Source organism: Lysinibacillus sp. NPDC058147, from assembly GCF_042884205.1.
Classification (GTDB): Bacteria; Bacillota; Bacilli; order Bacillales_A; family Planococcaceae; genus Lysinibacillus.
Genome location: NZ_JBHVUJ010000009.1, coordinates 57672 through 115342, shown reverse-complemented (window position 1 = coordinate 115342; position 57671 = coordinate 57672). Strand labels below are relative to the sequence as shown.

The 57671-nt window shown below is 38.0% G+C and carries 52 protein-coding genes and 1 riboswitch (2 of these 53 cut by a window edge); of the genes, 40 read left to right on the top strand and 12 right to left on the bottom strand.

Annotation, left to right across the window (positions count from 1 at the left end):
• The 7 genes from purL to ACFVT8_RS21185 form a co-directional block, all read left to right on the top strand.
• Positions 1-925: the 3' end of a phosphoribosylformylglycinamidine synthase subunit PurL gene (gene purL / locus ACFVT8_RS21215; RefSeq protein ID WP_387085062.1), read on the top strand. 1310 nt of this gene lie to the left of the window's left edge; the window shows 925 of its 2235 coding nt (coding positions 1311-2235); its start codon lies beyond the left edge, outside the window; its stop codon occupies positions 923-925.
• Positions 901-2325 (top strand): amidophosphoribosyltransferase, encoded by a 1425-nt coding sequence (gene purF / locus ACFVT8_RS21210; protein WP_387085064.1) that lies wholly within the window; start codon positions 901-903, stop codon positions 2323-2325. Before purL ends, purF begins: the two co-directional genes overlap by 25 nt.
• Before the next feature lie 86 nt (positions 2326-2411).
• Complete coding sequence (gene purM / locus ACFVT8_RS21205; protein WP_387085066.1) at positions 2412-3467, top strand: phosphoribosylformylglycinamidine cyclo-ligase; 1056 nt, start codon at positions 2412-2414, stop codon at positions 3465-3467.
• Positions 3467-4036: a phosphoribosylglycinamide formyltransferase gene (gene purN, locus ACFVT8_RS21200; RefSeq protein WP_387085068.1), complete on the top strand. Its 570-nt coding sequence runs from the start codon at positions 3467-3469 to the stop codon at positions 4034-4036. The genes purM and purN overlap by 1 nt, the downstream gene beginning before the upstream one ends.
• Positions 4037-4146: 110 nt before the next feature.
• A complete protein-coding gene (gene purH, locus ACFVT8_RS21195; protein WP_387085070.1) occupies positions 4147-5673 on the top strand; it encodes a bifunctional phosphoribosylaminoimidazolecarboxamide formyltransferase/IMP cyclohydrolase in 1527 nt (508 codons plus the stop codon).
• 72 nt (positions 5674-5745) lie between these two features.
• Complete coding sequence (purD, locus tag ACFVT8_RS21190) at positions 5746-7002, top strand: phosphoribosylamine--glycine ligase (protein WP_387085072.1); 1257 nt, start codon at positions 5746-5748, stop codon at positions 7000-7002.
• A 263-nt stretch (positions 7003-7265) separates the two neighbouring features.
• Positions 7266-7451 carry a hypothetical protein gene (locus tag ACFVT8_RS21185; protein ID WP_387085074.1) on the top strand — a complete coding sequence of 62 codons (186 nt, stop codon included), beginning with the start codon at positions 7266-7268 and terminating at the stop codon, positions 7449-7451.
• Between the two features lie 78 nt (positions 7452-7529).
• On the opposite strand, the gene ACFVT8_RS21180 is transcribed toward ACFVT8_RS21185, so the two are convergent.
• Positions 7530-7991: a hypothetical protein gene (locus ACFVT8_RS21180; protein ID WP_387085076.1), complete on the bottom strand. Its 462-nt coding sequence runs from the start codon at positions 7989-7991 to the stop codon at positions 7530-7532.
• Positions 7992-8191: 200 nt separating this feature from the next.
• Here ACFVT8_RS21180 and ACFVT8_RS21175 point away from each other — a divergent pair, with 200 nt between their 5' ends.
• From ACFVT8_RS21175 to cydS, 15 genes are all read left to right on the top strand, one after another.
• Positions 8192-9913, top strand: a complete 1722-nt coding sequence (locus ACFVT8_RS21175) for an adenine deaminase C-terminal domain-containing protein (RefSeq protein WP_387085078.1) — start codon at positions 8192-8194, stop codon at positions 9911-9913.
• Between the two features lie 48 nt (positions 9914-9961).
• Positions 9962-11017, top strand: coding sequence for a DUF3048 domain-containing protein (locus ACFVT8_RS21170; protein ID WP_387085080.1), 1056 nt, complete (start codon positions 9962-9964; stop codon positions 11015-11017).
• A 15-nt stretch (positions 11018-11032) separates the two neighbouring features.
• The gene (locus tag ACFVT8_RS21165) at positions 11033-11353 is read left to right on the top strand and encodes a YerC/YecD family TrpR-related protein (protein ID WP_004225717.1); all 321 of its coding nucleotides are present in this window, start codon (positions 11033-11035) and stop codon (positions 11351-11353) included.
• A gap of 114 nt (positions 11354-11467) precedes the next feature.
• Entirely contained in the window at positions 11468-12157 is a 690-nt protein-coding gene (gene pcrB, locus ACFVT8_RS21160) for a heptaprenylglyceryl phosphate synthase (RefSeq protein ID WP_387085082.1), read from the top strand.
• A gap of 32 nt (positions 12158-12189) precedes the next feature.
• A complete protein-coding gene (pcrA, locus tag ACFVT8_RS21155) occupies positions 12190-14442 on the top strand; it encodes a DNA helicase PcrA (protein ID WP_387085084.1) in 2253 nt (750 codons plus the stop codon).
• A gap of 14 nt (positions 14443-14456) precedes the next feature.
• On the top strand, positions 14457-16460 hold the full coding sequence (gene ligA, locus ACFVT8_RS21150) for an NAD-dependent DNA ligase LigA (RefSeq protein WP_387085086.1): 2004 nt from the start codon (positions 14457-14459) through the stop codon (positions 16458-16460).
• A gap of 148 nt (positions 16461-16608) precedes the next feature.
• Complete coding sequence (locus tag ACFVT8_RS21145; protein ID WP_387085088.1) at positions 16609-17742, top strand: CamS family sex pheromone protein; 1134 nt, start codon at positions 16609-16611, stop codon at positions 17740-17742.
• 574 nt (positions 17743-18316) lie between these two features.
• Positions 18317-18604, top strand: a complete 288-nt coding sequence (gene gatC, locus ACFVT8_RS21140) for an Asp-tRNA(Asn)/Glu-tRNA(Gln) amidotransferase subunit GatC (RefSeq protein WP_010857153.1) — start codon at positions 18317-18319, stop codon at positions 18602-18604.
• 24 nt (positions 18605-18628) lie between these two features.
• Positions 18629-20092, top strand: a complete 1464-nt coding sequence (gene gatA / locus ACFVT8_RS21135; protein ID WP_387085091.1) for an Asp-tRNA(Asn)/Glu-tRNA(Gln) amidotransferase subunit GatA — start codon at positions 18629-18631, stop codon at positions 20090-20092.
• Position 20093: 1 nt separating this feature from the next.
• Positions 20094-21521, top strand: a complete 1428-nt coding sequence (gene gatB, locus ACFVT8_RS21130) for an Asp-tRNA(Asn)/Glu-tRNA(Gln) amidotransferase subunit GatB (protein ID WP_387085093.1) — start codon at positions 20094-20096, stop codon at positions 21519-21521.
• A gap of 272 nt (positions 21522-21793) precedes the next feature.
• Positions 21794-22354: a thioredoxin family protein gene (locus tag ACFVT8_RS21125; RefSeq protein ID WP_387085095.1), complete on the top strand. Its 561-nt coding sequence runs from the start codon at positions 21794-21796 to the stop codon at positions 22352-22354.
• A gap of 133 nt (positions 22355-22487) precedes the next feature.
• Positions 22488-23402 (top strand): diacylglycerol kinase, encoded by a 915-nt coding sequence (locus ACFVT8_RS21120; protein WP_387085097.1) that lies wholly within the window; start codon positions 22488-22490, stop codon positions 23400-23402.
• Positions 23403-23775: 373 nt separating this feature from the next.
• The gene (locus ACFVT8_RS21115) at positions 23776-25122 is read left to right on the top strand and encodes a cytochrome ubiquinol oxidase subunit I (protein ID WP_387085099.1); all 1347 of its coding nucleotides are present in this window, start codon (positions 23776-23778) and stop codon (positions 25120-25122) included.
• Positions 25119-26144, top strand: coding sequence for a cytochrome d ubiquinol oxidase subunit II (locus tag ACFVT8_RS21110; RefSeq protein WP_387085101.1), 1026 nt, complete (start codon positions 25119-25121; stop codon positions 26142-26144). Before ACFVT8_RS21115 ends, ACFVT8_RS21110 begins: the two co-directional genes overlap by 4 nt.
• A 13-nt stretch (positions 26145-26157) precedes the next feature.
• Complete coding sequence (cydS, locus tag ACFVT8_RS21105; protein ID WP_387085103.1) at positions 26158-26280, top strand: cytochrome bd oxidase small subunit CydS family protein; 123 nt, start codon at positions 26158-26160, stop codon at positions 26278-26280.
• A gap of 100 nt (positions 26281-26380) precedes the next feature.
• Here the strand turns inward: cydS and ACFVT8_RS21100 are convergent, their stop codons facing one another.
• Complete coding sequence (locus ACFVT8_RS21100) at positions 26381-26803, bottom strand: hypothetical protein (protein ID WP_387085105.1); 423 nt, start codon at positions 26801-26803, stop codon at positions 26381-26383.
• Between the two features lie 221 nt (positions 26804-27024).
• Between ACFVT8_RS21100 and rlmD the strand changes: the two genes are divergently transcribed.
• Positions 27025-28389: a 23S rRNA (uracil(1939)-C(5))-methyltransferase RlmD gene (gene rlmD, locus ACFVT8_RS21095; RefSeq protein WP_387085107.1), complete on the top strand. Its 1365-nt coding sequence runs from the start codon at positions 27025-27027 to the stop codon at positions 28387-28389.
• A 186-nt stretch (positions 28390-28575) separates the two neighbouring features.
• Positions 28576-29544, top strand: a complete 969-nt coding sequence (locus ACFVT8_RS21090) for a tRNA dihydrouridine synthase (protein ID WP_387085109.1) — start codon at positions 28576-28578, stop codon at positions 29542-29544.
• Between the two features lie 51 nt (positions 29545-29595).
• On the opposite strand, the gene ACFVT8_RS21085 is transcribed toward ACFVT8_RS21090, so the two are convergent.
• Entirely contained in the window at positions 29596-30519 is a 924-nt protein-coding gene (locus tag ACFVT8_RS21085) for a GNAT family N-acetyltransferase (RefSeq protein WP_387085111.1), read from the bottom strand.
• A 644-nt stretch (positions 30520-31163) separates the two neighbouring features.
• Between ACFVT8_RS21085 and ACFVT8_RS21080 the strand changes: the two genes are divergently transcribed.
• Complete coding sequence (locus tag ACFVT8_RS21080; RefSeq protein ID WP_387085113.1) at positions 31164-32378, top strand: MFS transporter; 1215 nt, start codon at positions 31164-31166, stop codon at positions 32376-32378.
• Positions 32379-32440: 62 nt separating this feature from the next.
• On the opposite strand, the gene ACFVT8_RS21075 is transcribed toward ACFVT8_RS21080, so the two are convergent.
• The gene (locus ACFVT8_RS21075; protein WP_053483023.1) at positions 32441-32638 is read right to left on the bottom strand and encodes an alpha/beta-type small acid-soluble spore protein; all 198 of its coding nucleotides are present in this window, start codon (positions 32636-32638) and stop codon (positions 32441-32443) included.
• Between the two features lie 207 nt (positions 32639-32845).
• Between ACFVT8_RS21075 and ACFVT8_RS21070 the strand changes: the two genes are divergently transcribed.
• From ACFVT8_RS21070 to ACFVT8_RS21040, 7 genes are all read left to right on the top strand, one after another.
• Complete coding sequence (locus ACFVT8_RS21070; protein ID WP_387085116.1) at positions 32846-33340, top strand: YehS family protein; 495 nt, start codon at positions 32846-32848, stop codon at positions 33338-33340.
• Positions 33341-33600: 260 nt separating this feature from the next.
• A complete protein-coding gene (locus ACFVT8_RS21065; protein WP_387085118.1) occupies positions 33601-33795 on the top strand; it encodes a hypothetical protein in 195 nt (64 codons plus the stop codon).
• A 232-nt stretch (positions 33796-34027) separates the two neighbouring features.
• Positions 34028-34113, top strand: a riboswitch (cyclic di-GMP riboswitch).
• A gap of 104 nt (positions 34114-34217) precedes the next feature.
• Complete coding sequence (locus ACFVT8_RS21060) at positions 34218-35957, top strand: methyl-accepting chemotaxis protein (protein WP_387085120.1); 1740 nt, start codon at positions 34218-34220, stop codon at positions 35955-35957.
• Complete coding sequence (locus ACFVT8_RS21055) at positions 35957-36712, top strand: SDR family NAD(P)-dependent oxidoreductase (protein ID WP_387085122.1); 756 nt, start codon at positions 35957-35959, stop codon at positions 36710-36712. Before ACFVT8_RS21060 ends, ACFVT8_RS21055 begins: the two co-directional genes overlap by 1 nt.
• Before the next feature lie 24 nt (positions 36713-36736).
• On the top strand, positions 36737-38233 hold the full coding sequence (locus ACFVT8_RS21050) for a sodium:solute symporter family protein (protein ID WP_387085124.1): 1497 nt from the start codon (positions 36737-36739) through the stop codon (positions 38231-38233).
• A 242-nt stretch (positions 38234-38475) separates the two neighbouring features.
• Positions 38476-40221 carry a methyl-accepting chemotaxis protein gene (locus ACFVT8_RS21045; protein ID WP_387085126.1) on the top strand — a complete coding sequence of 582 codons (1746 nt, stop codon included), beginning with the start codon at positions 38476-38478 and terminating at the stop codon, positions 40219-40221.
• Between the two features lie 86 nt (positions 40222-40307).
• Positions 40308-40994: a hypothetical protein gene (locus tag ACFVT8_RS21040; protein ID WP_387085128.1), complete on the top strand. Its 687-nt coding sequence runs from the start codon at positions 40308-40310 to the stop codon at positions 40992-40994.
• 41 nt (positions 40995-41035) lie between these two features.
• Here ACFVT8_RS21040 and ACFVT8_RS21035 read toward each other — a convergent pair whose 3' ends face one another.
• The 3 genes from ACFVT8_RS21035 to ACFVT8_RS21025 all read right to left on the bottom strand — a co-directional run bounded on the left by ACFVT8_RS21035 (position 41036) and on the right by ACFVT8_RS21025 (position 44934).
• Positions 41036-41743, bottom strand: a complete 708-nt coding sequence (locus tag ACFVT8_RS21035; RefSeq protein WP_387085130.1) for a hypothetical protein — start codon at positions 41741-41743, stop codon at positions 41036-41038.
• 70 nt (positions 41744-41813) lie between these two features.
• Positions 41814-43508, bottom strand: coding sequence for a methyl-accepting chemotaxis protein (locus tag ACFVT8_RS21030; RefSeq protein ID WP_387085132.1), 1695 nt, complete (start codon positions 43506-43508; stop codon positions 41814-41816).
• A 430-nt stretch (positions 43509-43938) separates the two neighbouring features.
• On the bottom strand, positions 43939-44934 hold the full coding sequence (locus tag ACFVT8_RS21025) for a M23 family metallopeptidase (protein ID WP_387085134.1): 996 nt from the start codon (positions 44932-44934) through the stop codon (positions 43939-43941).
• Between the two features lie 405 nt (positions 44935-45339).
• On the opposite strand from ACFVT8_RS21025, the gene ACFVT8_RS21020 reads away from it, so the two are divergent.
• From ACFVT8_RS21020 to ACFVT8_RS21010, 3 genes are all read left to right on the top strand, one after another.
• Complete coding sequence (locus tag ACFVT8_RS21020) at positions 45340-47235, top strand: PrkA family serine protein kinase (protein ID WP_387085248.1); 1896 nt, start codon at positions 45340-45342, stop codon at positions 47233-47235.
• Between the two features lie 212 nt (positions 47236-47447).
• Positions 47448-48605 carry a sporulation protein YhbH gene (gene yhbH / locus ACFVT8_RS21015; RefSeq protein WP_387085136.1) on the top strand — a complete coding sequence of 386 codons (1158 nt, stop codon included), beginning with the start codon at positions 47448-47450 and terminating at the stop codon, positions 48603-48605.
• 27 nt (positions 48606-48632) lie between these two features.
• The gene (locus ACFVT8_RS21010; protein ID WP_387085138.1) at positions 48633-50036 is read left to right on the top strand and encodes a SpoVR family protein; all 1404 of its coding nucleotides are present in this window, start codon (positions 48633-48635) and stop codon (positions 50034-50036) included.
• 145 nt (positions 50037-50181) lie between these two features.
• Here the strand turns inward: ACFVT8_RS21010 and ACFVT8_RS21005 are convergent, their stop codons facing one another.
• Both ACFVT8_RS21005 and ACFVT8_RS21000 read right to left on the bottom strand, forming a co-directional pair.
• Positions 50182-50376: a hypothetical protein gene (locus ACFVT8_RS21005; protein ID WP_387085140.1), complete on the bottom strand. Its 195-nt coding sequence runs from the start codon at positions 50374-50376 to the stop codon at positions 50182-50184.
• A gap of 36 nt (positions 50377-50412) precedes the next feature.
• The gene (locus ACFVT8_RS21000; protein ID WP_387085142.1) at positions 50413-50562 is read right to left on the bottom strand and encodes a hypothetical protein; all 150 of its coding nucleotides are present in this window, start codon (positions 50560-50562) and stop codon (positions 50413-50415) included.
• Positions 50563-50741: 179 nt separating this feature from the next.
• Between ACFVT8_RS21000 and ACFVT8_RS20995 the strand changes: the two genes are divergently transcribed.
• Positions 50742-51620 (top strand): radical SAM/SPASM domain-containing protein, encoded by an 879-nt coding sequence (locus ACFVT8_RS20995; protein WP_387085144.1) that lies wholly within the window; start codon positions 50742-50744, stop codon positions 51618-51620.
• A 210-nt stretch (positions 51621-51830) separates the two neighbouring features.
• Complete coding sequence (locus ACFVT8_RS20990) at positions 51831-52619, top strand: DUF7225 domain-containing protein (RefSeq protein WP_387085249.1); 789 nt, start codon at positions 51831-51833, stop codon at positions 52617-52619.
• A gap of 24 nt (positions 52620-52643) precedes the next feature.
• Here the strand turns inward: ACFVT8_RS20990 and ACFVT8_RS20985 are convergent, their stop codons facing one another.
• Positions 52644-53033, bottom strand: coding sequence for a helix-turn-helix domain-containing protein (locus ACFVT8_RS20985; protein WP_053483031.1), 390 nt, complete (start codon positions 53031-53033; stop codon positions 52644-52646).
• 213 nt (positions 53034-53246) lie between these two features.
• Here ACFVT8_RS20985 and ACFVT8_RS20980 point away from each other — a divergent pair, with 213 nt between their 5' ends.
• Entirely contained in the window at positions 53247-53882 is a 636-nt protein-coding gene (locus ACFVT8_RS20980; protein WP_387085146.1) for a restriction endonuclease subunit S, read from the top strand.
• An 84-nt stretch (positions 53883-53966) separates the two neighbouring features.
• Here ACFVT8_RS20980 and ACFVT8_RS20975 read toward each other — a convergent pair whose 3' ends face one another.
• Positions 53967-55640 (bottom strand): ribonuclease J, encoded by a 1674-nt coding sequence (locus ACFVT8_RS20975; protein ID WP_387085148.1) that lies wholly within the window; start codon positions 55638-55640, stop codon positions 53967-53969.
• Positions 55641-55812: 172 nt separating this feature from the next.
• Between ACFVT8_RS20975 and ACFVT8_RS20970 the strand changes: the two genes are divergently transcribed.
• Entirely contained in the window at positions 55813-56577 is a 765-nt protein-coding gene (locus tag ACFVT8_RS20970) for a DUF2935 domain-containing protein (RefSeq protein WP_387085150.1), read from the top strand.
• Positions 56578-56795: 218 nt separating this feature from the next.
• On the opposite strand, the gene ACFVT8_RS20965 is transcribed toward ACFVT8_RS20970, so the two are convergent.
• Positions 56796-57290, bottom strand: a complete 495-nt coding sequence (locus ACFVT8_RS20965; RefSeq protein ID WP_387085152.1) for a L,D-transpeptidase family protein — start codon at positions 57288-57290, stop codon at positions 56796-56798.
• A 267-nt stretch (positions 57291-57557) separates the two neighbouring features.
• Here ACFVT8_RS20965 and ACFVT8_RS20960 point away from each other — a divergent pair, with 267 nt between their 5' ends.
• Positions 57558-57671, top strand: the 5' portion of a protein-coding gene (locus ACFVT8_RS20960; RefSeq protein WP_387085154.1) for a hypothetical protein. The gene runs 120 nt beyond the window's last position; only the first 114 of its 234 coding nucleotides appear in the window; the start codon lies at positions 57558-57560; its stop codon lies off the right edge, out of view.

Sequence of the window (57671 nt, the reverse complement as noted above, 5' to 3'; positions counted from 1 at the left end):
ATCAACAGTCGTTGCACCAGGTTCTGATGCAGCCGTAATCCGCGTTCGCGGTACGAACAAAGGATTAGCGATGACTACAGACTGTAACTCTCGTTATATTTTCCTAGATCCAGAGGTTGGCGGTGCCATTGCAGTAGCAGAGGCTGCTCGTAATATCGTAGCGACTGGTGGTACGCCATTAGCGATTACTGACTGCTTAAACTTCGGTAATCCTGAGAAACCAGAAATCTTCTGGCAAATTGAAAAATCAGCTGATGGTATCTCAGCTGCTTGTACAGCATTGAATTCACCAGTAATCGGCGGTAACGTGTCTCTTTATAACGAGCGTTCTGGTGAAGCGGTTTACCCAACGCCAACAATCGGTATGGTTGGACTAATTGAAGATTTAGCTCATGTGACAACTCAAGAAGTAAAAGCTGCTGGTGACGTAGTATTTGTAATCGGCGATACAAAAACTGAGTTCGGTGGTTCGGAGCTTCAAAAATTATTAAATAATGGGGTTATTTCAGGGAAAGCACCAGCAATTGACCTACAGATTGAAGCTGCACGTCAAGAAGCATTGCTTAAAGCGATTAAAGCAGGAATCGTACAATCTGCACATGATGTAGCAGAGGGCGGGCTTGCCGTAGCGCTTGCTGAAACAACATTTGGCGCAAATGGCTTAGGTCTTGATGTGACATTAACAGGCTCTGCTACAACAGCCTTATTCAGTGAAACACAATCTCGTTTTGTCGTAACAGTGAAAGAAGAAAATGCAGCTGCATTTGTAGAAATTGTAAAAGACGCAATGAAAATCGGTGTCGTAACAAACGATGCGCTTGTTAAAATCGACGGTGATAACGGTGTGCTTGTAGAAGGTACAGTGGAGGAATTCCGTTCTAATTGGAAAGGAGCAATCCCATGCTTGCTGAACTCAGAGGCTTAAACGAAGAATGTGGGGTGTTTGGTATTTGGGGCAACTCAAATCCAGCACACCTTAGTTATTACGGGCTTCATGCTCTTCAACACCGTGGCCAAGAAGGCGCTGGAATCGTCGTTTCTGACGGTCAGCATCTTCGCGCGGTGAAAGGCGAAGGACTAGTTAATGATGTTTTCAACGAAGAGAAATTAAAGGCAGTGGACGGAAAAGCAGCAATTGCCCATGTCCGTTATACGACTGCTGGAGGAGGCGGTATTGAAAATGTACAGCCGTTATTATTCCACTCGTCAACTGGTAGCCTTTCAATTGCTCATAACGGTAATTTAGTCAATGCAACACACTTAAAACAGTACTTAGAGCGTCAAGGTAGTATTTTCCATTCTAGCTCCGATACTGAAGTGTTAGCGCATCTTATTAAGAAAAGCTCGCATTCACCATTCCGTGCGAAGGTGAAAAATGCCCTTTCATTATTAAAGGGTGCGTATTCGTTCTTAATTATGACTAAAGATGAAATGCTTGTTGCACGTGATCCACATGGTTTACGTCCATTATCTCTTGGGAAGCTAGGAGATGGCTGGGTTGTAGCCTCTGAAACTTGTGCATTTGATTTAATAGGTGCAGAATTTGTTCGATCTGTTGAACCTGGTGAGTTATTAATTATTAACGATGAGGGAGTAAAATCTGATCGTTTTGTAGAAATGGATAAACGTGCAATGTGCGCGATGGAGTACGTTTATTTAGCACGTCCTGATTCTGATATTGATGGTATTAACGTCCACATGGCGCGTAAACGTATGGGTAAACAGCTTGCTCGTGAATGTGCCCATATTGAAGCTGATGTTGTAACAGGTGTTCCTGATTCAAGTATTTCAGCTGCAATTGGCTTTGCAGAGGAAAGTGGTATCCCGTATGAGCTAGGACTTATTAAAAATCGTTATGTAGGTCGTACATTTATCCAACCGACACAGGAGCTACGTGAACGCGGTGTGAAAATGAAGCTTTCTCCAGTTGTTCAAGTTGTAAAAGGAAAACGAGTAGTGATGGTGGATGATTCAATCGTTCGCGGTACAACTTCACGACGTATTGTAAAAATGTTAAAAGATGCAGGGGCAGCAGAAGTACATGTTGTGATTTCTTCGCCACCGATGACGGATCCTTGCTATTATGGTATCGATACTTCCACACATGAAGAATTGATTGCATCTAGCCACAATGTAGATGAAATACGTGATGCTATAGGAGCTGATTCACTAACATTCCTTTCAGTTGAAGGTATGGTGGAGACGATTGCAAGACCATATGAAGATGAAAATCGTGGATTATGCCTAGCATGCTTTACAGGTAAATATCCAACAGAAATTTTCCCAGATACAATCTTACCGCATGAAAAAGAACTATTACGTTAAGAAAAACATCTAAACACGTCTAGCGATGATGACAAATCTAGATTCAGATGTGCAAAGGCGATTTGGATGATAAGGAGGAACTCTGCGTGTCAAAAGCATATGAACAAGCAGGTGTAAATATTGAAGCAGGCTACGAAGCCGTAAAACGAATGAAGTCTCACGTTGAACGAACAAACCGTCTAGGTGTGATGGGCACGTTTGGTGGTTTTGGTGGTATGTTTGACTTGTCAGAACTAAATCTTAAGGAACCTGTTCTTATTTCAGGTACAGATGGTGTTGGGACAAAACTAAAGCTAGCGTTTATGGTAGACAAGCACGACACGATTGGCGTGGACTGTGTAGCGATGTGTGTCAATGATATCGTAGCGCAAGGTGCTGAACCATTGTACTTTTTAGATTATGTAGCCCTTGGCAAGGCAGAACCAGCGAAAATTGAGCAAATTGTAAAGGGCGTTGCAGATGGTTGTGTGCAATCTGGTGCGGCATTAATCGGTGGAGAAACTGCAGAGATGCCAGGTCTTTACGAAGAAGATGAGTATGATTTAGCTGGTTTTGCAGTAGGAGCTTGTGAAAAATCAGCCATCGTAACAGGCGAGAACATCGTAGAGGGTGACGTGCTTGTTGGTATTGCTTCAAGTGGGGTGCATTCAAACGGATACTCATTAGTGCGAAAAATTGTCTTTGCAGATAATCATTACGCGGTTGATTCGATTGTGGAAGGCTACGAGGATCTTGGTCCTATCGGGGAAGCCTTGTTAGTACCAACAAAATTATATGCAAAACCTGTGCTTGCAGCTTTAAAAGCAGCAGACATTCATGGCTGTGCGCATGTAACTGGCGGTGGCTTTTATGAAAACCTTCCACGCATGATGCCAGAAGGTTTAGCAACTGAAATTGACTTAGGTTCTTGGCCGGTCTTACGTATTTTTGAATTTTTAAAAGAAAAAGGCCAGTTAGAGGAAAAGGATTTATATAACGTCTTTAACATGGGCATTGGCTTCGTGTTAGCTGTACCTGCAGATGAAGTAGAGAAAGTACTTGCTACAGTAGAGGCAAATGGTGAAAAAGCATACAAAATCGGTCGCGTAGTGAAAGGCGAAGGTGTTGTATTCAATGGCTCACATGATGGGAGTTTAGTGTAATGACTGCACCAACTAAAATTGCCGTTTTTGCTTCAGGTAGCGGCAGTAACTTTCAAGCTATTCAAGAGGCCATTGAACGTGGTGAACTACATGCAAAGATCGAACTTGTTGTCACAGACAAGCCTAGCGCATTTGTAGTTACACGTGCTGAAAACTATAGTATTCCAGTGCTAGCTTTAAGTCCGAAAGAGTTTTCTTCAAAAGCAGATTACGAGACTGCTATTATCGAGGCTCTCCATGAAAATCAAGTAGAATGGATTGTGCTTGCAGGTTATATGCGCTTAATTAGTGAAGTATTGCTAACTGCATACCCACAGCGCATCGTGAATATTCACCCTTCACTATTACCGGCTTTCCCTGGTAAGGATGCCATTGGTCAGGCAATGGAACACGGAGTCAAAATAACAGGTGTAACCGTCCATTTTGTAGATGAAGGTATGGACACAGGGCCTATTATTGCTCAATCGGCAGTTCGAGTTGTTGAAGGTGATCGTGAGGCAACCGAAATGGCCATTCATAAGGAAGAGCATGGACTATATACAAAAGCTTTACAGCAATTATTAAAGTAATTCAGTGGTGAGGAGTTAGGTCTTCAGGAACAATACAGCCTAACTCTACTCTATCAATAATAGCAAGACATATTCGTGGCAAACACGATAAAAATTAGGAGGATATTGTTGTGACAAAACGCGCATTAATCAGTGTTTCCAATAAAGATGGTATTTTAGAATTTGCAAAGGAACTAGTAGCATTAGGCTATGAAATTTTATCAACTGGTGGTACGAAAAAAATGTTACAAGACAATAATGTTGCCGTAACAGCAGTAGATGAAGTAACTAAATTCCCTGAAATTTTAGATGGTCGTGTAAAAACATTAAATCCAATGATCCACGGTGGACTATTAGGAAAGTTTGACGATGCTTCTCATCAAGCACAAATGAATGAGCATGGAATTGAACCAATTGAGATTGTTTGTGTCAATCTTTACCCGTTCGTTGAAACAATTTCAAAGCCTAATGTAACATGGGATGACGCTATCGAAAATATTGATATCGGTGGTCCAACAATGTTACGTTCTGCAGCAAAAAACCATCAATATGTAACTGTAATTGTGGATAGCAATGACTATGCGAACGTATTAGAAGAACTTAAAGCAAGTGGTGCAACGACAATTGAAACACGTCGTAAGTTAGCTGCAAAAGTTTTCCGTCACACAGCAGCTTATGATTCTTATATATCGAACTACTTAACAGATGAAGAGTTCCCAGAGAGCTTAACAATGACATATGAGTTAAAACAAAACTTACGCTATGGTGAAAATCCTCATCAAAAAGCAGCGTTCTATCAAAAACGTCTAGGCTCAGATTTTTCATTAGCTTATGCAACGCAATTACACGGTAAAGAATTATCATACAACAATATTCAAGACGGGAATGCAGCATTGCAAATTGTCAAAGAGTTTGAAATGCCTGCAGCAGTAGCTGTAAAGCACATGAATCCTTGTGGTGTTGGAACTGGCACAACATTAGAAGAAGCGTTTGATAAAGCATATGAAGCGGATCCGACGTCTATTTTCGGCGGTATTATCGCTTTAAATATGGAAGTAGATGCAGCGACTGCTGAAAAATTAAGCCATATCTTTTTAGAAATTATCATTGCACCAGCTTTCTCCCAAGGAGCACTTGATATTTTAACGAAGAAGAAAAATATTCGTTTATTAACAATTCCTTTCGAACAAGCAAAACAAGACAAATTCAATGTTGTATCGGTTGAAGGTGGACTTCTTGTACAAGAACCAGATCGCTACGGCTTTTCTAATGCAGATATTAAAGTTGTCACAGACCGTGAACCGACAGCACAAGAATGGGAAGCATTACAACTTGGCTGGGCAGTTGTGAAGCACGTTAAATCTAATGCAATCGTCGTGACAGATTCTCAAATGACACTTGGCGTTGGTGCTGGTCAAATGAACCGTGTCGGAGCAGCTAAAATCGCATTTGAGCAAGCAGGCGAAAAAGCAAAAGGTGCAGCACTAGCATCAGATGCATTCTTCCCAATGAGCGATACTGTAGAAGCAGCGGCAGCGGCAGGTATTACAGCAATTATTCAACCAGGCGGCTCTATCAAAGATCAGGATTCAATCGATAAAGCTAATGAATACGGCATTGCGATGGTATTCACTGGCGTACGTCATTTCAAGCACTAAAAAAATATCCAAAAACTAGACCGAGATGTTGGTTCATCTCGGTCTTACTTACAAATAGGAGGATTCTCTAAAATGAACGTATTAGTAATTGGAAGCGGCGGTCGTGAGCATGCTATCGCCAAACAATTTAGCATTTCACCATCAGTCAATAAAGTATTTGTAGCACCTGGAAATGATGGCATGCGAAGAGATGCAGAAGTTGTGGCGATTGATGCAATGGATTTTGCAGGACTGGCACAATTCGCTAAAGAAAATGCGGTAGATTTAACCTTTGTTGGGCCTGAGCAACTGCTTGCTGAAGGAATCGTGGATTTCTTTACGGCTCGTGGCTTACGAATATTTGGTCCAACAAAGGAAGCAGCGCAAATCGAAAGTAGTAAATCATACGCTAAGGATATTATGAATAAATATCATATCCCAACAGCAGCCCATGAAACGTTTACTGAAGCAGATAAGGCTATTGCATATATTAAAGAACAAGGTGCTCCAATCGTTATCAAGGCAGATGGTTTAGCAGCTGGTAAAGGTGTAGTTGTAGCAATGACTGCAGAAGATGCAATTGAAGCTGTACAGGATATGATTGGTAACCAACGTTTTGGTGAATCATCTTCTCGCGTTGTCATTGAAGAATTCCTGGATGGAGAGGAATTCTCCTTTATGTCGTTTGTCCATAAAGGTCAGATTTATCCAATGGTCATTGCTCAAGACCATAAACGTGCTTATGATGGCGATAAGGGACCGAACACAGGTGGTATGGGAGCTTATTCCCCAGTACCTCAAATTTCTCAAGAAGTAGTAGATGTTGCTTATAAGACGATTGTTGAACCAACTGTGAAAGGTATGGAGGCAGATGGAGTATCGTTTACAGGGATATTATATGTAGGATTGATTTTAACGAAGAATGGTCCGAAAGTGATTGAGTTTAATGCACGCTTCGGAGATCCAGAAACGCAAGTAGTTTTACCACGTATGGCATCCGATTTTGGAGAATTTATGACAGCATTGATGGATGAGAAGCCATTTGATTTGCAATGGTCTGAAGAAGCAATGCTAGGTGTAGTAATTGCCTCTGAAGGTTACCCTGGGGACGTTGAAAAAGGAAATACATTACCTAACCTAGAGACTTTATCAGCTTCACACGCGGTATTCCATGCAGGTACAAAGCTTGTAGATGAGAACTTTGTTGGTAATAGTGGTCGAGTTTTATTAGTAGGAGCAAAGGCATCTACTTTAAAAGAGGCACAAGAAAAGGTATACGCAGGGATTGCAACTGAACGATGGGACAATTTCTTCTTCCGCAAAGATATCGGTTGGCGTACGTTTAAATAGTAGTTGTGTAACTATAGAGTTATAATTGCCCGATAAAATTTGTTTATATTTTACTTAAGTTTATCACCATAGCGTGGGGTTGATTTCCGCTCCGACTGGGCGCTTTGTAGCTGACGCTACGCTTTCGCGCAGAAAACATTTGTAGCTGACGCTTTGCTTTCGCTACAGAAAACATTTGTAGCTGACGCTTTGCTTTTGCTACAGAAAACATTTGCCGCTGACGCTTCGCTTTCGCGCAGAGCAGAGCTTCCTGGGGGCGTCCGATGAGCCGCTTGGGCCAACATGATGTTGGTCAAGAAGGCGTTATCACAGGATGTGATGTTTTTAGCCTTCGTTCCTCTGCCTGCTCGCCCGCAGGAAAGCGAGTAGCCCGTAGCGGAAATCAGAGTAGGACGGATAAAGAATGGTTAAACAACACACTTGAAATTAAATATTTTATCATGCAGTGAAACTTCTTATTGTTTTGAAACGTATGATTTACAAGGGTGAAAGCCGTCTCAACAATACAGTTGAGACGGCTCCTTTGACTAAGAAGGATTTTGTGCTTTAGTTGTAGAATTTTTACTTTCTGAGGAATTTTGATTTGAAGTGCTGGAGTCAGATTGCTTTGATGCAGTCGCATTTGATCCTGACATATTTCCAGATATAGCAGAGGAGAAATCCTTCATGAGTTTATCGATTTGTTCAGACGACATAGAATTTTGGCCGCTGAACATACTTTGCATAGAAGAGTTGCCGGTGCTATTGTTGTTGCTGTTGCTGTTGCTGTTGCTCATAGCACTCTCAAGACTAGAGCCCAGTAAAGCTTTCGTTGGGCAATACTTAAAGATACCCTCAGCCATTTTCAAGGCACCAAATGCAATCATCAATCGACCTTTCGTACATTCAGGATTTCTTGAGACTTTAGCGATACCAAATGCCGTTAAACTTGCCCCCATGGCAAAGCGACAAAAGGCATTTTTTTCGCTTAAATTCGATTCTTGCATCATAATATTTCCTCCTTTAGTCATTGTGGAAAAAATAAAGCGGGGTGCACTTTGTTTTATGAAAGTGCTGTGTTACGATTGAAACAAGATGATTGCATAAAGCACTAATTTTATGAAAAAAAGCGTTTATGCAGTAGTAGTATGTGATTTCATGTAGGATTTACACAATGAAATTTTACGTAATTTAGGAAGGAGCGAATAGCATGGATCCAGTATGGAAAATTACAGAATTACGCCAACAATTAGCTGTAATTGATGGGAAAAAAGCACCTGATATTGTCTTAAAGAACGCACGTTATTTACATAGCATGCTCAAACAGTGGATAGTAGGGAACATTTGGATTTTAGGAGATCGTATTGTCTATGCTGGTGATAGAATGCCTCCGTTATTAGAAGGGACAGAGGTGGTCGATTGTACGAATAAAACAATTGTACCAGGATATATTGAGCCACATGTTCATCCGTTCCAGCTATACCATCCACAATCTTTTGCTGATTTTTGTGGACAGCTAGGAACTACAACTTTTATTTCAGATAATTTAAGCTTCGTTTTATCTTTAGAAAATAAGAAAGCGTTTTCAATATTAAATAATTTGAAAGAGCTACCGTTTTCATTTTATTGGTGGACTCGTTTTGATTCGCAAACTGAAATGGATCAGGAGGAAGAGATTTTTTCTAATACGTCCATTTTAGAATGGCTAGAGCGAGAGGATGTTTTACTTGGAGGGGAATTAACCGGATGGCCAAAGTTGTTACATGGAGATGACCAAATGCTCTATCGCATGCAAATGGCTAAGGGCAAAGGTAAAAAAATAGAAGGGCACTTCCCTGGTGCATCTGAGCGAACTTTAGCGCGTATGAAGCTACTTGGTGCAGATGGTGATCATGAGGCTATGACAGTGGAAGAAGTAGAGCGACGTATTATGCAAGGATATGCAGTAACGCTTCGTCATTCTTCAATCCGTCCAGACTTACCACATCTATTAAAGGGAATAGTCGAAAAAGAGCTACCTATTTTTGACCATTTAATGATGACAACAGATGGCTCGCCACCTTCTTTTCATGAGGATGGTGTGATGGATAAATGTATTCAAGTGGCCTTAGATGCAGGAGTAGCACCAATAGATGCTTATCAAATGGCTTCCTATAATGTGGCGTGTTATTATAATATGTCCAATTTACATGGCTTTATCGCAACGGGTCGATTTGCTTCACTAAATATTTTACAAGATGAATGGCACCCAGTTCCTGAGAGCGTACTATCGAAGGGTGTTTGGTTAAAACGCAATGGAGAGCAAGTACAAAGACTTGCTACAATTGACTATTCAGCGTTCCCTGCATTTGACTTAGATTTTTCATTAACGTCTCACGATTTTCAATTCTCGATGCCCTTTGGAATTGAGTTAGTAAATGATGTTATTACGAAACCGTATAACTCTTTAATTACTAGAGAAGGGCAACTTGCAGATCATGATGAATGCTATTTAATGCTTATTAATAGAGATGGCAATTGGCATGTTAACACGATGATTAAAGGTTTTGCTACTAGTGTTCAAGGCTTTGCCTCATCTTATTCAAATACAGGCGATATTTTACTGATCGGGAAAAATAAAGACGATATGATCAAAGCTTTTGAAGAAATGAAGGCAATGCGTGGTGGTATTGTACTTGTTGAAAAAGGTGAAGTAATTGCTAATATTCCTTTAACAATTGGCGGTCTATTATATGATGGTGATGTTAAAGAGCTAGCAGAAAAAGAGAAATACTTAAAGCAAGCATTAGCGGAACGCGGTTACCACTTAGGAGACGCAATTTATTCCTTACTATTCTTACAATCGACACATTTACCATATATCCGTATAACACCAAAAGGGATTTTTGATGTTATGAAGAATAAGTTATTATTACCAGCAGTGATGCGCTAATAGAAGTTTCCCTATGGTAGATGTAATTGAAAAAGGAGAGTAATGTTTGTGTTCAAATCGAAGAAACTATTTATCGCAATGGCTTTTAGCACCTTATTGATAGGAGGATGTTCAAAAGATTCGTCGGAAGTGAAGGAAGATGATACGAGCAAGGTTGACGATGGAACTGCTATTGAAGAGCCTGTTAAAGAAGCGGCGTATGTTGCTCCGTTAACAGGTGAATCTGTTAAAGAAGAGATTACGCAACGACCAATTATTGTTACCGTTAATAATCATCCAAAAGCACGTCCGCAATCAGGATTAGAAGCGGCAGATATCATTTATGAAATGCTGGCAGAAGGCAATGTTACGCGTCTTTTAGCAGTTTATCAAAGTGAACTGCCAGAAAATGTGGGGCCAGTTCGTAGTGCTCGATCTTATTTTGTCGATCTTGCGAAAGGTTATGATGCATTTTACGTAGCACATGGCTATAGCCCAGAGGCAAAATCGATGCTTACTAATAATGTAGTCGACAATATAAACGGTATGGATTATGATGGCACACTTTTTAAACGTTCAAAAGACCGTGTTGCTCCACACAACTCGTATATTACGTCTGAAAATATATTAAATGGAGCGAAAAAAGTGGGCGCTTCAATGAGTTACCGTGAAAAAGTACAAGAGGCTTTTTATGAACCCGATGAACGTGGTAAAATAGGCAATGAAACAAGTCGAGTTGACATTTACTACGGAAATAGTGAGTATTTCCATAATTCGTATTTGTATGATAAGCAAAGTAATCGTTATGGACGACAATCGGCTGGCGTTGACACAAAGGATATGTTAACAGGTGACACATTATCATTTTCAAATGTTCTATTTTTTGAAATGAAACATCGAACGATTGATAATGAGGGGCGCCAAGAAATTGATTTGACTTCTGGTGGAAATGCGTATGTATGTCAAAATGGCTTTATGAGAGAAGTCAAATGGGCTAATATTGATGGAATACCAACGGCTGTAGAAGAGTCTGGGGAGCTTGTAAAGCTAGTACCAGGGAAGTCTTGGGTAAATTTCATACCAACTTCACCAGGGTTACAAGCAATGGTGAAAACGCAGCCTTAAAGGGAGGAAGATTGCATGCAAATCGAAAAAATTCGAGGGCATCAAACAGATCAATTATTTAAAGCAGTGTTAGAGCTGAAAGATATCGAAGAATGTTATAAATTTTTCGATGATTTATGTACGATTAGTGAAATTCAATCGCTGGCACAACGCTTTGAGGTTGCGCATTTACTACGTTTAAAGAAAACCTACGAATCCATTAAAAAGGAAACAGGTGCAAGTACAGCGACTATTTCGCGTGTGCGTCGTTGCTTTGATTATGGGAATGATACATATGATGAAATGTTAGGTCGTTTGTATCCAGATGAAAAGCCGTTTCAAGCACCAAAAGAATAGTAGGTAAAGAGGCTGGCTGGGTAGAGTTTTTACCCAGTCTTTTTCATTTTTTTGTAGACAGTCATAAGCTATACTTGTAAACGAATAGATAGAAAATGATAGGTGGTAAAATAGATGGATTATTTAGAATGGAGACATGTGTTCAAGTTAGATCCAGCTAAAGATATTTCAGATGAGGCACTAGAAAAAATTTGTGAATCAGGTACAGATGTTATTATAGTTGGCGGAACAGACGGTGTAACTTTAGATGGTGTATTAGATTTACTTGTTCGTGTAAGACGCTTTGAAGTACCAATAGCGCTTGAAATTTCTGCGATTGATTCAGTAACACCGGGCTATGACTATTATTTCATTCCAACCGTGTTGAATAGTGATGATCCAAAGTGGATTAAGAATCTACACCATGAAGCAATTAAAGAATATGGAGATATTATGGTCTGGGATGAATTAGTCGCTGAAGGTTATTGTATTTTAAACCCGAATTGTAAAGTAGCGGAAGTAACGAATGCGAAAACGGATTTATCTATTGATGATGTTGTTGCCTACGCGCGTATGGCTGAAAATTTCTTTAGACTACCTGTATTTTATGTAGAGTATAGCGGTACGTATGGAGATATTGAAGTTGTAAGTGCTGTGAAAAATGAACTAAAAAATACGCGACTGTTTTACGGTGGCGGCATTACATCTGCTCAGCAAGCAGCAGAAATGGCAAAATATGCAGATACAGTGGTAGTTGGTAATATTATTTACGAAGATTTAAAAGCTGCACTTGCGACTGTTAAGGCTGTAAAAAATAATATATAATGTAAGAACAAATGTTTGTAAGGCGGTGCGGAATGGAGCAGTTAACGAAAAACTTATTAGCAGGTATGAACCCTGAGCAGGAAAATGCGGTTAAAACAACTGAGGGACCGCTTCTAATTATGGCGGGTGCTGGATCAGGGAAGACACGAGTATTGACACATCGTATAGCATACTTAGTAATCGAAAAAGAAGTATACCCATCAAAGATTTTAGCTATCACATTTACAAATAAGGCTGCACGTGAAATGCGTGAGCGTATAGATGGCATACTAGGTAACGGAACTGGCGATAGTATGTGGGTATCGACATTCCACTCAATGTGTGTGCGTATTTTACGACGCAATATTGATCAGCTTGGGATATCACGTAACTTTTCAATTTTAGATTCTACTGATCAGCTATCCGTTATTAAAAATGTTATGAAGGATGAAAATCTGGACACTAAACGTTTTGAACCTCGTGCGATTTTAAATGCGATTAGTTCAGCAAAAAACGAATGTAAAACTGCGGACGATTATGCAGGTCAAATCAATGAAAATAATCCTTACGAAAAAACGATTGCCCGTGTTTATAAAGGTTATGAAAAAAGACTACGCCGCAATCAATCCCTCGATTTTGATGATTTAATTATGACAACTATTACATTATTTAAGCGTGTACCAGAAGTGCTTGAATATTATCAAAATAAATTCCAATATATTCATGTAGATGAATATCAAGATACGAATAAATCTCAATATTTACTCGTTCAGCTACTTGCGAAGAAATTCAAAAATATTTGTGTTGTAGGTGATTCAGACCAATCGATTTATCGTTGGCGTGGTGCGGACATTGGCAATATTCTTTCATTTGAAAAGGATTATCCAAATGCTAAGGCCATTATGCTTGAGCAAAATTATCGTTCAACAAAACGCATCCTACAAGCGGCAAATGACGTCATTCAAAATAATACAACACGTTATCCAAAAGAACTGCGTACAGAAAATGCAGAAGGTGAAAAAATCGTATTGTACAAAGCGTATAACGAGCAAGAGGAAGCGCAATTTGTTGTTCAAACAATTCAACAGCTTATTCAAAAAGAAAATCGTACGTTCGATGACTTTGCGATACTCTATCGTACAAATGCTCAGTCTCGTGTGATGGAGGAAGTGCTTGTTAAGTCTAATATGGCTTATCAAATAGTTGGCGGTACTAAGTTCTATGATCGTAAAGAGATTAAGGATTTACTTGCCTATTTGCGCCTTATTGCCAATAACGATGATGATTTATCACTTGCACGTATTATTAATGAGCCGAAGCGTAGTATAGGTGCAACTTCCTTTGAAAAAATGGCGCGCTATGCGATTGAACAAGACCGCTCTATTTTTGATGCAATGAATGATCTTGTGTTCATGGGTCTTACAGGGAAGGCTGCTAATTCAGCTGAGCAATTTTATGCAATGATTAAAGGCTTTACAGAGATGCAAGAATATTTATCGGTGACAGAAATTGTAGAGCAGGTCATTGATAAATCTGGTTATCGTTCAATGCTTCAAAACGAAAAGACAATTGAAGCGGAAAGTCGCTTAGAAAACATTGAAGAGTTTTTATCAGTAACTAAGGCTTTTGAAGAGCGCAGTGAGGATAAGAGCTTAATTGCCTTTTTAACTGATTTAGCGTTAATTGCAGATATTGATGCACTCGATAAAGACGACACATCGAAGGGCAACATTATTTTAATGACGATGCATGCCGCAAAGGGCTTAGAATTCCCTATCGTCTTTATCATCGGAATGGAAGAAAATATCTTCCCGCATTCTCGTTCACTCGATGACGTGGATGAAATGGAAGAAGAACGTCGTCTAGCATATGTAGGTATAACACGTGCAGAGGAACGTTTATATTTAACGAGTGCACAAAGTCGTACGATTTTTGGTCGTTCTAGCTACAACAATGTGTCACGTTTCTTAGGTGAAATTTCGGAAGATATTACAGAATCAATATCCAAAGGTGGTTCGAAGCCTGAGGTTCCGTTTGCCTCTAGTAATCGTTCTGCAGGTGGCTATCAAAAACGTACACTTGGAGCGGTTCAGAAAACACAGCCTGCAACATCTCGCTTACAAACAACTGGTGGAGACCAATTTGGCTGGAAGGCTGGAGACAAAGCGATCCATAAAAAATGGGGAACGGGTATGGTTGTTAGTGTAAAAGGTGAGGGTGATAGTACAGAGCTAGACATTGCCTTCCCACAACCTATTGGTATTAAGCGATTACTGGCACAATTTGCACCTATTGAAAAAGGGTAAGCGGAGGAACTTAAATGAACGAAATTGAACAGCGCGTTGTGGAGTTAAATAAATTATTACACGAATACGGTCATGCCTATTACGTGTTGGATAACCCTGTCGTAGCAGATAGTGTTTATGACCAATTATTACATGAGCTTATTGCATTAGAGGAAGAGAATCCGTCACTCATTTACCCAGATTCACCGACACAGCGTGTTGGCGGAGCAGTGGTAGAAGGCTTTAAAAAAGTGACTCACGATTACCCGATGCTAAGTCTATCAAATGCTTTTAATGAAGAAGATTTACGTGAATTTGACCGTAAAGTGCGCCAAGCAATCGGTGATAACTTTTCCTATGTTTGTGAGCTGAAAATTGATGGTCTTGCCATTTCATTAAAATACGAAAATGGTGTTTTTGTACAAGGAGCAACGCGAGGAGACGGTGTTGTAGGGGAAGATATTACAGCAAATTTAAAAACGATTCGAGCAATCCCTCTCCGATTAAAGGAACCACTTACAATTGAAGTACGTGGTGAGGCGTATATGCCTAAAAAATCATTTGAAAAATTAAATACTCTACGTGCTGAAAATGGAGAGGAATTATTCGCTAATCCACGAAATGCGGCTGCCGGCTCTTTACGTCAGTTAGATCCTAAAATAGCAGCGAGTCGTCAACTATCAACCTTTATTTATGCAATTGGGGGAGATGGTGAGGCATATGGTATTGACGGCCACGCAGAGATGCTCGATTATTTAGAAGGACTAGGTTTCCCATCAAATAAAGAGCGTCAACGCTGCTCAACGATTGAAGATGTACTAGCCTTTATCGAAAAATGGACTGAAAATCGTCCGAATTTAGCCTATGAAATTGACGGTATTGTTATTAAGGTGGATCGCTACGCACAGCAGGATGAACTTGGCTATACGGCAAAGAGTCCACGTTGGGCAATTGCTTATAAGTTCCCTGCTGAGGAAGTAGTGACAACATTACTTGATATTGATTTAACGGTTGGGCGTACAGGTGTTGTTACACCTACTGCTATTCTATCGCCTGTTCAAGTGGCAGGTACGACAGTACAACGTGCATCATTACACAATGAGGATTTAATTCGAGATAAAGATATCCGACTAGGAGATACAGTCATTATCCGAAAAGCCGGAGACATTATTCCTCAAGTTGTAGGTGTAATACTGGAGCAGCGCCCTGAGAACTCAGTGCCATATATAATGCCTGAAAATTGTCCGGTTTGTGAGAGCGAACTTGTTCGTATTGAAGGAGAAGTTGCATTACGCTGTGTAAATCCTGCATGCTTTGCACAAATTGCTGAGAGCATTAAATATTTTGTATCGCGTAATGCTATGAATATTGACGGTCTCGGTGATAAAGTCGTTGAGCAATTATTACGTGCAGATTTAATTCATGATATCTCTGATTTGTATCACTTAACTGTAGAACAGCTTGTCGAGCTTGAGCGTATGGGAGAAAAATCAGCGACGAATTTAGTCAGTGCTATTCAGGCTTCCAAGGAAAATTCGATGGAGCGTCTACTAATTGGATTAGGTATACGCCATGTTGGTGAAAAGGCAGCAAAAATCGTTTCAGAGGAGTTTGGAACGATGGAAGCGGTAATGGCAGCAACAGAGGAGCAACTAGTGGCGATCCATGAAATTGGCGATAAAATGGCTTCATCGCTTGTCGAGTATTTTTCAAATGAGGATGCACGTGCAGTCATTGGGCGCCTTTCTGAAGTAGGCGTCAATATGACGTATAAAGGTAAAAAGGTCGAGGTAACTGCAGGGGATAATCCTTTTGCAGGTAAAACAATCGTATTAACTGGTAAACTTGAGCAATTGACACGTAACGAAGCAAAGGCGAAAATAGAAGAGTTAGGTGGTATTGTTACAGGCAGTGTCAGCAAAAAAACTGACCTTGTTATTGCAGGAACAGATGCAGGTTCTAAACTAACAAAAGCCGAGCAGTTAGGTATTGAAGTTTGGAATGAAGACAGCCTGATTGAGCAACTAAACCTCGTCTAATAATGGATAATAGATAAGTATGATGAATTGTCCTAGCCACTTGGTGGAATGTAGAGGCATTTTATAAATGTCTCCTTCTGTCCACAGGTAGAAGTATGAACAATTCGTCGAGCAGAAATTTGATTTTCAGTAAAGGAGTACAAAAATAATGAAGTCATTTCGACTCATTCCAGCAATTGTCGCTGCTGCAATGCTAGTCGGCTGTGTACCTTCTGATAAGAAGGAAACAGAGCTTACACAGGATACGCAACAGGAAAAAGCGGAAACAACGATAATTCCAAGCATACAAATTGATGAATCATATTATAGAACGCTAACACCTTATAAACCAAGTGCTAGCAGAGGATTAGTAGTTTCAAATATCTTTACGAAATATGATATGAAGGAAGTAGAAACAGGTTTAATGCGTCTTTCTCAAAATGAGTTTGACACAGAAAACTACTTCTTCCAAGAAGGGCAATATTTAGCGGAAAGTACAGTGTCAGATTGGCTTGCACGAAGTTCACAAAAGAAGGAGGGTTTAAATCCTCCAACGACGGACTCAATGCCTGCAGAAGAACGTGCAACAAAGGCTCCAATCTATTTATCACATATTGTTGAGCAAAATTATTTAACAAAAACTAGTGATAACAAAGTAAAATTAGGCGGTATATCGATAGGACTTGCCTTAAACTCTATTTATTACTATCAAAAAGAAAAGTATGGAGATTACTTTGAGCAACCAATTCCAGAGGCAAAACTTGTTGAGCAAGGAAAGAAGATGGCTGCTGAAATCGTGTCTCGCCTAAGAACTCGTGATGAATTGAAAGATATACCGATTGTAGTAGGCTTATTTAAACAAAAGGCTCGCAATGACATTATTCCAGGAACGTATTTTAGTTATGGCGTAGCAAAAGCAGGACAAAACGACGTATCTGATTGGAAAGCTAATGATGAAGAATATGTACTGTTCCCAACGAGTGAATCACAAGATGTATACCGAGATGTTAGCAATAGCTTTAAGTATTTTAAACAAGATGTAGATAAATACTTTTCTAACTATACTAGTGTAATAGGAACAGGCTTCTATCAAAATAAAAAAATCCAAAAGCTAACGATTGAAGTACCAATCCAATTCTTTGGCAAGCTTGAAATTATAGGCTTTACTCAATATTTAACAGGTGTTCTTATCAATCAATTTGATAACATCAATGTTGAAGTAAATATTACCTCAATTAACGGTCCAGAGGCGTTAATCGTAAAGAATGCCAACGAAAAGGAACCATACGTCCATATCTATTAATTTATAGTCAGCCTCGTGCTGACTATATTTTTTTGTGGAAGAAAAATGAGATTCGATAATATTCGTCAGAAGAATTAATCAGAATGATGGATAGACTCTTTAGAGTGATGGATAGAGTCTTCGAATCGACGGAAAGAAAAAAAGGCGACGGAAAGCTCCGCCGAAGTGACGGATAGAAGAACGAAAGCGACGGAAAGATTCCTCGGAGCGACGGATCAAGTCTTCGAATCGACGGAAAGAAAAAAGGGCGACTGAAAGCTTCGTCGAAGTGACGGAAAGAAGAGCGAAAGCGACGGAAAGTATCCTTGGAGCGACGGAAAGAGCCATCGAAACGACGGATAGCTTCCCCGGCCCGACAAATAAAAGAAAGCACAGCCGCCTTACTCCTGAAAAGCGAAGTCTATTAGTCCGTAAAGTCGACACTTCGTCATAGTAGTGAAAGTTTCTTTATTTTTGGTGAAAGTTGTGATTTTTAAAATGAAAAATGTTATGATTATTTGCATGGTTAACTTTATCCAACCCTATTGTTATCGATAAAAACAATGAATGGAATGAGTATTCGGAGGTGTGAAAAATGGCAAAATTAACAAAAGAAGAAGTTAAGCACGTTGCAAATTTAGCACGTCTTGCAATTACTGAAGAGGAAGCAGAGAAATTTGCTGAACAGCTTGGTAAAATTACGGACTTCGCAGAGCAATTAAACGAGTTAGATACAACGAATGTTGAACCAACAACTCATGTTTTACCACTAGTAAACGTAATGCGTGAAGATGTGGCAACAAAAGGTTTAGATCGTGAAGTAATGATGTTAAACGTAAAAGAACAAGAAGATGGTCAAGTAAAAGTACCAGCTATCATGTAATACTAAAACATAGGAGGATTCCTCATGACGTTATTTGAACGTTCAGCAAAGGAGCTACAAGCTGACATTAAAGCGGGTAACCTAACAATCGCTGATTTAACAAAAGAAGCATTCGAACGTGTGGCTAAGCTTGACGGCGATGTACAAGCTTTCCTTGCTTCAAACGAAGAAAAAGCAACTGCACAAGCAGCAGAAATGGACAAAGTGCCATTTGAAGAGCGTGGACCACTTTTCGGTCTTCCTATCGGTGTTAAAGACAACATCGTTACAGAAGGTTTAGAAACAACTTGTGCTTCTAAAATTCTAGAAGGCTTTATGCCAATTTACGATGCAACAGTAGTTAAAAAGCTACGTGAAGCTGGTATGGTCACTATCGGTAAATTAAACATGGACGAGTTTGCAATGGGTTCTTCAAATGAAAACTCATACTATAAAACTACAAAAAATCCATGGAACTTAAACCACGTACCGGGTGGATCTTCAGGTGCGTCTGCAGCAGCAGTTGCAGCAGGTGAAGTTCCATTTTCACTTGGTTCTGATACAGGTGGTTCAATCCGTCAACCAGCTGCTTATTGCGGTGTTGTAGGAATGAAGCCTACATATGGTCGTGTATCTCGCTTTGGTCTAGTTGCTTTTGCATCTTCTTTAGATCAAATCGGGCCAATTACTCGTAATGTAGAAGACAACGCTCTTTTACTTGAAGCAATTGCAGGATTAGATTCAAACGATTCAACTTCTGCAGACGTAGAAGTACCAAACTACGCAGCAGCCCTTACAGGTGACGTAAAAGGCTTACGTATCGCTGTACCAAAAGAATTCCTTGGTGAAGGTGTGGGCGAAGCGGCACGTCAATCAGTGCTTGATGCATTAGAAGTATTAAAAGGCTTAGGTGCTACTGTAGAAGAAGTATCACTTCCTCATTCGAAATATGCACTTGCAGCATACTATATTCTTTCTTCTTCAGAAGCGTCTTCTAACCTTTCTCGTTTTGACGGTATCCGTTATGGTTTCCGTGCAGAAAATGTTAATAATTTGATGGACCTTTATAAAGAAACTCGTGCACAAGGCTTTGGCGATGAAGTAAAACGTCGTATCATGCTTGGTACTTACTCACTAAGCGCAGGTACGTATGATGCTTACTACAAAAAAGCTCAACAAGCACGTACACTTATCAAAGCAGACTACGACAAAGTATTTGAAGACTTTGACGTAATCATTGGACCAACTTCTCCAACACCAGCATTTAAAATTGGTGAAAACGTTGATGATCCAATGACGATGTATGCAAATGATATTTTAACGATTCCTATGAACTTAGCTGGTGTGCCAGCCATTTCAATTCCATGTGGTTTTGAAAATGAACTGCCATTAGGCTTACAAATTATCGGTAAATATTTCGATGAAGCAACAATTTACCGTGTAGCTCATGCTTTTGAACAAGCAACGGAGTTCCATAAACAAGTTCCTCAAATTTGGGAGGGAAAATAACATGAACTTTGAAACAGTCATTGGTTTAGAAGTACACGTTGAGTTAAAAACGAACTCAAAAATCTTCTCACCAGCACCAGCGCATTTCGGTGCTGAACCAAATACAAATACTACAGTAATCGATTTAGGTTATCCTGGTGTTCTGCCAGTACTAAATAAAAATGTTGTTGATTTCGCAATGCGTGCAGCACTTGCACTTAATATGGAAATCGAACAAGAAACAAAATTTGACCGTAAAAACTACTTCTATCCAGATAATCCGAAAGCTTATCAAATTTCTCAATTCGATAAGCCAATCGGTAAAAATGGCTGGATTGATATCGAGGTTGACGGCTATACAAAACGTATCGGTATTACGCGTCTTCATATGGAAGAAGATGCAGGGAAGCTTTCTCACGCTGGTGACCACTCTTTAGTTGACTTTAACCGTCAAGGTACACCACTTGTAGAAATCGTTTCTGAGCCAGATATCCGTACAGCAAACGAAGCGTATGCTTACCTAGAAAAATTAAAATCAATTATCCAATATACAGATGTATCTGACTGTAAAATGGAAGAAGGTTCACTACGTTGTGATGCCAACATTTCAATTCGTCCATACGGCCAAGAAGAATTTGGTACAAAGACAGAGCTTAAAAACCTTAACTCTTTCAACTATGTTCGCCGTGGGATTGAGCACGAGGAATTACGCCAAGCTGATGTCCTTCTTTCAGGTGGGGTAATTGATCAAGAAACTCGTCGCTTTGATGAAAAAACAGGTAAAACAATTCTTATGCGTGTGAAAGAAGGAACAGATGATTACCGCTACTTCCCAGAGCCAGATTTAGTTCGTCTATCGATCTCTGATGAATGGTTAGAGCGAGTAAAATCAGAAATTCCTGAACTTCCAGATGCTCGAAAAAAACGCTATGTTGATGAATTAGGCTTAACACCATATGATGCAGGGGTTCTTGTTATTTCAAAAGAAATCTCAGACTTCTTCGAGGCTATGGTAGTTAAAGGTGCAGATCCAAAGCTTTCAGCAAACTGGCTTATGGGTGATGTTTCTGCATACCTAAATGCAGAACAAAAAGACCTTAAAGATACTGCATTAACGCCAGAAAACCTTGCAGAAATGGTGAAGTTAATCACTGACGGTACAATTTCTTCTAAAATCGGTAAAAAAGTATTTACTGAATTAGTAGAAAAAGGCGGTTCCGCAGCAGAAATCGTTAAAGCAAAAGGTTTAGTTCAAATTTCTGATGAAGGTGCATTACTTGCTATCGTTACAGAAGTTCTAGACAACAATGCACAATCAATCGAAGACTTTAAAAACGGTAAGGATCGCGCTATCGGCTTCTTAGTTGGCCAAATTATGAAAGCTACTAAAGGTCAAGCGAACCCACCAATGGTCAACAAATTATTACAACAAGAGATTGCAAAACGTTAATTGCAATTGCAATAGAAGGCCAAGAGAGCAAATTCGTTTTCTTGGCTTTTTATTTTAAAAATGAATACATACAAAAGGCTCTTTGGGGTATCTCTACAAGATAAATACCTTGACAAGCAAAGTGTCAAAAGGCAGTTCAAAGGGTCAGATGCGATATTTTATTTATGATGATATGACTAAAAAATACCAAATTAGCACTTAATAGTTGTCTTCAAAGAGTATTCATAGCAAAATATAATATAGAACATGATATAACTTTAGGAGGTCAATCAATGAAAACTGAACAACAATATTTCGATGATGCGATTTCGATTCAACAATATATGGATAATATGACGACGTTAAAAGAGGAGAGCTTCCGTATTTATGATGGCTTCGAAGTGCCATTAAACGATGGCTTTATCGAGCTACTGAAGGACAAGAAACCAAAAATTTTAACAATTACTGAGGATTGGTGCGGAGACGCAATGTTAAACAATCCAATTATTCGCCGGGTTGCAGAGGCAGCAGGTTTAGAAATGCGCGCAGTACTTCGCGATGCTGATACAGATTTAATTGATCGCTATTTAACAAACGGTGGCCGTGCAATTCCGGTTTATGTTTTATTAGATGAAACTGGTCAGGTTGTTGGAAAATGGGGTCCGCGTGCACCAGAATTACAGGAACTAGTAGTGAGTAAACGAGCTACTTTACCGGATAAAGAAGATCCTACATTTGAAGATGCACAAAAAGCGCTATATGCAGAAATTCGTGAAGAGAATATTACGAATAAATCATATTGGACATTTGTTTATGAGGATTTTAAAAAGCAAGTAACAGCTGCATTGCAATAATTGCAAATCCTAAGGCTACATGTCAGAGAATGAGGACGAGCCTTGTTTTTGTTGATTATTGGAAGCTTAATGCAACATTTAAACGAATAATTCGTTGAAAGAAATAGAATCTTATGAAGCAGGAAGGTATGTTATGAAACGAGCAAGAATCATTTATAATCCTACATCTGGGCGTGAAGCGTTTAAAAAGCATCTACCAGAAGTACTGGCAAAATTAGAGGTAGCAGGCTATGAGACATCTTGTCACGCAACAACTTGTGAAGGCGATGCAACCATTGCAGCAAAAAATGCAGTTGAACGTGGCTTTGATATAATCATTGCAGTTGGTGGAGATGGCACATTAAATGAAGTTGTTTCAGGTGTGAGTTCATTTGAGAACCGCCCGAAAGTAGGGTTAATTCCGATGGGCACAACGAATGACTTTGCCCGTGCCGTGCATATTCCCCGAAATATTGAAGCTGCCGTTGACATCATTATTAAAGGTGAAACGTTGCCGGTTGATGTTGGTTTATTAAATGGGGAACGCTATTTCATCAATATTGCCGCTGGCGGACGTATTACAGAGTTAACTTACGAAGTGCCGAGTAAAATGAAAACAATGCTAGGACAGCTAGCTTATTACGTAAAAGCAGTAGAAATGATCCCGTCGATCAAAGCTTCTCATATGCGTATCGAATATGATGGCGAAGTGTTTGACGGGGATGCCATGATGTTTTTATGCGGCTTAACAAATTCAGTGGGTGGTTTTGAAAAGCTTGCACCCGACGCAAGTATTAATGATGGCTACTTTACTTTATTAGTATTGAAAAAAGTAAGCCTGCCTGAATTTATTCAGCTTGCCGCAATGGCATTAAGAGGCGAGCATTTGAATGATGATCGTGTGATTTATAAAAAGGCAAGTGTCGTAAAAGTATCTACTGAAGATGAAATACATTTAAACTTAGATGGTGAGTATGGTGGAGATGCACCTGCTACATTTGAAAACTTAAAGCGTCATATTGAAATTTTTGTTCCACTAGAAGATATTCGTGAGGAAGACCGTATTTAATGAAATATTAGAACAGGGCGCTCTCAATTTAGGAGGGTGCCTTGTTTTGTGGGCAAAATCGGTAAAAGCCCCATATATAGAGCTAAATATTCCCCTATAATTGGTATTGTGAATGAATTAAGAAAAATGTTTGGCAAATGTGAGTATAATACTTGAACAAAATTTGAAACCTTTATAATAGGCCGAAATTCCGGTCCATTATAAAGGTTTTTTTCGTTGCAATAGTGGAAAATGGGGTATAGATAAGGGAAAGGAAGTGTTGCCTTTGTATAAGTCACAGGAAAGAAAGCTCATTTGGCTAAGCTTTGGTGTTGCAATTATTATGCTACTTTCCATACTTGGAAGAATATTTGGAGGTTAGGGGGGCAATGAAATGGTGAATGAATCAGCAGTCTTTTGGAGTAGAGCATTAACGGAGCTAACTTTATCGTTCCATATTATTTATGCAACGATTGGTGTTGGTGTCCCATTAATGATTATGATCGCACAATGGACTGGGTATAAAAAGAATGATGAACACTATATTTTAATGGCAAGACGTTGGGCACGAGGTTTTGTTATTACAGTTGCAGTCGGTGTTGTTACAGGGACAGCAATTGGCTTACAGTTGTCTTTACTATGGCCGAATTTTATGCAGCTTGCCGGTCAGACAATTGCTTTACCACTTTTTATGGAAACGTTTGCGTTTTTCTTTGAAGCCATCTTTCTAGGCATCTACCTATATACTTGGGATCGCTTCGATAGTCAGAAGAAGCATATGCTACTGTTAATTCCAGTAGCTGTCGGCGCTTCGATGTCAGCTGTGTTTATAACAATTGTCAATGCGTTTATGAACGCGCCACAAGGTTTTGATATTGTGGACGGACAGCTTGTGAATATTCAACCTTTTTTAGCAATGTTTAATCCAGCAATGCCGACAAAGGTAGCGCATGTTCTCGTTACAGCTTATATGACGTCCGCATTTGTGTTAGCGTCTATTGCAGGATACCGATTACTTAGAGGTTCTAAGCATGTATACCATAAAAAATCTTTATACTTACTTATGAAGATTGGTCTGATTTTCTCCATTGCAGCAGCGATTATTGGAGACTTTTCAGGTAAGTATTTAGCTGAATATCAGCCAGAAAAACTAGCTGCAGCTGAGTGGCATTTTGAAACTGGAGATAAAGCTTCCCTAATACTACTAGGTGTATTAGATGGTGAAGAAGTTAAATATGCTATTAAAGTACCTTATGCTTTGAGTATTTTAGCACATAATAATCCAAATGCAGAGGTAATTGGCTTAGATCAATTTGCTAAAGAAGATCGACCACCTCTATATATTCATTACCTCTTTGATCTCATGGTGTTTATTGGCATGTTTATGGCATTAGTTTCACTGCTTTATGTATGCGGGAAAGCACGTGATTGGCAGTTTATTCATAGACGTTGGTTTAGATGGATTGTTGTTGCAGGTGGACCACTTTCCATTATTGCGATTGAAGCAGGATGGTGGCTTGCTGAAGTTGGACGACAGCCTTGGATCTTATATGGATTAATGCGAACACCAGAAGGGGCCACAACGAGTGACCATGTGGATTTAATGATGCTATTATTTACAGGTGTGTATGCAGTATTAGCAGTAGGAAGTATAGTGGTTTTAATTCGTATGTTCAAAAAGAATCCAATTGAGCGAGAAATAGAAGATCGCCATGCTGAAAAAGGCGGTGACATCTTATGACATTAGAGATTTTAGGTATTTCAGTTTTATGGATTTTCCTATTTGGCTATGTCATTGTAGCTTCAATCGATTTTGGGGCAGGCTTTTTTAATGCCTACAGCCTACTCATCGGAAAAAATCATATTTTAACGAATATTATTAAGCGTTATTTATCACCTGTTTGGGAAGTAACCAATGTCTTTTTAGTATTCTTCTTTGTGGGGATTGTTGGATTTTTCCCACAAACAGCTTTCTACTATGGAACCATTTTACTTGTCCCAGTTAGTATTTCGCTAGTGCTCCTTGCAATACGAGGCTCCTACTATGCATTTGAATCATATGGCGCACGTGGACATATTGGTTACACGTTGACGTATGGTATAGCAGGTTTACTTATTCCAGCTTCACTTTCAGTTGTATTCGCGATTGCTGCTGGTGGCTATGTTGATATTATTGATGGGCAACCTGTCTTGAACTATTGGACGTTGTATACGAGCCCGTTTGCTTGGAGTATTGTCGTGTTGAGCATCGCAGCAGTACTTTATATTTCAGCCGTGTTTTTAACTTGGTACGCTCACAAAGCGAAAGATAAACAAGCAACAAATTTAATGCGAAAATACGCACTTGCTTGGGCGTTGCCTTTAATGGTGAGTGCGCTCGGCATTATGTACGAAATGAAGTTTATCAACCCTGAAATTTATGATCACATGGTTAATTTATGGTGGATGTTTGCCATATCAGCTGTGCTGTTTATTATTACTGTAGTGTTAATATGGATGAGGAAAAATTACGGTCTTGCGGTTAGTTTATTAATCGCCCAATTCGCAGTGGCGTTTTTTGCATATGGTATCGCGCAATATCCATATTTACTGTATCCGTATTTAACAATTTACGATAGCTTTACAAGTACACAAATGGCGATTGCACTCGTCATTGCGTTTATTTTAGGACTTTGTTTGCTTATTCCATCACTGTTCTTGTTGTTGAAATTATTCCTTTTCAACAAGAATTATGTGACAGGAAAAGAAGACAATCACGCATAGGAGGGATACAACTATGACAAGTTTTTTAATTTTTTATGCGCCATTTATAGTCGTCATCCTAGGTATAGTCGCTACTTTCTGGTGGGCACCTAGAGATTACCACACAGTGAGGAAAGAGGAAAAGAGTCGCGAATAGCGGCTCTTTTTTCTACTCGTGTAAAGGGGAAGGTGTATTTGTTAGGGTATTCGGGTAAGCAGAGCAGATTACTTTTTGATCAGTTTGGAGTGAGAGCGAATCATCTTTGGCGCAAACTGAGCAGTTTGGAATGAAAGTGGATCACTTTTTGGTCTAACCTGAGCAGTTTGGAGTGAAAGCGGATCACTTTTTGGTCTAACCCGAGCAGTTTGGGAGGAGAGCGGATCACTTTTTGGTCTAACCTGAGCAGTTTGTGAGGAGAGCGGATCACTTTTTGGTCTAACCTGAGCAGTTTGGGAGGAAAGCGGATCACTTTTTGGTCTAACCCGAGCAGTTTGGGAGGAAAGCGGATCACTTTTTGGTCTAACCTGAGCAGTTTGGAGTGAAAGCGGATCACTTTTTGGTCTAACCCGATCAGTTTGGGAGGAAAGCGGATCACTTTTTGGTCTAACCTGAGCAGTTTGGAGTGAAAGCGGATCACTTTTTGGTCTATCCCGAGCAGTTTGGGAGGAGAGCGGATCACTTTTTGGTCAACCCGAGCAGTTTGGAATGAAAGTGGATCACTTTTTGGTCTAACCTGAGCAGTTTGGAGTGAAAGCGGATCCCATTCTTGGCCTACCCGAGCAGTTTGAGAGCAGACCCGATCATTTCCTCAACACACCCGAGCAGTTAATATTAAGCCTTGTTCTTTTTTCATCCGCCACAACATGCTACAATAAAGAGATTGAAATGGAGGATGTACGAATGTCAGCACCCGTGAAAAAGAATGACCGACTAACAGTTTATATAGAAGATTTAACGCATGATGGCAATGGCGTCGCAAAGGTCGATGGCTATCCATTATTTATCCAAGGTGCACTTCCTAATGAAACGGCGGAAGTACATGTTTTAAAAACATTAAAAAATTACGGCTTTGCGAAGGTTCTAGAAATTCTAAAACCATCACCAGATCGAGTAGATGCGCCTTGTGAATATTTCAAGCAATGTGGCGGCTGCCAATTACAGCATCTATCTTATGAAGGGCAATTAAAATGGAAAGAAAACATGGTACGTAATGTCATGCAGCGCATTGGTAAAATTGATGCACCTGTTTTACCCGTGAAAGGCATGGAAGAGCCTTGGCATTACCGTAATAAAGCACAAATACCTTTCTCTTCAAATGAAGCAGGACAAGCAATTGCAGGCTTCTATAAAACGAAGTCTCATAGCATTGTGGATATGGAGCGTTGTTTAATTCAGACAGGGGAAGCGGACGCTATTCTTGTAGGTTTGAAAAAGGAATTAGCAGCAATCGGTATTCGACCATATAACGAGGAAACACATGAGGGAATGCTACGTCATGTAGTCATTCGTAAAGCACGAGCAACTGGTGAAGTTATGGTTGTTCTTGTAACTAAAAAGAAAAAATTCCCGCAAAAAGAAGCTACTGTTGCGACAATCCAGAGGCTTGTCCCGAATGTAACGTCCATTATGCAAAACGTTAACAGCGACAAAACGAACGTTATTTTCGGTGATGAAACTGTAAGCCTGTGGGGCAAAGACGTTATTATTGATACGATTGGCGATGTGCGCTTTGAAATTTCAGCTCGTTCATTTTATCAAGTAAATCCTCAGCAAACGGAAGTTCTATACAAACAAGCATTAGACTACGCTGACCTGCAGGGTGATGAACGAGTAATTGATGCTTACTGTGGTATAGGGACAATTTCATTATTCCTTGCACAAAAAGCAAAGGCTGTTATGGGTGTTGAAATTGTACCGCAAGCTATTGAAGATGCGAAGCGCAATGCAGAATTAAATGGTTTTACTAATACGTATTTTGAGGCAGGCCCAGCAGAGGAAGTAATTCCACGCTGGTATAAGGAAGGCAAAGAAGCGGATGTTTTAGTAGTAGACCCACCACGAAAAGGTTGTGACGAAGCACTTCTAAAGACAATTTTAGAGCAACGTCCTAAGCGCGTTGTTTATGTGTCCTGTAATCCAGCTACATTAGCACGTGACCTTAGAATTTTGGAGGATGGGGGCTATCAAACGCAAGAGATTCAGCCTGTAGACATGTTCCCGCATTCGACACATTGTGAAGCGGTAGCGTTGTTGGAGTTGGGATAATAGAAAAAGCAGCTGATATAGAAAAAATCTATACCATCTGCTTTTTTGCGATTTTCGTTAATGTACTTGTGTTTGATAATAAGTCATTTAGCGTGATATAAGTGTAAAAGAAGTGGAACATTTGGCTTTATATTATTTGACCAAGAGTTTGAAGATGTATCGATAGTGAGAGGAATTGAGTTTTAAATGATAGATAATTTTTGGCGTGATTTACCACGACCATTTTTTGTACTTGCACCAATGGAAGATGTGACAGATGTTGTTTTTCGTCACGTAGTAAGTGAAGCGGGTCGACCGGATGTATTTTTCACAGAGTTTACTAACTCAGATAGCTATTGTCATCCAGAGGGCATGAAAAGTGTGCGTGGCCGTTTGATTTTTACAGAAGATGAACAGCCTATGGTGGCACATATTTGGGGGGATAATCCCGAATATTTCCGTCAAATGAGTATTGGCATGGCAGAGCTAGGATTTAAAGGCATCGATATTAATATGGGCTGTCCTGTACCGAATGTGGCATCGAGAGGAAAAGGGAGTGGCCTTATTTTGCGTCCAGACGTTGCGGCAGAACTTATTCAAGCAGCAAAAGCGGGCGGACTGCCTGTCAGCGTGAAAACACGACTTGGCTTTAAAGAGGTAAATGAGTGGGAGGAGTGGCTTACGCATATTTTAAAACAGGATATTGCGAATCTTTCTATTCATTTACGTACAAGAAAGGAAATGAGCCAAGTAGATGCGCATTGGGAGCTAATTCCGGAAATCAAAAAATTACGTGACCGTATCGCACCAAATACGTTACTAACAATCAATGGAGACATTCCTGACCGTCAAACTGGGCAGCAGCTCGCTGAACAATATGGCATTGATGGCGTTATGATTGGGCGAGGTATTTTTAAAAATCCTTTTGCCTTTGAAAAAGAGCCAAAAGAGCATAGCAGTAAAGAGTACCTTGATCTTTTAAGACTGCAGCTTGATCTTCAAGATCAATATGCGGAGGTACTGCCACGTTCAATCTCGGGGCTGCATCGCTTTTTCAAAATTTATGTCAAAGGGTTCCGTGGAGCTGGTGAATTAAGAAATCAATTGATGAACACGAAGTCAACAGATGAAGTGCGTGTATTGCTTGATAACTTCGAATCAAACAATGTGGATTGACGAAGGACGGTAAATAGACAAGAGGGGCAATGAACCCCTCTTTTTTGTTGCCTAATTCAGTTTTGTAAAGTATCTTATCTCTTCTTTATCCGTATAAAAGCCAACAGATTCGTATAGAGTTAAGGCTGATTTATTTGTAGTTAATACCATGAGAGTAGCTTTTTGTAGCTGATGAGACTTAAGATATTTCAAAGCCTGTGTAAGCGAAAACTTGGCAATCCCGCGCTTCCTCCATGGTTCACGGACAAAAACGTCCTCTATTACACCGTAATCTTCTTCTTGCCATGTCATCAGTCCGCCAACAATAGTGTCTGTTTGACGTATGACCATGGATGTCCAAAGCTTGTTATTCTTGTATTCAGTTAGCCTATTAAGACCAAGGGGAGTGTCAGGCCAAATTTCAGCCTCTATATCAAGATAATCATTTTCTTCGCTGGATGTCTCCATGTTCCAGTATGAGAATTGAAACTCTTCTTGTAGTTTTAAATCATAAATCGGTGTATTCAAATCTCGATTCATGCGATATAAACTATTCAGAGGAAGGTATCCTTTTTGAACAAAAAACTGATTGTTAGCTGTTTCTTCTGAATCATTACCAACACAAAGTATTGTTCCGTATTCTTTAGGCAAAGTGTCCTTTAATTGCTTTGCTCTTGTGAAAAGATATTGATAGACTTTGTCGAGCAAAGCCATGTCATGTTCTCTTTCAGAAATGGTTTTAAGATTAACGTATATGGAGTGATTGTTTTCTTTTGAACGACCAGGAGGTACAACGTTAATAATGCTAACTTGCCCCTTTGCGACCATCTTCCCATCTTCAAATGCGCAGTAAACGTTACTCCAATTATCTTCGTCCCCGACCCACCAAAATGTCGCGTTCTCTTTTGCTGTTATGGATCGGTACAACTCGCCAAGTAAAGGCATATCTCCTTGTTCGAAGTTTCGAATGAAAATTTCTGTTGATGATTGGCTCAAAATAATACTCCTCTCATTAGTAGAGAATTTCGCAATTTAGAAGATTACTATGCGAGTTCCCTGTATAAATACTATTTAATATTTTATGCTATAAAATGGTATTATATGTAACAGGGTATTTTGTGTTCCTAAGTTTGATTCTTTAAATAACTCTTTCTAAAATAGTGTTACCCATTGCCTAAAAGGAGAACTAACTATATACAAACTTATGCTTATTCAAGAGAACTTTGAGCGCTATGGGGATACTGTTGTATAGCCTGAAGAATTTTTGAATAGAGAGGAAAATGAAGACTCATATCTCAACTTTTTAAGTGCTGGGGTAATTTTTTTAACTATAAAGCATTGCCTTTTCAATCATAATCTTATAGAATGTAGAACGATATAAATGAACGAAATAAATTTCCTTTAATGCGGTCCAGAGAGGCTGAAAAGGGCTACATGATATTTTTTAAGCTAACAATATCTTTGTTTTCGCACGCCCTTTTTGTCCTCTGTGACAAAAGGGCTTTTATTTTGCTAATTAATATCTCTTTTAAAGGAAGTCCTGTGAGGCTTCAAAAGAGAATGGAAAAGAATTGTGATATCCATTCCCTCAAATAGGCTAGAAGAGTTTTTAACTAACAAGAAACTGGAGGATCGTAAGAATGGATTATCGTAAGAAAACAGTGGTCGCGTCAGTAGCTGGTTTAACGTTGGAAGGAATGGACATTATGTTTATTTCCTTTGCGATGACAATGATTATTTCGGAATTTAACATTGATTTTGCAACGGGTGGACTGATTTCTTCCATAACGAATATAGGCATGCTGTTAGGCGGTATTATTTTTGGAGTTTTAGCTGATAAGTATGGACGAGTAAAAGTATTTACTTATACCGTCTTGTTGTTTGCGCTCGGTACAGCTTTAACTGGATTGGCAACAAATATTGAACAAATTTATATTTATAGATTTATCGCTGGTCTTGGTGCAGGGGGCGAATACGGTATTGGTATGGCTCTTGTTGCCGAGGCTTGGCCGAAGAATAAGCAAGGAAGAGCCTCTTCATATGTAAGTGTAGGTGCTCAATACGGAGTTATTTTAGCAGCGTTACTAAGTGCAGTTATTCTTCCAACTTTAGGATGGAGGGCTTTATTCTTTGTCGGTGTGTTACCTGTCATTTTCGCATTCATTGTGCGAAAAAATCTTGAGGAATCACCAGAGTGGGTGGCTTCTCAGAAAAATAAAAAAATCAACAAGAAACATGAAAAAGGGAAGTTAGCGCAATTATTTGAAACGCCTCGAACTTCGATGACGACAATTTCATTAATCGTTATGGCAACTGTTCAAATTGCTGGTTACAATGGCTTAATGATTTGGTTACCATCTATGCTGCAGCAATCTCAAGGTTTATCAGTTTCAAGCTCGGCACTTTGGACAATTAGTACAGCAGTTGGCATGATTATTGGGATGCTAACGTTTGGACGATTTATGGATCAATATGGTGCAAAGCGTGCTTTCGGAATCTTTTTACTTGCCTCTGCATGTGCAGTGTTTTTATACTCTTATGCCACAGGAAGTGTTGCAATTTTATTAGGTGGTGCGATTGTTGGCTTCTTCTCAAATGGCATGTTCGCAGGGTATGGAGCTTTAATTAGCAGCTTCTATCCGGTGCAAATTCGGAGTACAGCAACAAACACGATTTTTAACTTCGGTAGAGCAATTGGAGGATTTTCACCAATCTTTGTCGGCTATATTCTTCAAAGTTATGATATGACGGTCGTTATGATCTATTTAGCAGCCTTATATTGCATTTCCTTTATCGTGATGCTTACTTTAAAAAAAGGGACAAGTGAGGCTTTACAACCAGTTGAAATTAAATAATAATGAAAATAAGAACGAATTCCAATTAATAAAAGGGATTCGTTCTTTTTTGAAATTTATTATTATAATAAACCTTTTGAACGTTTTTCAGCCATTTCTACGAGGCGTTTTGTTATTTCTCCTCCGACTGAACCGTTTGCACGAGAAGAGGCTTCTGGCCCTAATTGTACATTGAATTCTTGTGCGATTTCATATTTCAATTGATTAACGGCTTCATGTACACCAGGAACTAGAAGCTTGTTTGAACTGCGATTAGCCATTTATCTCACCTCCTTGTGATTAGAATGGTCGAGAGTTAGCTAATCATACATGTTAAAAAATAAAATGCACATTCTAAATACTATAGTAAAGTAACTTTTGGAAAACTAACTAAAATTGTGAATGTCTCTGCTATAATAGTGTAATGCTTCAATTTCGAGGATATAATTGTTAGAAGCGCTTTTACAGTTAAAATGGAGGTTTTTTAAATGACGAACAATGATATTTTAATTCGTTTAAGATATGCATTAGATATCAAAAATGCAGATATGGTTAAAATATTTCAGCTAGGAGGCATGGACTTTACGAAGGAAGAAGTATTGAACATGCTTATTAAAGTTAATGATGAGGAAGAAGCACCAGAAGAATACATCAAATGTAATAATAAAATGATAGAGGCATTTTTAAATGGATTTATTACATTTAAACGAGGTCCTCAAAAGCCTAAGCCTGGTCAGCCGGAAGGACCACTACCTGTTTCAGGAAAAGAGAGTCCTAATAATATGCTATTAAAGAAAGTAAAGATAGCGTTAGCCTTAACGAGTGAGGAGATGCTCGATATTTTATATGATGGAGGCGTTAACGTTTCTAAAGGCGAATTAGGTGCCATCTTAAGAAATCCAAGTCATCGTAATTATAAAGAATGTGGCGATCGCTTTGTGAGAAATTTTTTAAGAGGGCTTACAGATAAATATAGAGAATAAAACACTCTATGCATTGTCAATAGTAAATTTCGGTAAAGAGTAATGAATTAAGGATTAAAAAGCAACTACAATTTTGTAGTTGCTTTTTTGTGTGAGGATTTACACGAAATATCTCTATTTAGATAAAAATATTCTACAAAAAGCTATTTTTTCTTAGTTGAATGTTGTTGACAATTTGTGACCAAAATGTGTACAATGAAATTGACATAAAGTTGTCACAAAGAGGTAAAATAAATGTTCACGAACAGAGGGGTGCTTTTATGTTTAGTTTAAACATTTTATTAGTTGCTATCGCATGTGTTACTATTCCACTTGTTGTTGCTTCAGTGATGTTAGACATTTTTTATGCAGAAAAGAAAAAAGTTCGTTTTTCATTACGCCGTACATCTATGTGGTATTCATGTATGTTTGCTTTATCCTTCATACCGTCAGTCTTATACATGACACTAAAATAAATAACTATCTTTAATAAGAATAATCATTTAGGGGTAATTGATTATTCAAAATTATAGTAGCAGCTACAATATTACGTTGTAGCTGTTTTTAATTGCTTTAAAGAGGATTATGGACGCGCCGAGAAAAATATGTAATAGTATCTATTTCATACTAATAATAAAATAGTAAAAAATATGTGTATTTTAATCTGGTAACATTGACTACTTTTACCCATTGTGTTAATTTGAGGAGGAAAAAGATAGGCAAATCTACTGAAAGGTAGAGACGCAAAGCTACAGGTCTAAGGTATTAAATACTATGATGGCTGAGCTGCAAAGAGTACTAGTTAAGTACATATATTGCTAGTCATATTCTTTGATGCCTATTTCTTTTGAAATAGGTATTTTTTGTCGAAAATACAATAAAGGAGGAAGAAATAATCATGAAGTTGTTTAAAAATGTTTCATTAAAAAACAAACTTTTACTAACGGTTTCTATTATTGTTTTACTTCTAATTGCTATTATTACTACACAAAGTATTAGAGAATTAAACAATAGAATGTCTGTTGATTTAGAACGAGAGTTGAAAAGTGTTGGTGTATTGACAGCTATGAATCTTGACAGTGATGTCATTAAAGATTTATTGACTGAAAAGGGAGAAACTAATACTAAATTTAAGAAAATCCAAAAACAACTCGATAAGATTCAAGAAGAACAAGGAATTATGAGTTGGAGCTATATTTGGGATGTGAAGGATGCAGGTGGCGTTAACCCGATAGGCTATACATCTAATTTGAACGACGTATATGAAGCGGGTGAAATCTTTACTGATTTAGCAGATGAACATGTAAAAACAGCTAAATTGGCAATTCAAAATAATAGCACTGAAGTAACCGATATTTTCCAAGATCCGTATGGTTCATGGCGAACTGTATTTAGCCCTATTAAAGATGATAATGGCAAGCTCATTGCGTTATTAGGTATTGATTATTCTGCGGACTACATAAATACCATCATTAAAACAAGTGTTATAAAACAAATTGTTATGGCTGTTATTGGAATTTTAATTTTATTAGCTTTACTTTACATAATTATTGATCGTCTATTAAAACCACTTAAGAAAGTAGTAAATGCTGCAAATCAAGTAGCGAATGGGGAATTAACAAATGTAGATTTAGAAATAACGAAGGACGAAATCGGAAATTTATCTAAATCGATTAATACGATGGTTTCAAATTTACAACATATCATTTTAAATATTAGAAATACATCTGATAACGTTTCTTCTGCTGCTAATCAGCTAACTGTTAATGCTGCAGAAACATATAACAGCGCAACAAATATTGCTCAAGACATGGGACAAATAACGCAAAACGCTGAGGCGTCAATGGTTATGACTGAGGAAACAGCTGCTGCTATGGAAGAAACAGCGACAGGCATCCAGCAAATTGCTGACTCTGCTAATACGGCTGCTGAGTCATCTATTTCTGCTTCTCAAGCTTCTGAACGTGGAAATCATGTTGTTCAACAAGTCATAGCGCAAATGGAGTTGATCAATAGTTCTGTTGAACAAATAGGGACAACAATAAACGGTTTACATATCAATACGAAAAAAATTAGCGATATTGTAAGTCTTATTACAGCAATAGCAGATCAAACAAACCTACTAGCATTGAATGCGGCAATCGAAGCTGCTAGGGCAGGAGAGCATGGGAAAGGCTTCGCGGTTGTTGCTGACGAGGTTAGACGATTAGCAGAACAATCATCACAATCTGCAACTGAAATATACAATTTAATTAGTACAATTCAAGCTGATTCAAACGCTTCTATCACTGTTATGGAAAAAGGGAAAGAAGATGTAAAGGCTGGTATGGAGTTTACAAATGAAGTAGGGGAAATCTTTAAAGAGATTCTCACTTCATCAGAAGAAGTTGCAAGTCAGATTCGCGAAATTTCAGCTGCGTCTCAGCAAATTTCTGCTTCATCGGAGGAAGTAGCTGCATCTGTCAATAATATTAAGCAATCTACAGAGCAGTCATCTGAATTCTCATCGAATGTGTCAAACGCAACGCAAGAGCAATTGACGACCATGCAAGAGGTGAAAGAGGCATCTTCTTCATTAGGAAAAACAGCAGAAGAATTGCAGGTACTTGTAGCAAAATTCAAATTGGAGAATGATTAATGATGGAAATTAATTTTAAAGGAAAAAATGTACTAATTACAGGTTCAAGTAAAGGAATCGGCAAAGCCATTGCTTTAGGTTTTGCCGAACATGGAGCCAATGTATTCATTAATTACATTGGTGATGACAACGAGGCAGAAGAGGTTCGCGCACTAGCAGAAAAGTTTGGTGTAAAGGCTATGAAATTTAATGCAGACGTATCGGATTCTCAGCAAGTTCAAGCTATGTATCAATATATGGACGAACAGTTAGGCGATATTGATATTCTTGTCAATAACGCTGGATTTGCACAGGCTTCAAGCATTACGGATTTAACAGATGAGCAGTGGGATAAAATGATTAAAGTTCATCTTTACGGTTGTTTCTACAACTGTCGAGAAGCAGCAAAAAGAATGAAAGAACGAAACATAGGAAAAATTATTAATATTTCTTCTGATATTGGTAGCTTAGGTTGTGAAGAATTTACGCATTATTCTGCTGCAAAGGGTGGCATTAATGCATTTACGAAAGCTTTGGCACGAGAGTTAGCTCCTACGATATTAGTCAATGCAGTAGCTCCTAGTGGAACATTTACAGACATCCTAAAGGAATTTGGTGAAAATTATGTAGAGGAAGAGTCTGCTAAATATCCGTTAAAACGATTAGCTCAACCAGAAGAAATCGCAAAGACTGTATTATTTTTAGCTTCAGAAAATGCGAATTTCTATACGGGTCAAATATTAACGCCTAATGGTGGAGTCGTTATGAACGGATAATGTGGAAAACTAAGGAGCAATACTATGTTAAATATAATCATCTTTAGCTTATACTTAATTTTTATTTATTACATTGGATATAAAGGATATAAACGAGTTAATACTGCGGAGGATTTAATTGTAGCTGGTTGGAGTATGCCTTTATCTGTTGTAACAGGAAGTCTGGTGGCGGCCTTATTAGCTGCCCCATTCTTCTTTGCGGCAGTAGGCTCAGGTTACACAAGTGGCGGCTTTGAAGGATCGGCGACAATGGGTGGTTTAGGGACTTGTATGATTCTTGGGTCACTCATTTGGACGAAGCCATTACGTAGATTAAAAGGTTGGACATTAGCAGACTACTATGGATTACGCTATGGCAGTAAAAAGCTAGGCGCTTATACAGGTGTCGTAATGGCGATTGCCTTCGGTGTTTTTAATGCAGCTGCCTTAACAGTTGGTGGCACGTATATTATTCAGCAGCTGTTGCAAATTGATTTCGTTCCAGCGGCATTACTTTTTGTATCATTAACAGCTCTATACTCTGTAATTGGTGGTTTATGGGCTGTAGCCTATACGGAAATTGTTCAGGGGGCACTGGCAGTAGCGGGTATAGTAGGGATTACAATTTTTATCTTATTCTATTATCCTGATGTAACATTTAACCCAGAGTGGTGGAATATTAGTGAACTCTTCAATAAGGCTGGGGCAGAGTTTTGGACGCTATATCTTGTGTTAGCACTTGGTGATATTCCAGCGGTGGATTTAGGACAAAGGGTAGCCGCAGCGAAAAGTCCAAAAGTAGCACAGCGTAGTATGATTATAGCTGGAACAATTATTATCGCAATTAGCTGGATTCCGGGTATGTTAGGAGAAGCGTTTAAAACGATTTATCCTAATAGTACAAATCCAGAGACGTTAATGCTTGCCTTTGCTCAAGGGTATTTCCCACCGTTACTAGCAGCCATCTTTTTAACAGCAATGGCAGCGATGGGGATGTCTACTGTAGCCGCGTGTTATGTTGCGACTTCAGGAATTGTCACAAAAAACATTTATTTAGACTTTATTAATCGTAACCCGGATCCTAAAAAACTATTAAGATTTTCAAGACTTATTATTATTTTAAGCGCTTTGCTAGGCTTAGTTCTAGCGGTCAGCTTCCAGAAAGTCATTGATTTAGCTTATTTAGCATGGGATGTTATTTTCGTAACTATTTTCTGGCCAATCGTTTTAGGGCCATTTTGGAAGCGAGTAAGTACACCAGCAGTTTGGGCAAGTATATCTGTCGGGTTAGTATATTACATTATTACATCTTTAACATATGTTCCTAGTTTTACTATCCAATCAGAAGGATTTTTAGGTTTGTTAAATGAGCTGTGGCAGGCACCTGTTTTCTCAGGCGTTGTGATCACAGGTATTACAATTGTTATCGTTAGTTTGCTTATTCCACCTTCGCAACATGTTCTAGAGATGCATAAAATTGAAAAAGATAAGACTTTAGACGATGTTGGTAGTAAAGAGGAATTAAAGGAATATTCAAATTGAAAATTATTTAAAAATATAAATTTGGAAACACGAGAGCGTTGATTTTTAATGCCCTCGTGTTTTTTTTATACTGAAAACAACAGTCAAAAATGGCATTTTTAGCTTGTTTTAGCAAAAAAAATAAAGTACTTTGGTAATAGAAACATTTTACTAGAAGAATGTTGTAAAATTTGTTGTTACTAACAATTCTATAGAAATATTCACGTAGAAAATGAAATTTAAGAATTATAAGGGGTTTATCGATGAGAAGTAGCTTAAAAATTAAGATGTTAATGGTATTTTCAATTTTACTCGTTATTTCGTGTTTTCTGATTAGCTTTTTTATTTATCGTTCTTCATTGGAGCTAGTGAAAGAAACAGTAGGTCAGCAAAACGTAAATATGATTGATCAGGCAATCTCAAAGATAGACGTTAAAGGCTATCAAAGTATAGAAATTGGTGCAAAAAAAGATGATTATTATTATGAATTACAAAAAGAATTGAGCGCTGTTAAAGAGCTACATAAGGTATCTAGTTTGTATACAATGACTCGAGTAAAAAACGGTGATGGATATGACTATTACTATATGATAGATAGTGTACCTAATGATGATTCAACGATTGGCAATAAAGAGGAATCACCAGAATCTTATCCTAAAATGAAGCAAGTATTTGAAACAGGGAAAATACAATTTCAGCTATCAAATGATTCACAATACGGAGCGGTACTTGCTATCTATGCACCAATAAAAAATGATGCTGGCGAAGTTATAGGATTAATAGGGGCAGATTTAGATGCCACGGAAGTTTATGCGGACATGAACGCTAATCAAATGAAAATTATTATGATTACTCTAATTGTATTAATAGTAGGGATCTGCATTGTTTATTTCTTCACAGATTATTTAACGAAGCCATTAAGAAAATTAACATCACAAGTAAAACAAGTTGGCAATGGTGATTTAACCGTAAAAATAGAAACAGATCGAAAAGACGAAATTGGAGTTTTGACAAGTGCATTCCAACAAATGGTGCTAGATTTGCAAAATATAATTATGGGAATCAATTCTGGCTCTAAGCAGTTAATCGATACAACTAATGGAGTGGCAAAAAGTAGTGAAAAGGCAACTGAAGCGATTAGTCATATTTCTGCATCTATCCAGGAAGTGTCAGCTGGGGCTCATGCACAGTATAAAAGCTCAGAGGAAAGCTCAGCTACATTAGAGCAGATGTCGGAGGGCATTCAACAAATTGCTGAGGCTTCTTCAAATGTATCTCAATTATCATCTCTTAGCCTACAAAACGTAGAGCTTGGAAATGGAAACATTGAAAAAGTGATTCATCAAATGAATATTATTAATGATTCCGTTCAATTATCTGCAAATGCAATTAAAAAACTAGAGAGTCAATCTAAAGAAGTATCACTTATCATCAATATGATTCGTGATATTGCTTCACAAACTAATCTACTCGCACTAAATGCTGCAATTGAAGCGGCTAGAGCTGGCGAATCTGGAAAAGGCTTTGCTGTAGTAGCTGAAGAAGTAAGAAAGCTTGCGGAGCAATCAGAAAAATCGGCGAATAGTATTTCAAATTTGATCTCCAAAATAAATGAGGATACAAGCTTAACGGTGCAAACGATGAATGTTGTAACAGAAAATGTAGAAGACGGTTTACAAGCTGTTGAAGAAGCTGGAAAATCATTTGAAAGTATTCTCCAATCTATTCAGGGCGTAGTATCTCATACAAAAATAGTTTCTGTAACCTCTGAAGAAATGTCCGCATTTTCTCAGGAGATTACAGCAGGAGTTATGGAAACAACGATGCTTGCTAATAAGGCTGCAAAGGCAACAGAAAGTGTTGTAGAGCGTACGATGGAACAGGAAAGCTACAACCAAGATATCCTTCATTCTATTTTAAAACTGAATAAAATGGCAGAAGAACTTGAAAAATCCGTTTCAAAGTTTGATGTAGATGTTCGAAACGCAGATAATTCCCATAGAAATTAAGAATGAAAAGATAATCGTTAGAATAAAATTTCTATTAACATGGATGAAATAATTCTATCGATTATCTTTTTGAGGGTGGGATATAGATGAAAACCTTTTTTCTTATATTTCTAGGAATAATCTATTTATTACTAGCAAATTCAGTTGAAACGGCTATTTTCAGTAAGGTCTACTTTTTAATTGGTTTAGGATTAATAATAGTAGGAATTATCCGTTATGTTAAAGAGCGATATATTTATATCAATACATTAAATGAAATGAAAGAGGCAAGTGAGGAAGTGCTTATGGCTATCCCTCATACACATTGCATCATCTCAAATGATTGTTTAAGTGCTTTATTATTAAATGAACCTACAAATACACTTTTCTTCGTAAGTAGAGAAGATCTAGAGGATGATTTGATAAAAAAAGAAATTCCGTTCAATAAAATATATGAAGTTGCTATAGTTGAGGACGAAATGTATATTGCAAGGACTGGCAATAGCTTCATAAGTGGTTCATTACTGAGTGAAGAACTGGATTTAGAAGAAGAGGGATTAGATGAAGAAGATCCTGAGTATAACACTGTATCTCAATTGACGTTGAAAATTGTAGCTGATAACTTATCTGACCCTATTCTAGAATATGCTTTTATGGATAACAGTGAGCCTATATCAAGAGAAGAGGAGGAGTATCAAGAAGCGCTTGAGTTATGTGAGGAATGGTTTCAGAAGATCAGTGTTATTATCAAACGTTATGAGCTTGAAAGGGTACCGATTAGACATTGGCAATAAGTTAAAAAAGCTATCTCGACATTACGTTCGAGATAGCTTTTTTAACTTCTAGAATAATCTAGAGTGATGATCCGGTCCCGCCCCAAAGTGATCGGTAAGCAAGAGAAGTGATCCGGTCCCGCCCCAAAGTGATCGGGTAAGCTAAAGAAGTGATCAGGTATCGCCCCAAAGTGATCGGGTAAGCGAGAGAAGTGATCAGGTATCGCCCCAAAGTGATCGGGTAAGCGAGAGAAGTGATCAGGTACCACCCCAAAGTGATCGGGTAAGCGAGAGAAGTGATCAGGTACCACCCCAAAGTGATCGGGTAAGCCAGAGAAGTGATCAGGTACGGCCCCAAAGTGATCGGGTAAGCGAGAGAAGTGATCCGATCCCGCCCCAAAGTGATCGGGTAAGCAAGAGAAGTGATCCGGTCCCGCCCCAAAGTGATCGGGTAAGCAAGAGAAGTGATCCGGTCCCGCCCCAAAGTGATCGGGTAAGCGAGAGAAGTGATCAGGTACCACCCCAAAGTGATCGGGTAAGCAAGAGAAGTGATCCGGTCCCGCCCCAAAGTGATCGGGTAAGCGAGAGAAGTGATCCGGTCCCGCCCCAAAGTGATCGGGTAAGCGAGAGAAGTGATCCGGTCCGGCCCCAAAGTGATCGGGTAAGCGAGAGAAGTGATCCGGTCCCGCCCAAAAGTGATCGGGTGAGCCAGAGAAGTGATCCGGTCCGGCCCCGAAGTGATCGGGTATCGCCGCGTCCCTATAAGTCATTGGCAGTAAATAATAGAAAAAAGCTATCTCGAAATAGAAAAAGTTGAGATAGCTTTTGTTGTGTAGTCGATTAAATTTTAAATTGCTGTAGCTGGTTATTTAGCTCCTCAGCCATTCCTGCAAGCTGATTTGCACTTTTAGCGATTTCATCCATTGTAGCAGCGGTTTCTTCTACAGTGGCTGTTGTTTGTTCTACGCCAGCAGCGGATTCTTGAGAAACAGACGCTATTTCATCAACTGAAGCATTAATGGACTCGGAATTTTGAGCAACTTTGTTTAAATTGCCTGAAATGGTATTTATGTTAAGAATCATTTCTTCAACGGCTTCCGATATTTGGTCAAATGTTTCATTTGTTTGGTTTAGTTGGGAGGTTCCTTTTTTTACTTCCTCATAGCCGGATTGCAGAGCACTTGTTACATTGCCAGTTTCACCTTGAATACGGTTGACGATTGTTGAAATATCAGTGACAGAGAATTGTACTTGTTCTGCTAGCTTTCGAACTTCATCGGCTACAACTGCAAAACCTTTACCATGCTCTCCTGCACGAGCTGCTTCAATGGCAGCGTTTAGGGCAAGTAAATTTGTTTGATTTGAAATATCATCAATGACAGAAACAAGCTTGGAAATTTCGGCAGACTGTACATTTAAGCCTTCAACTTTTTTCACTGAATCTAAAACAATCTCATTAATAGCTACCATTTGTTGTGTTGATTGTATCATTAAGCCTTTACCAGTTGTTGTTAGTTTTTGTACATGACTTGAATGTTCTTTTAATTTAATGCCTTCCTGTGTTGTTCCATGAATACTGCGCTGGAAAGAAGACATTGTTTCGGCTAAATCACCTGCTGTAGAGGCTTGTGTTTCTGTGCCAGAGGCTAGCTCCTGCATAGTCACGGTAATTTGTTCTGTACCTGATTGCACTTCATTAGAAGATTGGGCCAGCTCTTCACTACTAGCTGCTACTGTTTCGGAAACCGTATAGATTGAGCTAATGGTTTGCTTTAATTTTTCATTCATTTCATTGGCGGAAAGCATTAATTGACCAATCTCATCATGTTGAGTTATTGGAAGTAGTTCATGTTGCAAATTGCCATCCGCTAATTCGCTCATGCGCTTTGTGACAATCGTAATAGGATTAGAAATGTTTCTAGCAGTGACAATGGCGATTAGGACACCTGCGATTGCTAATATTATGCTAACAATCAGTCCGACTATTTTATTGTTTAAACTTGTTGATACTACGTCATCTCCTACCTTAGTAATGGCATCGGAGCGTTTATCGGCCAATTCTTCATAACCAACACGAACATCGATTACAAGATTATTCATAGCTGTTAAATTTTTTAATGCTAATTCTCTATCCCCTTTTTTATAAACATCGAATACTTCGGTATTTACGCGATTGCTCCATGTACGTGCCATTTCTACTAGTGCCTCACGCTCAGGCGTATTTTCATATTTCTCCACAATACTATTATTGTCCTCAGCAATTTGACGATATTCATTAAACATTTCTATGTATTTTTCTTCACCAGATACAACATAACTTAAAGCTGCAGAGAGGCGAACACTCATAGACATTGCTAGATTCTTACTTGCAGTTAAGACTTGTAAATCTTCTTTTACTAAACCTTCTGCTTGTTTTTCCATCTTATTATTAGAAATGTAGCTATAAGTTGTAAAACAAACAACTAATACTAATAAAAGAAGAAATGCACTTAATATTCGAGCTTTAAGTGTTTTAAACTGAAAAATACCTTTCATCTTCTCCCACCCTTTGTTGGTCTATAAATTGTTATAGTACAACTATTATTTTATAACTAAATCTTTATATAAATAAGCCCTTTTAATGGAAAAGTAAAAAATAGTTTTTTTAGTACAATAACATTTTAATGTTAATTAGGTAGGTAGTTAAAAATATGTGTCTTAAGTGTAATTATGGAGTTTCTTTTATATCTGTATGTATTTTTTCCTACTAAATGAAAAAAGCACTTGCTGCAAAAGTGCACCAAGCGCCCTAAAATGTATTTTCTTTCAGCACCTCTCACCTTGGAAGGTGCGAGATGGAGAAAGCCTTCGAAATGAATATAAGAATGTAGCCTAAACCTTCGCAAAACTCCACGTCTTTGGCATTAGCAAATGAGACTGACATCGTAACGGCATTAGCCGAACGAACTTTGCCAGACATCCTGGGTTATTGTTTTGCTTTTTTAGCTTGTCGTTCCCATTGTAGTAACGATGGATATGGATCAAATGCCCATTCTGTACGTCCATTGAACTTATATATACCGTAGTGAAGATGAGGCGGGAATTTTCCGGATGTCCCTTCTTTACCGTAGCCAGAGCTACCGACATAACCGAGAATAGTTCCAGGCTCGACAAGGTCTCCTACGTTAATCTTTTTATTATAACTACCAAGATGGGCATAATAATGATATGAATTATGATTATCTCGAATTCCTATACGCCAACCACCAAATTGGTTCCAGCCCTTTATTTCCACTACTCCATAAGAGGTAGAAACTACTGGAGTACCATAGCTAGCGAAAATATCTGTTCCTTCATGAATACGGCGTCCACCCCAGCCCCTATTGGCACCCCATGTACTCTTATAGCTATAATCGTAATTAGTTGGTATTGGGAATATATGGGAATCGAGTTCAGTCGTTTTGAAATGGCTATACATTTTGGAAATAGTGATGATTTGATTTACGGCCTGTTCACTTCCGTAATATTCCCATAAAGCTAATTTAAAGTCCTCATCAGTTGTTCCAAATTTACTTAAAAAAGTAGCCATGGAGAATATGATATCAGCATCATCCTTTGGACTAGCAACTCCGTCACCATTGCCATCTAGTCCCATCCCGCCAAAGTAACTAATTGTGTCTGGGCGAGTATCATCTCTTACAGGATTTAAAGCACCTGACCAATATTCATCAGAAAATTGAATGGCAATGGTACCATCCCGTTTCGGAATATCTTTACGAACTGATTGTAAATTGCGTTCATATTGGTCAATGGCTGCTAAGAAATGCCACGGAATGAGTAATTCGTCAAATTGTACGTAATAGGCCATACGTTGCTGCACAATTTCTTCTTGAGTGGGTTCTTCTTTTGCTAAAGCAATAGTGGGGAGAGTAAAGCTACAAAAAAACATCCATGATAAAAGGAATATAAAATGGCGATTCAATAGTGGACCTCCTTTCTAACGTTAGAATAACCGAATTTTTTATCTTCATTCAGCACTTTTTGTGGGAAAACAAAGCGGTAGAAATGAGTAATTATTGTGAAAAAAATCAGGTATAACGATTGATGATTCGATTTATCAATAAAATTTAGAGGTGACATTTTTGAAAAATAGGTTGATTTGGAGTGAAGGCTGGACGCCCATGGGAAAGCGCCCAGAGGGAACAGGATCAACCCTACGTTATGGAATAAGCCATCAATTTTTTTATTGAGGTTTACCTTTCCGCTATTCAACAAGAAAAAAATTATTGCAATAAGAAGAAACTTCGACAAAGAAAAAGTATTGGGTATCATAATGTCATTTCCTTCATACTATGTTATAAATCAAGCCCTGAATGGAGGGAAGGCTATCAACATTTTAGATAAAGTGAAAAGCTATCGCGAAGAAGAAAATCGACTGAAGTGGGAAGGTACATTTGCAGATTACTTAAACATCATCAAGGAAAGACCTGAAGTTGCTCAAACAGCCCATTCACGCGTCTACAATATGATCAAAAGTAGTGGTGTAGAAGAACGCGATGGGCAAAAAATGTATGAATTTTTTGGGCAAGAAATTTTTGGGCTTGAAACAGCAATTGAAAGACTGGTGGAGGAATATTTTCATCCAGCAGCACGAAGATTGGATGTTAGAAAACGTATTTTGTTATTAATGGGACCAGTAAGTGGTGGTAAATCAACAATAGTGACCTTGTTGAAACGCGGACTTGAGCAATTTTCGCGAACAGATGAAGGCGCAGTTTTTGCAATTAAGGGATGTCCAATGCATGAGGATCCTCTGCATTTAATTCCACAACATTTGCGTAATGATTTTTATGAAGAGTATGGTATACGAATTGAAGGAAGTTTATCGCCTTTAAATACGATGCGTCTTGAAAAGGAATACGATGGACGTATTGAAAATGTAATGATTGAACGTATTACTTTTTCTGAAGACAAACGTGTGGGTATAGGAACATTTACACCATCAGATCCAAAATCACAGGATATTGCAGATTTAACAGGTAGTATTGATTTCTCAACAATCGGAGAGTATGGTTCAGAATCTGACCCTCGTGCCTATCGTTTTGACGGTGAGCTTAATAAGGCAAATAGAGGTATGATGGAATTCCAAGAAATGTTAAAGCTTGATGAGAAATTCTTGTGGAATTTATTATCTTTAACGCAGGAAGGAAATTTTAAAGCAGGTCGATTTGCATTAATTAGTGCAGATGAGTTAATTGTTGCACATACAAATGAAACCGAGTATCGTTCATTTATTTCAAATAAAAAGAACGAGGCGTTACATTCACGTATTATTGTCATGCCGATTCCGTATAACTTAAAAGTTAGTCAGGAAGAATTGATTTACGAAAAAATGATTAAAGAAAGCGATATGTCACATGTTCATATTGCTCCACATGCATTGAAGGCCGCAGCAATCTTTTCGGTTTTAACAAGACTAGAAGTACCGAAAAAACAAGGTGTGGATCTTATTAAAAAAATGCGACTGTACGACGGAGAAAATGTGGAGGGATTTAATTCCGTTGACTTAGAGGAGCTTAAAAAAGAGTTTCCGAACGAAGGCATGAACGGTATTGATCCACGGTATATTATTAATCGTATTTCTTCTGCTATTATCAGAAAAGAAATACCATCTATTAATGCGTTAGATGTTCTGCGTGCACTAAAGGATGGGCTTGACCAGCATGCTTCCATTTCTCAGGAAGATCGAGAAAAATATATGAACTATATTGCAGTTGCTCGAAGAGAATATGATGAAATTGCCAAGAATGAAGTGCAAAAAGCTTTCGTTTACTCGTATGAAGAGTCTGCAAAAACATTAATGAATAATTATCTTGATAATGTTGAAGCGTTTTGTAATAAAAATAAAATTTTCGATCCATTGACTGGTGAGGAAATGAATCCAGATGAAAAATTAATGCGCTCTATTGAAGAGCAAATTGGTATTTCGGAAAATGCGAAAAAAGCATTCCGTGAGGAGATTCTAATTCGTATTTCTGCCTATGCTCGAAAAGGTAAGCGTTTTGACTATAATTCTCATGAAAGATTACGAGAAGCCATACAGAAGAAACTATTTGCGGATCTTAAGGATGTCGTGAAAATTACAACATCTTCAAAAATGCCGGATGAATCACAGTTGAAGAAGATTAATGAGGTTGTGGCAAGACTTGTTGATGAACATGGCTATAATACTACATCTGCTAATGAATTATTGCAGTATGTAGGTAGTCTGTTAAATCGTTAGTGGCTTTGACCTATTCAGAGGAAACTATAAGACTATTGATAGGAATGAATAGGAGTGTCCCATTTTAGGGCACTCCTTTTATCTTCATTCACTTATTTTTACCATAAGTGAAGTAACCACGAAGTGTAATTGATTTCTCTAAAAAAGTTCAAGAAAGTGAATCACTAGCATAGTATAGAAAAAGCGAATTTGATAGATGGGTGAGGATAAAAATGACTGAAAACGAAAATAAACGTTTTGCCATTTCTCAGGAAAATTGGTCCCTCCATCGTAAAGGGCACCAGGACCAGCAACGGCATATGGAAAAAGTAAAAGATGCCATTAAGAATAATTTACCCGATTTAGTTAGTGAAGAAAGCATTGTCATGTCCAATGGTCGTCAGGTTATTAAAATTCCTATACGTTCACTTGATGAATATAAAATTCGATATAACTATGATAACTCCAAGCATGTTGGGCAAGGGCAAGGGGATAGTAATGTAGGTGATGTGGTTGCGCGTGATGCCAGCAGAGGCGATCAGGCTAATGGTAAAGGAAAAGAAGCTGGTGACAAGCCAGGCCAAGATTATTATGAAGCTGAAGTAAGTATTGAAGAGGTTCAAAATGTGTTATTTAACGAGCTTGAGCTACCAAACCTACAGCAAAAAGAAAAAGCGGATATTAAAACGGAAAAAATTGAGTTTAATGATATTCGGAAAAAAGGTTTAATGGGAAATGTCGATAAAAAACGCACAATCCTTAACGCGCTTAAGCGTAATGCAATGAAAGGAAAACCAGAAATTACGCCGATTCATAATGATGATCTGCGTTTTAAAACGTGGGATGAAGTGGAAAAACCTGAATCGAAGGCCGTGGTCCTTGCCATGATGGATACAAGTGGCTCCATGGGCTCCTTCGAAAAATATTGCGCAAGGAGCTTCTTCTTTTGGATGACAAAATTTTTGCGTTCCAAGTATGAAACAGTGGAAATTGAGTTTATTGCACATCATACCGAGGCAAAAGTAGTGACAGAAGAGGAGTTTTTTACGAAGGGAGAAAGCGGTGGAACGATTTGTTCATCTGCCTATAAAAAGGCATTGGAACTAATTCAGGAAAAGTATAACCCTGCTCGCTATAATATTTATCCAGTACATTTTTCAGATGGTGAAAATATATCAATGGATAATGAAAAGTGCTTAAAGCTAGTGGGAGAGTTAATGGATGTATCAAGCATGTTTGGATATGGTGAAGTTAATCAGCATAACCGCTTTTCAACTCTTATGTACACATACAAAAAAATAGATGACCCTAAATTTAGATATCATATTTTGAGAAAAAAAGGCGATGTGTACGATGCCTTAAAGAGCTTTTTCAAAAAAAGTGAATCTTAAATCATGTTCAAAGGAGGGGACTAAAAAGTGGAGAAGAAAGAGCTTGAACGTGCGATTGATGAAATTACAGAAATTGCCTCAAGCTTTGGCTTAGATTTCTTTCCAATGCGCTATGAAATCTGTCCGGCAGATATTATTTATACATTTGGCGCTTATGGTATGCCTACCCGATTTTCACATTGGAGCTTCGGTAAACAGTTCCATAAAATGAAGCTTCAATATGATTTAGGGCTAAGTCAAATCTATGAGCTAGTGATTAACTCAAACCCATGCTATGCATTTTTACTTGATACAAATACGTTAACACAAAATAAATTAATTATTGCGCATGTATTGGCCCACTGCGATTTCTTTAAAAATAATGTACGCTTCTCCAATACTAGAAGAGATATGGTGGAGAGTATGACTGCAACAGCTGAAAGGATAGCTGGCTATGAAAGAGAATATGGAAAGGATGAGGTCGAACAGTTTTTAGATGCGGTTTTAGCGATTCAGGAGCATATCGATCCATCCCTTTTACGACCAAAATTGTCTTGGAATACAGAAGATGAACTTGAAGAGGAAATTACTCAAGCAAAAACACCGTATGATGATCTATGGCGTTTAGATGATAAGGAAAAAGAGTATAAATCGGTAAGACGAAGAATAAAGCACTTCCCACCAAAGCCAGAAAAAGATTTATTGCTATTTTTAGAGGAGCATAGTCGAGAGCTCGAAGACTGGCAGCGAGATATATTAACGATGATGCGTGAGGAAATGCTTTATTTTTGGCCACAATTAGAAACAAAAATTATGAATGAAGGCTGGGCTTCCTTTTGGCATCAACGTATAATGCGGGAGCTTAAGCTAACATCAGCGGAAACGATTGAATTTGCGAAGTTAAATGCAGGTGTTGTGCAGCCTTCAAAGACATCCATTAATCCTTATTACCTTGGTGTGAAAATATTTGAGGACATTGAAGAGCGCTATAATCATCCAACGGAAGAGATGAAAAAGCTAGGTGTACAACCGAACTCGGGGCGGGAGAAGATGTTTGAGGTTAGAGAGATAGAGTCGGATATATCCTTTATCCGCAATTATTTAACAAAGGATTTAGCAAGGCGAGAGGATCTTTATTTGTTCCAGAAAAAGGGCAATGAATACCGTATTACAGATAAGGATCATGAAATGGTAAGAGATCAGCTCGTATCGATGCGTGTAAACGGGGGATTCCCATATATCGTCGTTAAAAATGGGGATTACCTTCGCAACGGAGAGCTCTATTTAGTGCATGGCTATGAGGGAATGGAGCTCGATCCACGTTATTTAGAAAACGTTTTGCCATATATTTATCAACTTTGGGGTCGTCCTGTTCATTTAGAAACATATGTGGATGGAAAGCCAATGCTTTATTCATATGATGGTACAAAAAATTATAAACGTAATGTGTGAGGTGTGATCCCTAAGTGGATAACAAAACAAAAAACTTCTATCTGTTGGTATGAACTATTTTTTCAGATAGAAGTTTTTTGCTGTTTCAAATAAAGGCTCATCGCTATAATGAGTGGTTGATTTCCGTTTCGACATTTAAAAAACTTTATTGATTTTCATCTAACAATGGAGAGGACTCATTCTCATCTTCACTACTTTCACTATGATTCGAAGATGAATGGATATCGCTGTCGATTACTCTGCTGTCTCTTACTTTTATTCCTTGCTGTCCACCAGCTTCATCATTATTGTCACCAGCAATACCGCTTCTGCCGTTTCCATCAGCGAATTGGGAGTTCACATTTCTAGTACTGCCGTTTATTGCATTTTGACCGCCTTAGTTGGCATTAGTACCTACATCCTTATTTATTTGCCCTCCACCTTCAGCTCTTTGTTCGAAATGGATTTCTTTATTACCAATATTAATAGTCAGATGGATGGTAATATGTTTTTTAGATGGATCCTTTGCATGTTCATTATCAGGCATAGTTTTCACCTCCTTCATTTCAGGGTTACTATTAAGTTATTAATTTTTCTCAAACTTTCTTGTTCATGTAGCCCTAAAATGTATAAATAATAAAGAGACTGAAAAACTGTCCCTTATCGTAAAATTTGATAAAATGAATAGGATTTGAATATAAGAAGAACTGGAACGGTGAATCAACGTTGAGAACATTTAAAAAGGTTTATATAGAAATAACGAGTGTCTGTAATTTAGCTTGTAGCTTTTGTCCTCCAACTGCTCGTGCAAAGGGACTTATTAAAGTGGAACAATTTAATAAAATATTGGATGAAATACGTCCTCATACGAAATATATTTATTTGCATGTAAAAGGGGAACCGCTATTACACCCACGTATTGATCAGCTGCTTGACGCAGCGCACGAGAAAGGTTTTAAAGTCAATATTACAACGAACGGTACACTGATTAAAAAAAATCATGAAAAGATACTAGGGAAGCCAGCCTTACGCCAAATCAATTTTTCTTTGCATAGTTTCGACGGTCATGAGGGATCGGAAAATCGTGAGAAATATTTAGGAGATATTTTGGATTTTGTGCGTGCTTCGAAAGAATATAATACAATCATTTCATATCGTTTATGGAATTTACAAAGGGATCATGTAACGGATATTGCGGCACGAAGAAATCGTGAAACGCTTGAAGTTCTAGAAAATGAATATAATCTTGATTATCGTATCGAAGAAAAAGTGCAACCTGGTAAAGGTGTAAAGATCGCTAATAATATTTATTTAAATCAAGATCATGAATTTAAGTGGCCAAGCTTACTGGAACCTGAGGATGAAGGAAAAGGCTTTTGCCATGCACTACGAAGCCAAGCCGCTATTTTAGTAGATGGTACTGTAGTTCCGTGCTGTCTTGATGGTGAGGGCGTTATTAATTTGGGGAATGTGAACGAGAAATCCTTCACAGACATTGTTCAAGGTGAACGTGCAAATAATATTGTCGACGGATTTTCACGTAGAGAAGCAGTCGAAGAGCTATGTAGGAAATGTGGTTATCGTCAAAAGTTTGGAATGGAATAAAGTGAAGCATTTATCCGTGGAGGGTTTTTATCTCCACGGATTATTAGTTTTCACCAATCGGGTATTTACGGGCAGTTAATGTCCCACTTAACTTCCTTTACTTTCGCAGAATTTTGATGCCGAGGCTTAATTGATATAGGGACATGGACAAAATATGGGATACCTACTTGATAAAATAAAGCTAAAAGGGAGGTATAAGTAATTATGACTATGACTATCTATGAACAAATAAAAGAAGTACTGGCAGATAAACAGAATCAAATGGTGACACCTACAGAAGTGAAAGAAGAGCTACAGCGGAAATTTAATACCAATCCAGGGAGTGTCATTTTATCAGACTATTGTTACAATCGCTATAATAAAGGGATTCCTTTCCAAAAACATTTATTTCAATACATTACGAAAAGCACTTACAAATACATAGGGGAAAATTTCGCATATACCGGGCTGGTATTTCATAAGCCAAAAAAACAGAGTGGTGAGCAAATCGTAGGAGAATGGCGAAATGGTATAAAAGTACTTTATGACGAACCAATTAATACAACGGAGTCATTAAATATTGTTAGTACTAATCAAATCGTTAAGTTATACGAGGATTATAATGAGATATTAAAGTACGAAATGAGCCTACTTGGCTGCAAACCTACAGAATTACGCCATTTAATTGGCCGAATTGGAGAGTTTTTATGTGCAATCGTTACAAAAGGAAGTCTTTCTAGACAGACGAATCAGCATGGATTTGATGTCATCAGTAACGGAAAAAGAATAAGTGTGAAAACTACAGCACAAAGTACAGGCTTTATTACGTTAAATCAAAATACATTTAACGAATTTGATGAAGTCTTCGTTGTACAATATAATAATGATGATTTTAATATTATTTACTTCGGGCCAAAAGAGCCAATTCAAAATATTGCTAGAAAATATGAAAGTAAATACGAGGTGGATATTAGTCGCATTAAAGCAGTGTACCAAGAGTTTTCAAAAAATAATTTATAGCTAGCTGTAAAAACAGCTCCAACGTCATTGACTATTGGAGCTGTTTTTCTTTGATTGTGAATCAATAGTATCTAAAAAATCCTTAGTAATGCGTACTACGTATTTTACCTCGTCTAAATTGCGCTCCCTTAATACCGATCGATGTATGTCAAGCACAAGGTTCTTTTCTTCAATATCAGTAACACCCGATAATCTTTGAAAATTAAAAAGTTCCTCAGGGGCAATATCTAATGCTTTCATCAACGTTTCTAAAGTGCTTAATGTGATATTAGATTGCCCGTGTTCAATGTTTGAGATTCGTCCTTTACTAAAACCTAGTTTCCCCGTTTTTTCTGCTACTTCTTCCTGACTAAGGCCCTTGGAAACCCGAATAATACGGAGTTGTTCGCCTACTAGCTTTAAAAAGTCTGACATATGATTCACCTCTATGTAAAAAGCTAGTGAAAAACATTAAAAATGCCTATACCATTATAGTGGTATAATAGAGATAATGTTATAGTAAAATGGTACAATGATAGATAGTAAGTTTTTATTAAGAATAAAAACTAATGTAAAATAGTGTTGATGGTTCTTCAGTAGCTTGTTTTAGAGTATTACTAATTAAGTTAAGGATTGGAGGATTCAGGCATGGTAAAGCGTTATCGATTAGATGAGGTTGCTATAATAAAAGAGGGAAAAATAGTGCCGAGGAAAAAGTATTTTACGAACATCGGAGTACCTCTAATTACAGCAGGAAATTTAAAAAAGTTAATGCTAGATGGTGATATTGAACAATTACCAAAAGTTGATATTACATTTAAAAAACATTTTAAGTGGGCACCAGTACCAGCTAAAACCATCATCCTTACTAAAGCTAATTTGAACGGCTCAAATAAATATATTTATCAATGTGAAACTGAATTATGCACTGCAAATGATATCGTCGCTATTATTCCTAATGAAACAATTATTTTAAGTGATTATTTATTACACTTTCTCAGATGGTATCAAATTAATAAAGAATGGCATCATTTGTACCATATGTCCATTGATATTCCGATGATAGATATCCAACACAGTAAGGTGCAAATTTTAAATAAGATTCATCTTTTATTAAAAAATAAAGAGTCTTTGATGACAGCAGTAGAGGGGCTACCACAGCATTTTAACAATTTTTCAATGCAAATAGAAAATCACTCACAAAATTTACAACATGGGTTTGATCGTGCTCAGCATATTTACAGTATAATGCTACATAAAATTTTTAAGGGTGAGCTTAAATAAAGTAAAACCTTTCTTCATCCGCACTGGAATCGGATAAAATGAATTTAGTCGGTGTAAAGGCAAAAACCCCTTACACCGACTTTTTTAAATTTCGATAATTATAGGTAAAATCATTGGTTTTCTTTTTGTTTGTGAAAATAGATATTGACCGACAGCTCTTTTGACTTCTCTTCTTAGGACATGTATTTGCTGTTTACGTTCTTCCTGAAGCTCATTTACTGTTTCTTTGACGAGACTATTTACTTTAGTTAAAAGCTCCTCAAAGTTTTTGGCATAAACATAGCCGCGCGAAATTGTATCTGGTTCTGAAATAAAGGAACCATCTACCTTATTAAGCGTTATAACGATAACAAGCATACCGTCTTCTGAAAGCTGTTTGCGATCTCGTAAGACAACTCCTTCGACTTCACCGATACCAATACCGTCAACATACGTATCACCTGAAGGAATTTTCCGTGTTTGTCTAGCCATTGAATTTTCAATATCAACAACATCCCCATTTTTCATAATAAACGTATGCCCTCTTTTGACACCAACGGACTCAGCTAGTAAACGATGCTGGTGTAACATACGAAATTCACCATGAATCGGAATGAAAAATTTAGGCTTCATTAGTGTAAGCATTAGTTTTAAATCTTCCTGATAGCCATGACCTGAAACGTGCATCCCTGTATGACTAGCGGAACCATAAATAACCTTTGCACCTAGCTGGAACAAATTATCAACGATCCGTGAAACACCCTTCTCATTTCCTGGGATAGGGGATGAAGCTAAAATCACTGTATCATCAGGTAAAATCTTCACTTCGCGATGATTTCCACTTGCTAAGCGAGAGAGTGCAGCTAATGGCTCACCCTGACTACCCGTACATAGTACAACAACTTCTTCAGGTGGGAGATATTTCACCTCACGTGCATCAATTAACAGATCCTCTGGGACGGTTAAATAGCCTCGCTCAAGCGCAACATCTACAACATTCACCATACTCCGTCCGAGTAATGCAAGCTTTCTATTCGTAGTAATCGTTGCATCTACAATTTGCTGTATGCGATTAACATTAGAAGCGAACGTAGAGATAACGATTTTACGGTCGGCATGTAAAAATGCATCTTCAATATGATTACCGACAAGCTTCTCTGAAGGAGTTAAACCAGGTCGTTCAGCATTCGTACTTTCAGAAATCAGTACTAGGACGCCTTCTGTTCCTATCTCTGACATTTTATGAATATCTGCAAATTGATTATTGACAGGCGTTAAATCAAATTTAAAGTCGCCAGTGTGTACTATATTTCCTTCAGGTGTATTTATAACGATTCCTAAGCAATCAGGTATACTATGGTTTGTTCTAAAGAAACTAACATCAACTTGTCCGAAATTTAATGATGAATCGGAACGAATTTCTATTAATTCTGTCTCTCTTAAAAGCTTATGTTCTTTCAGCTTTAGCTCGATTAAACCAAGAGTAAAACGTGTTGCATAAATAGGGACATTTATTTTTTTTAGCAGATAAGGAATACCACCGATATGGTCCTCATGTCCATGTGTCACAATTAATGCTTTGATTTTCTCTTTATTTTCCTGTAAATACGTAATATCAGGAATTATTAAATCGATACCAAGTAAGCTTTCGTCAGGAAATTTAGCACCACAGTCGATAATTAAAAGATCATTCCCATACTGTACTACATACATATTTTTGCCAATCTCATTAATGCCACCTAAGGCGAAAATCGATAATGTATTGTCTTTTGTGGACAAGCATATCCCCTCCTAATTTTTCAGTATGTTTCCTTAATGAAAATTCAGCATTAGTAGTATAGCTTTAAGCGTTTCATCCTATACGAAAAGACAATTTGAGTTTAAGCGTTAATATTAGATTTTCAAGAAGAATAGAATAGAGGAACGTATAGCATAAAGGGGATGTGACTGGTTGTCTAATTACTTACAACATGCGATGTTTGAACATAAGTTTTGGCTAAGGATATTAAAAGATCATTCTCAATTTATTCATGATTCATTGTATCCATCAGAAACAGAAGATATAAAAAGAGCGAGTTCATTTATTCTTCAATTTTCTCAGCTTCTTGCCTATGTTAATTCTTTAGATGTTAATAATGCGGTTTCCTTCTCACTCACAGTCGATGAAGCTGTAGAACAACTAAAACAATTTAAATTTTTTATTCTTAGAAAGCAATTAACGGGAAATATTAATAGTCATCTACCACCTACTTTTATTAATCATATGGTGAATGAATTAGAGGAGTATCAAAATGTACTTAACTATTTGAAGAAGGGGGAAGTGCCACCGATCTTTCATGAACTCCATCATCACTTAATCTGGCTTTTAGATGCATCAGGGCATGCAGGTATCATTCATGACGATTTGGATGGTGTAGAAAGAAGATTGAGGCAAAAAAGTACTACTTTTGCCCAACATTTTGAAGAATTTTATTTAAAAGCAGTGGAGCTTACAGGATATTTGCGTGCAAATATAGATTCATTTCCCGCATTAACTCGTTTTAATCATGATGTGGATATAGAAATGGGGTTATTCAAAACCTTTTTACGGGAGTTAGAGGAGATGGAGTTAAGTGCAGAAGTATTAGGAACATTTACAGCTCTAATGGCGGATCATATGCTAAGAGAGGAGCAATACTATTTATCGAAGCTTGCACAATCTAGAGGTGCAAGTTAATTTGCACTAAAGGTGGCCACAGCGTTCACTTTTGAAATGTTGGCATAAAAAGTGATGGCAATCTGAGGTTTTCAGATTGCCTTTTTTATTCCGATAAATCAGATAAAATTTGAAAACATTCCGATAAATTCACATAATGTTCCGATAAAACTAAAAAACATTCCGATAAAACCTTAGGAATGTTTTTAGTCTGAATTAAGCGCATAAATTTCTGCATTTTAAGGATGAATAAAAACGCCGGTACCGATTGGCACAATGCTTGCAAGCTCTTCGACATCCTTATTATGCATACGAATACAGCCGCGTGAAACGGCATGACCAATAGAGCTAGGATCGTTAGTTCCATGAATACCATAATGCTCTTTAGATAAACTCATCCACATTGTCCCAAACGGGCCACCGGGATTTGGAGCCTTATTAATAATTATAAAATCGCCAGTCGGTGTACCATGTAGCATCCTTCCAACCGCAATGGGGTATTGCTTTTGAAGAACATTATCCTTATATAACCGTAGCCATCGATTTTCAGTAGAAATATCTAATCTATAAGGGATAGTATTTGGATTAGGGAGTCCAGGTATAACAATTTGTTGTCCTAAATAAAGTACGTTCGGATCTAGCCCAGGATTAGCAGCCATTATGGATGACAATGGTGTGCGATAATTTCTAGCTATTTGGGCCAATGTTTCGCCTGCTTTAACTGTATGGATCAAATTTATCACCTCCAATACAATAAGGATCATCACCAAAAATTAGGTATGCCATGATATATGTAGATTGGAATGGAGACTGGATGCCCATAGGAAGCACCCGCTTGGAACGAAAAGTAACATTATGGTGATGTGCATAAAAAATTACTTTAATACAAGGTATGCTTCAGCTATAAAAAAAACCTTTAATATTTTTATAAGGATAGCTACTGTAGTTAGTTGGATATGATAAGCAGTAACAAACGATATCCAGTAATCGAGGAGTTATTTATGAAAGAATTTAAAATTACTTATTTTTTTGATGAAATGCATTATGTAAGGAGATTTATCCATATCGAATCACAGGAAAAAGCAGAGGCATTAGTTCGAAGTGAACGAGATCAG

What these genes read in the sequence shown, in the direction of transcription:
- purF (WP_387085064.1), top strand. Translation starts at nt 901, where the DNA reads ATGCTTGCTGAACTCAGAGGCTTAAACGAAGAATGTGGGGTGTTTGGT.
- purN (WP_387085068.1), top strand. Translation starts at nt 3,467, where the DNA reads ATGACTGCACCAACTAAAATTGCCGTTTTTGCTTCAGGTAGCGGCAGT.
- purD (WP_387085072.1), top strand. Translation starts at nt 5,746, where the DNA reads ATGAACGTATTAGTAATTGGAAGCGGCGGTCGTGAGCATGCTATCGCC.
- ACFVT8_RS21185 (WP_387085074.1), top strand. Translation starts at nt 7,266, where the DNA reads ATGAGCCGCTTGGGCCAACATGATGTTGGTCAAGAAGGCGTTATCACA.
- ACFVT8_RS21180 (WP_387085076.1), bottom strand. Translation starts at nt 7,991, where the DNA reads ATGATGCAAGAATCGAATTTAAGCGAAAAAAATGCCTTTTGTCGCTTT.
- ACFVT8_RS21175 (WP_387085078.1), top strand. Translation starts at nt 8,192, where the DNA reads ATGGATCCAGTATGGAAAATTACAGAATTACGCCAACAATTAGCTGTA.
- ACFVT8_RS21165 (WP_004225717.1), top strand. Translation starts at nt 11,033, where the DNA reads ATGCAAATCGAAAAAATTCGAGGGCATCAAACAGATCAATTATTTAAA.
- pcrB (WP_387085082.1), top strand. Translation starts at nt 11,468, where the DNA reads ATGGATTATTTAGAATGGAGACATGTGTTCAAGTTAGATCCAGCTAAA.
- pcrA (WP_387085084.1), top strand. Translation starts at nt 12,190, where the DNA reads ATGGAGCAGTTAACGAAAAACTTATTAGCAGGTATGAACCCTGAGCAG.
- ligA (WP_387085086.1), top strand. Translation starts at nt 14,457, where the DNA reads ATGAACGAAATTGAACAGCGCGTTGTGGAGTTAAATAAATTATTACAC.
- ACFVT8_RS21145 (WP_387085088.1), top strand. Translation starts at nt 16,609, where the DNA reads ATGAAGTCATTTCGACTCATTCCAGCAATTGTCGCTGCTGCAATGCTA.
- gatC (WP_010857153.1), top strand. Translation starts at nt 18,317, where the DNA reads ATGGCAAAATTAACAAAAGAAGAAGTTAAGCACGTTGCAAATTTAGCA.
- gatA (WP_387085091.1), top strand. Translation starts at nt 18,629, where the DNA reads ATGACGTTATTTGAACGTTCAGCAAAGGAGCTACAAGCTGACATTAAA.
- gatB (WP_387085093.1), top strand. Translation starts at nt 20,094, where the DNA reads ATGAACTTTGAAACAGTCATTGGTTTAGAAGTACACGTTGAGTTAAAA.
- ACFVT8_RS21125 (WP_387085095.1), top strand. Translation starts at nt 21,794, where the DNA reads ATGAAAACTGAACAACAATATTTCGATGATGCGATTTCGATTCAACAA.
- ACFVT8_RS21120 (WP_387085097.1), top strand. Translation starts at nt 22,488, where the DNA reads ATGAAACGAGCAAGAATCATTTATAATCCTACATCTGGGCGTGAAGCG.
- ACFVT8_RS21115 (WP_387085099.1), top strand. Translation starts at nt 23,776, where the DNA reads ATGGTGAATGAATCAGCAGTCTTTTGGAGTAGAGCATTAACGGAGCTA.
- ACFVT8_RS21110 (WP_387085101.1), top strand. Translation starts at nt 25,119, where the DNA reads ATGACATTAGAGATTTTAGGTATTTCAGTTTTATGGATTTTCCTATTT.
- cydS (WP_387085103.1), top strand. Translation starts at nt 26,158, where the DNA reads ATGACAAGTTTTTTAATTTTTTATGCGCCATTTATAGTCGTCATCCTA.
- rlmD (WP_387085107.1), top strand. Translation starts at nt 27,025, where the DNA reads ATGTCAGCACCCGTGAAAAAGAATGACCGACTAACAGTTTATATAGAA.
- ACFVT8_RS21090 (WP_387085109.1), top strand. Translation starts at nt 28,576, where the DNA reads ATGATAGATAATTTTTGGCGTGATTTACCACGACCATTTTTTGTACTT.
- ACFVT8_RS21080 (WP_387085113.1), top strand. Translation starts at nt 31,164, where the DNA reads ATGGATTATCGTAAGAAAACAGTGGTCGCGTCAGTAGCTGGTTTAACG.
- ACFVT8_RS21075 (WP_053483023.1), bottom strand. Translation starts at nt 32,638, where the DNA reads ATGGCTAATCGCAGTTCAAACAAGCTTCTAGTTCCTGGTGTACATGAA.
- ACFVT8_RS21070 (WP_387085116.1), top strand. Translation starts at nt 32,846, where the DNA reads ATGACGAACAATGATATTTTAATTCGTTTAAGATATGCATTAGATATC.
- ACFVT8_RS21065 (WP_387085118.1), top strand. Translation starts at nt 33,601, where the DNA reads ATGTTTAGTTTAAACATTTTATTAGTTGCTATCGCATGTGTTACTATT.
- ACFVT8_RS21060 (WP_387085120.1), top strand. Translation starts at nt 34,218, where the DNA reads ATGAAGTTGTTTAAAAATGTTTCATTAAAAAACAAACTTTTACTAACG.
- ACFVT8_RS21055 (WP_387085122.1), top strand. Translation starts at nt 35,957, where the DNA reads ATGATGGAAATTAATTTTAAAGGAAAAAATGTACTAATTACAGGTTCA.
- ACFVT8_RS21050 (WP_387085124.1), top strand. Translation starts at nt 36,737, where the DNA reads ATGTTAAATATAATCATCTTTAGCTTATACTTAATTTTTATTTATTAC.
- ACFVT8_RS21045 (WP_387085126.1), top strand. Translation starts at nt 38,476, where the DNA reads ATGAGAAGTAGCTTAAAAATTAAGATGTTAATGGTATTTTCAATTTTA.
- ACFVT8_RS21040 (WP_387085128.1), top strand. Translation starts at nt 40,308, where the DNA reads ATGAAAACCTTTTTTCTTATATTTCTAGGAATAATCTATTTATTACTA.
- ACFVT8_RS21035 (WP_387085130.1), bottom strand. Translation starts at nt 41,743, where the DNA reads ATGACTTATAGGGACGCGGCGATACCCGATCACTTCGGGGCCGGACCG.
- ACFVT8_RS21030 (WP_387085132.1), bottom strand. Translation starts at nt 43,508, where the DNA reads ATGAAAGGTATTTTTCAGTTTAAAACACTTAAAGCTCGAATATTAAGT.
- yhbH (WP_387085136.1), top strand. Translation starts at nt 47,448, where the DNA reads ATGACTGAAAACGAAAATAAACGTTTTGCCATTTCTCAGGAAAATTGG.
- ACFVT8_RS21000 (WP_387085142.1), bottom strand. Translation starts at nt 50,562, where the DNA reads ATGCCTGATAATGAACATGCAAAGGATCCATCTAAAAAACATATTACC.
- ACFVT8_RS20990 (WP_387085249.1), top strand. Translation starts at nt 51,831, where the DNA reads ATGACTATCTATGAACAAATAAAAGAAGTACTGGCAGATAAACAGAAT.
- ACFVT8_RS20985 (WP_053483031.1), bottom strand. Translation starts at nt 53,033, where the DNA reads ATGTCAGACTTTTTAAAGCTAGTAGGCGAACAACTCCGTATTATTCGG.
- ACFVT8_RS20980 (WP_387085146.1), top strand. Translation starts at nt 53,247, where the DNA reads ATGGTAAAGCGTTATCGATTAGATGAGGTTGCTATAATAAAAGAGGGA.